The following is a 41,148-nucleotide window of genomic DNA, read 5'->3' on the forward strand; positions in this document are numbered from 1 at the left end:
GATGGCTTCAACGCCAAACGCTGTAGACTCGTTCAACCAAATTTTCGACACCAGCCTTGAGAAACTTCGGACTCTCGTCGAGAATCTCCCGCGCCTCGACCTCATCGACCCGCCACCCGGCAAAACCTGTCCGCACTTCAGCGTCCGGCACCGAGAACGGTGGCCCATCGATCAAGGCCTGATCGTAGTCGAGGGTCACCAGCAGCCCACGGCAGGCCGCTGGCAACAGCTTGCCCAACAACGCCATGTAGCGCTCACGCATCAGCCCCGGCAAGGCAATCAACGCCGCCCGGTCGTACACCCCCGCGCAACCAGCCAGATCCTCGTCACGCAGGGCGAACACATCGCCGCACCACAACTCCACCTCGTCGCTGCGCCACACCTCGAAGGCACCATGCCGGGTAACCTGCGCCACCAAGCCATGTTCGGTGAAGAAGTCCGCCACCGCCCTGCGCGACAGTTCCACCCCCAGCACCCGATACCCTTGCGCGGCCAGCCAGAGCATGTCCAGGCTCTTGCCACACAGCGGCACCAGCACCCGCGCGCCCGGGGCCAGCCCCAACGTCGGCCAGTGCGTCTGCAGGTACGGGTTCACCTGAGCCTGGTGAAAGCCGATCTGGTTGTCCGCCCACCGCTTGTGCCAGAACGCTGGCTCCATGATCCCTCCCGGTTTTTCGATAAAAGACTGTGAAAACTTATATTGGATCTCGATCGAAGGCTGATCGAAGATGGCAGCATCTTACCTGCCAGGACACCACCATGCTGCCCAGCCTGTTCATTTCCCACGGTTCGCCCATGCTCGCCCTGCAACCTGGCGCCAGCGGCCCTGCCCTGGCCGAACTGGCCCGCGCCCTGCCCCGCCCGAAGGCGATCGTGGTGGTGTCGGCGCACTGGGAAAGCCGCGAACTGCTGGTGATGAGCAACCCACTTCCGCAGACCTGGCATGACTTCCATGGTTTTCCGCCGGCCCTGTACGCGGTGCACTACCCGGCCCCCGGCGAACCGGCACTGGCGCAGCGGCTGGCCGGCTTGCTCGGCGCCCGCCTGGATGAACAACGGCCTTTCGACCATGGTGCCTGGGTGCCGCTGTCGCTGATGTATCCGCAAGCGGAGATTCCGGTAGTCCAGGTGTCGCTGCCCAGCCAGGCCGGCCCCACCCTGCAACTGAAGGTCGGGCAGGCGCTGGCGCAGCTGCGCGAGGAAGGCATCCTGCTGATCGGCTCGGGCAGCATCACCCATAACCTGGGCGAGCTTGACTGGCATGCGGGGCCGGATGCGGTCGAGCCCTGGGCGCTGGCGTTTCGCGACTGGGTGGTGGAGCGGCTGAAGGCGGGAGACGAGGCGGCGCTTGTGGACTATCGGCGCCACGCGCCGTTTGCGGCACGCAACCATCCCAGTGATGAGCATCTGCTGCCGCTGTTCTTCGCCATGGGCGCTGGCGAGCGGTTTGGCATCGTTCACCAGGGATTCACGCTGGGGGCGCTTGGGATGGATATCTATCGGTTCGACTGACGCTCCCACGCACATGGTTACATGTGCTGGACACAGGCAAAAAAAATCCCCGACCTAGGCCGGGGATTTTTCATTGCAGCGCCAGGATCAGTCCTCGCGGTAGCGGCGCAGCTTCAGCTGCTTGCCGGCCACGCGGGTGTCCTTGAGCTTGGTCAGCAGACGCTCGAGGCCGTCTTCGGGCAGCTCGATCAGGCTGAAGCTGTCACGTACCTGAATGCGGCCGATGGCGTCACGCGCCAGGCCACCCTCGTTGAGGATAGCGCCCAGCAGGTTCTTGGCGGCGATGCCGTCACGGGCACCCAGGGCGGTACGGCAACGCACACGGCCTTCGGCCAGCGGCATCGGCGCACGGCGCTCACGGTCACCACGGTCGCTGCGCTCACCACGTTCGGCACGCTCGCCAGTGCTGCGCTCACGCGGGGTGTGGGTCGGCACCAACGGCTGCTCACGCTCGACCGAAGCCAGGTCCAGCGCCTGGCCATTGGTGGCCTTGCGCAGCAGGGCCGAAGCCAGGGCACGGGCACTGCAACCCAGGTCGGCGGTCAGGCGGTCGAACAGCTCGCCATGGCTGGCCTCGGACTCGGCCACCAGCGGTGCCAGGCTCTTGGTCAGCTTCTTGATGCGTGCGTCCAGCACGGCCTGCGGGTTAGGCAGGCGGGCTTCGGCAACCTTCTGCCCGGTGACACGCTCGATCACCTGCAGCATGCGGCGCTCACGCGGGGTAACCAGCAGCAGCGCGCGGCCATCGCGACCGGCACGGCCGGTACGGCCGATACGGTGCACGTAGGACTCCGGGTCGTACGGCATGTCGACGTTGAACACGTGGGTGATGCGTGGCACGTCCAGACCACGGGCAGCGACGTCGGTGGCGACGACGATGTCCAGGCGGCCATCCTTGAGCGAGTCGATCACGCGCTCACGCTGGTTCTGGGCGATGTCGCCGTTCAGCGCGGCAGCCTTGTAGCCTTTGGCTTCCAGGGCGGCGGCCAGGTCCAGGGTGGCTTGCTTGGTACGCACGAAGGCGATCAGCGCGTCGAACTCTTCCACTTCCAGCAGGCGCAGCACGGCCGGGATCTTCTGGTCGGCGTGGACCATCAGGTGGGCCTGCTCGATCGCGGTCACGGTCTGGGTCTTGCTCTGGATCTTGACGTGCTTCGGCTCGCGCAGGTGGCGCTCGGCGATGGCACGGATCGAGGCCGGCAGGGTGGCGGAGAACAGCACGGTCTGGCGGGTTGCAGGGATGGCGTCGAAGATCACTTCGAGGTCGTCCATGAAGCCCAGCTTGAGCATTTCGTCCGCTTCGTCGAGTACCAGGTACTGAACGGTGGACAGGACTTTCTCGTCGCGGCGCAGGTGGTCGCACAGGCGGCCAGGGGTGGCCACGACGATTTGCGCGCCGTTACGAATGGCACGCAGTTGTGGGCCCATCGGGGCACCACCGTAGACAGCCACCACGTTAACGCCCGGCATCTGCTTGGCGTAGGTTTCGAAAGCGGTGGCTACTTGCAGCGCCAACTCACGGGTTGGCGCCAGGATCAGGGCTTGCGGTTCGCGCTTGCTCACGTCGATCTTGTTGAGGATCGGCAGGGCGAAGGCAGCGGTCTTGCCGGTGCCAGTCTGCGCCTGGCCGATCATGTCGTGACCGGCGAGGATGATCGGGATCGATTGATGCTGAATAGCCGAAGGCTCTTCGTAGCCGGTGGCCAGAACAGCAGCAACGATATTCGGATTGAGATCGAGAGCGGCGAATCCGCCGGTTTCCTGGGTCATGGGTCTGCCTCTAGGTGCATCCGCAAAGACCCATGCTCCAAAACTGCACATGCCTTGAAAGACCAAGCGGTCACCCAGGCAGTTTTGGCGGCGGGGATTTGCGAAAACGATTGAAAAAGGAACGTCTTGGGAAGGTCCGACTAGCGGACGCTCAGCCGAAGCTGGGTTCGGAGGATTTGCACCACCTGATTTGAGGTCCGCTAAAAGACCGGCGCGTACTATACCCGAAATTGCCATGAGCTGTGAGAAATATTTCAATCCTGATGTCCGCCACACGGGCAGTATTGGATCCAGGCTGAATCGTTTCCTCCAAAGGCTTGCGCCGCCTCCGCAGAACTCATGTCGCCGGGCGGATTGCCTTGATCAGGTAATCCAGTGAATATCCCAGGCGTGGCGCCAGGGATTCGGCACGGGCACGCAGCGCTTGCAGGTCCAAAACCTGCTCCAGGTCCGCCGGCACCAGCAGGATCACGTTACCCTCCTTGACCGGCAGTTCCCAGTAATGGCGATGGTACAGCCCGCGCAACAAGGCCGCGCCCAGTGGCTTGCCATCGTCCCCGGCCCACTGGTTGATCACCAGCCAGCCATCGGGGTTGAGCTGCTTCTGGCAGTTTTCCAGGAACCCCCAGGCCAGATGCCCGACGCCGGGGCCATAGTCGGTATACAGGTCGACGAACAGCAGGTCGGCCTTTTCGGCGCTGGGCAGCAGCTCAAGGGCGTCGCCCACCCGCACGTACAGCCGCGGATCGTCGTCCAGGCCCATGAACTCCATGGCCAGGCGCGGCACGTCCGGGCGCAGTTCGATGGCCTCGACATCCTCCAGCGGCAGGAACTTCAGGCAGGCCTGGGTCAGGGTGCCGGCGCCAAGGCCGAGGAACAACGCGCTTTCCGGCTGTCCGTGGCACAGCGCGCCGACCAGCATGGCGCGGGTGTAGTCGTACTCCAGCCAGCTGGGGTCGGCGGTGAAGGTGCAGCTCTGCTCGATGGCGTCGCCGAACTCGAGGAAGCGATAGTCATCCACCTCGTACACGCTGATAACGCCAAAGGCGTCCTCGACCCGTGCCAGCAGCCGCTCTTCCCGCTCCGTCGCCATCCCTACCACCTGCCCGCGCAAAACCGCCATTGTCCGCCAATGCCGGTGGTGCAACAAGCACGCGCGGGCGTACCATGGCTGGCAGGCCTCAACGACACTTATGGATAGAGCTTGCAATGACCCGACAATGGACCCCCGACAGCTGGCGCACCCTGCCGATCCAGCAGCAACCGATCTACCCCGACGCCGCGCACCTGCTGAAGGTGGAGCAGACCCTGGCCAGCTACCCGCCGCTGGTATTCGCCGGCGAAGCCCGCGAGCTGCGCCGGCAGTTCGCCGAGGTGACCCAGGGCCGGGCGTTCCTGCTGCAGGGTGGCGACTGCGCCGAGAGCTTCGCCGAGTTCTCTGCAGCGAAGATCCGCGACACTTTCAAGGTGCTGCTGCAGATGGCCATTGTCATGACCTTCGCCGCCGGCTGCCCGGTGGTCAAGGTCGGGCGCATGGCCGGGCAGTTCGCCAAGCCACGCTCGGCCAACGACGAAACCCTCGGTGACATCACCCTGCCGGCGTACCGTGGCGACATTGTCAACGGCATCGGCTTCGACGCGAAAAGCCGCATCCCCGACCCCGAGCGCCTGCTGCAGGCCTACCACCAGGCCACCGCCAGCCTCAACCTGCTGCGCGCGTTCGCCCAGGGCGGCTTTGCCGACCTGCACCAGGTGCACAAGTGGAACCTCGATTTCATCGCCAACTCGGCGCTGGCCGACAAGTATCACCAGTTGGCCAACCGCATCGACGAAACCCTGGCCTTCATGCGCGCCTGCGGCCTGGACACGGCGCCGCAACTGCGCGAAACCAGCTTCTTCACCGCCCACGAAGCGCTGCTGCTCAACTATGAAGAAGCCTTCGTGCGCAGCGACAGCCTGACCGGCGACTACTACGACTGCTCGGCGCACATGCTGTGGATCGGCGACCGCACCCGCCAGCTCGACGGCGCCCACGTCGAGTTCCTGCGCGGCGTGCACAACCCGATCGGGGTCAAGGTCGGCCCGAGCATGAACCCCGAAGAGCTGATCCGCCTGATCGACGTGCTCAACCCGGACAACGACCCTGGCCGCCTGAACCTGATCGTGCGCATGGGCGCCGGCAAGGTCGGCGACCATCTGCCGGGGCTGATCCGCACCGTGCAACGCGAGGGCCGCCAGGTGCTGTGGAGCTCGGACCCGATGCATGGCAACACCATCAAGGCCAGTAGCGGCTACAAGACACGCGACTTTGCGCAGATCCTCGATGAGGTCAAGCAGTTCTTCCAGGTGCACCAGGCCGAGGGCAGCCACGCCGGTGGCATCCATATCGAAATGACCGGGCAGAACGTCACCGAGTGCATCGGCGGCGCCCGGCCGATCACCGAAGACGCCCTCTCCGACCGCTACCACACCCACTGCGACCCGCGCATGAACGCCGATCAGTCGCTGGAACTGGCCTTCCTGATCGCCGAAACACTCAAGCAGGTGCGCCGCTGAGCAACGCCTGACGCAGCCGGCTGCCCTCGGCGCGGGGGCAGTTGAGCCGCACCTGCGCCAGGCCCAGCCAGTTGGCCAGCCTCTGCAGGCTGAGCGCCAACGCCTGGTAGCCCGCCTCGTCCAGCCCCGTCGCCTCTTCGTGCACCGCATGCACCGCCAGACGTCCGTGGGCGCGTTCGGCACGCAGGTCCAGGCGCGCGGCAATGCGCCCGTCGTGCAGGAACGGCAGCACGTAGTAGCCGTACACCCGCTTGTGCGCGGGGGTGTAGATCTCCAGGCGATAGCGGAAATCGAACAGGCGCTCGGTACGCTCGCGCGCCCAGACCAATGAATCGAACGGCGACAGCAAGGCGCTGACTTCGATGCGTCGGGGAATCCGTGGCACGTCCGCGACATAGGCCGGCTGTTTCCAGCCCTGCACGGCCCAGGCCTGCAGGCGCCCGTCCTCGACCAGAACAGCCAGGGCGGCCTTGCTCTGCTGCGGCGAGAGGCGAAAGTAATCACGCAGATCCTGTTCGGTGGCCACGCCCAGGGCGCCGGCGGCGTGCAGCAGCAAGCCCTGGTGCGCTTCAGCCTCGCTGGGCGGGGCCTGATCGAGGATGGCCGCCGGCAGCACCCGCTCGGGCAGGTCGTACAGGCGCTCGAAACCGCGACGCCCGGCCACCGTGACCTCGCCAGCGGCGAACAGCCATTCCAGCGCGTGCTTTTCTTCGCTCCAGTCCCACCAGGGGCCGGCGCGCTCTTGGCGGGAGGACAGGCTGCCGGCGCCCAGCGCGCCTTGGTCGCGCACCGCCGCCAGCACTCGCTCGATCACCTCGCGTCGCTCACGGCCAAAGGTCGCCAGTTGCCGGTAGATGCCCTTGCCGTCGGCGGCGTGGGCCATGCGCCAGCGCATCAGCGGGTACAACGCCAGCGGCAGCAGCGAGGCTTCGTGGCCCCAGTATTCGAACAGCCTGCGCTGGCGGCGTTGGCCCCAGGCGAGCTGGTCCAGCAAGCCGTGCGGGTAGTCGCCCAGGCGCGAGAACAGCGGCAGGTAGTGTGAACGCACCAGGGCATTGACCGAGTCGATCTGCACCACGCCCAGGCGCTGAAACATGCGCGTGAGGCTGGCCAGGGTCGGCGGGCTGCCGGGCGACTTGCCGAAGCCCTGGGCGGACAGGGCCAGGCGGCGGGCCTGGGCGAGGGAAAGGCTGAAGGACATGAGGTGGCTCCGTCTGGTGTCCAGACAGTAAAGACGCAATCGGGGCAAGCCCGCTCCCACGCATCTTTGTGGGAGCGGGCTTGCCCCGCGATTGGAACCACCTTCATTTCCGCAACGGGTCCTCCCAGAAATGCCGGTCGGCTTCCTGCTGGATGTCCGCCCGCGACAACCCAAGATCGTGCAGCGTGGCATCGCTCAGGCGCGCCAGCTCGTCGCGCTGGCGGTGCAGTTCGAACCAGCGCAGCACCAGCCCGCTGGCGTCGTGCCACAGATGGCCCAGGGATGCGGCCGGTTGGTGAGCTACGTTGAAATGACCTTTCATCATGACGCCCTCCTTGTGGATGGCTCCAGTCTCGTCCCAGGCCTAAGATCAATCCAACGAATGTTTCTGATGCCATGCATCTCGGAGATTGATGCCATGTCCCAGTATCAGAGTCTCGACGCCGAGGTGCTGCGCACCTTCGTCGCCATTGCCGAGCAAGGTGGTTTCACCCGCGCCGGCGAAGTGGTCAACCGCACCCAGTCGGCGGTGAGCATGCAGATGAAGCGCCTGGAGGAGGACATCCTGCAGCGCCAGCTGTTCGAGCGCGACGGCCGCCAGGTGCGCCTGACCGCCGAGGGCCAGGTGCTGCTGGGCTATGCGCGGCGCATCCTCAAGCTGCATGGCGAGGTATTCAACACCCTGCGCATGCCGCACATGGTCGGGGTGGTGCGCATCGGCACGCCGGACGACTACGCCATGCGCTACCTGCCGGGCATTCTCACCCGCTTTGCCCAGGCCTACCCGCTGATCCATGTCGAGGTGCATTGCGATTCGTCCAAGCAGTTGATGCTGCGCCAGGACCTGGACCTGACCATCGTCACCCGCGAGCCGGGTAACGAGGTCGGCCAGCTGCTGCGCCAGGAACGCCTGGTGTGGGCCGCGGCCAAGGGCTTCTGCCCGCAGGAGCAGCGGCCCATGCCGCTGGCGCTGTTCAACACCGACTGCTTTTGCCGCGCCTGGACCTGCAATGCCCTGGAGCGCCACGGCATCGAGTACCGCATCGCCTACACAAGCCCAAGCCTGGCGGCGATCTTCGCCATCGTGCATGCCGGGCTGGCGGTGACCGCGCAGTTGCACAGCCTGATCGGCGGCGACCTGCGCATCCTCGGCGAGGACGACGGCCTGCCGCAGTTGCACATGGCCAATGTGATGCTGCTGCGCAATGACCAGCAGCATTCGCCGATTACCGACTGCATGGCCGAGTACATCGTCGAAGGGTTCAAGTAAGCCGAGGACGCTTCGCGCCCTTTTCGCCGGCAAGCCGGCTCCCACAGATGGCAATGGGCTCTGCAGCCCCTTGCGCTCAGAGCTCGAACCCGAGCATCACCGCGCACACCACCAGAAACACACAGAACATCGAGCGCAGTACCTTTTCCGGCAACGCATGGGCCAGCTTCACCCCCCAGCTGATGCTCAGCAACCCACCCACCGCCAACGGCACCCCGATGCTCCAATCCACGCTCTGGTGCAGGCCGTAGGTCAGCAGGGTCACCGCAGTGCTCGGCGCCGCCAATGCCAGCGACAACCCCTGGGCCACCACCTGGGTGGTGCCGAACACGGAGGTCAATATCGGCGTGGCCACCACCGCGCCACCCACGCCGAACAGCCCGCCCATGGTTCCGGCAAAGCTGCCCAGCACGCCCAGCCATGGCCAGGGGTAGCGCAGCTGGTTGCTCGGCGGCTTCACCGGCAGGAACATGCGCGCCACGTTCCACAACGCCAGGGCCACCAGGAAACCGACGAAATACAGGCGCATCGACTGGGCATCGATGCCCACTGCCCAGATCGACCCCAGCCAGGCGAACAAAAAGCTGCACAACGACAGCGGCACGGCATGGCGCAACTCGATGCGGTTGCGCTGGTGATAGCGCCACAACGCAAGCAGCACGTTGGGCACCACCATCACCAGGGCGGTGCCCTGGGCCAGTTGCTGGTCAAGGCCGAACAGCACCCCCAGCGCCGGGATCGCGATCAACCCGCCACCAATACCGAAGAGGCCACCCACGGTGCCCAGGGCGGCACCCAACACGATATACATCAACCACTCGATCATCCGGGCCTCATCCGCCTGTTTTCAGAGAATGCCGGCATGCTACCCAGTCACGGCTGGCGGGGAAACGCACAGCAGCGCACAATGGCTTTGCGTAATCCGCAAAAGCAGAGCCATCATGAGCCCCGATATCCTCACCGAACAACTGAGCCTGTTCCTCGATGTGCTGGAGACCGGCAGCTTCTCCGCCGCCGCCCGTCGCCATCCGCTCACGCCTTCGGCCGTGGCCAGGCGCATCGACAGCCTGGAAAACGCGGTGGGCAGCCGGCTGTTCTCGCGCAGCACCCATGCGGTGCGCGCCACGCCGGCCGGCAATGCGTTCGCCGAACGGGCCCGGCGCATCATCGAGGAACTGCGCCTGGCCCGGGCCGAGGCGGTATCCCTGAGCAACGCCCCCGAAGGGCTGATCCGCATCGACGCCCCGGCCGCCTTCGGCCGTCGCCACCTCGCCCCGGCCATCGCCGACTTCCTGGTGGCCTACCCCGGTCTCGACGTGCAACTGCGCCTGATCGACAGTTTCGTCGACCTGCACGGCAGCCACCTGGGCGAAGTCGACCTGGTGCTGCGCGCGGGGCCCCTGGCCGACACACGCCTGGTGGCCACGCCACTGGCCTATATGGTGCGGATCGCCTGCGCCAGCCCGGCGTACCTGGCCAATCGCGGCGTTCCGGCCTGCCCCAGCGAGCTGCCTGGGCATGACGGCCTCGACTGGGACGGCCTGGCACCGCCGTTCGCCTGGCGCTTCGAGGTCGGCGGCCAGACCCGCCTGTACCGCCCGACGCGCATGCGCATGGCCGCCAACAATGCCGAGACGCTGCTGTTCGGTGCCTTGGCCGGGCTGGGCATCGCCCACCTGCCGACCTGGCTGGTCAGCGACTACCTGCTGCGCGGCGAACTGCTCCCCCTGTTCTGCGACAACGGCCTGCCGGCCCCCGAAACCAGCGGGATTTATGCACTGCGCCTTGAACATGAAACGAACTCTCGCAGCCGCTTGCTGCTCGAATTCCTCAAGAGCCGTTTCAGCCCGGTGCCGCCCTGGGACCTGGCGCTGAGAAGCGAGCTGCGCTGGCAATGAGCGCACCAAGCTTTGGCGTGCTAGATTTTATTACTCACCGATTCCAAGGACCTGCATGAACGCCGACACCCAAGCCCCCTGCGACGCGCTGCTGCTGGACAACCAGGTCTGCTTCGCCCTGCACTCGACCTCGTTGCTGATGACCAAGGTCTACAAGCCTTTGCTGCAGGCCCTGGGCCTGACCTACCCGCAGTACCTGGCCATGCTCGTGCTGTGGGAGCAGGACGGCCTGACCGTGGGCGAGATCAGCCAACGCCTGCTCACCGACCCCGGCTCCCTGACCCCGCTGCTCAAGCGCCTGGAAAGCGAAGGCCTGCTCAAGCGCAGCCGCAGCCGCGAGGACGAACGGGTGGTGCTGGTGCAACTGACCGACAAGGGCCGCGCCCTGCAGGCCGAAGCCCAGCGCGTGCCGCAATGCATCCTGCAGGCCAGCGGCCACAGCGCCGAGCAGTTGCGCAAGCTGCAAGCCGACCTGCTCACCCTGCGCGCGCAGCTGCAAGAAAACCTCTGACGTCTATGCTGTGAGAGGGCTGTTCAGATGAATGGTCGAATATTTAACTTGCGCACTAAATAATTGCGCACTAAATTAAGCCCATACCCACTCAGCGCCGACGGCGCACAGCACCCAAGCGAGGCTCAAGATGCAAAAGGTCACTCCGCTGTACATCGCAGAAGCCACTTCCACCGGTGGTCGTGATGGCAAATCCCGCTCCAGCGACGGCAAGCTGGAAGTCAAGCTGAGCACCCCGAAAGAGCTGGGCGGCGCCGGAGGTGAAGGCACCAACCCCGAGCAGATGTTCGCCGCCGGGTACTCGGCCTGCTTCATCGGCGCATTGAAGTTCGTTGCCGGTCAGGAGAAAAAAGCCCTGCCGGCGGACGCCTCGATCACCGCCAAGGTCGGCATCGGCCAGATCCCCGGCGGTTTCGGCCTGGACATCGACCTGCACATCAACCTGCCTGGCCTGGCCCAGGCCGACGCCGAAGGGCTGGTGGAGAAGGCGCACAAGGTCTGCCCGTACTCCAACGCCACCCGCGGCAATGTGGATGTGCGCCTGCATGTGACGGTGTAAATGCCTTCGCGGGGCGACCCGACTTGCCCCGCGATGAAGGCGACACGGTTTCACGAGCACAAAAAAACCCGGCCAAGGCCGGGTTTTTCGTGCTCATCGCAAGAAGGATTACTTCTTGGAACGGCCCTTGAAGCTGTTGTCGCGAGTGTCGATGTCGATCCACTCGTCGATCTGGATGAAGTCGGCAACCTGGATCTCGGTACCGTTCTTCAGCTTGGCAGGCTTCATGACCTTGCCCGAGGTGTCGCCACGTGCGGCGTTCTCGGTGTAGGTAACCTGGCGGCTGATGGTGGTCGGCAGTTCTACCGATACCAGGCGGCCTTCGAAGAAGACGGCTTCGCAGATGTCTTCCATGCCTTCTTCGATGTACGGCAGAACGGCGTCGATGTCTTCGGCGTTCAGCTCGTACATGGTGTAGTCGGTGGTGTCCATGAAGGTGTACGAGTCACCGCTGATGAACGACAGGGTCGCTTCTTTGCGATCCAGGATCACGTCGTCCAGCTTGTCGTCCGCACCGTATACGGTTTCGGTCTTGTAGCCGGTCAGCAGGTTCTTCAGCTTGGTCTTCATGATCGCGCTGTTACGGCCCGACTTGGTGAACTCAGCTTTCTGAACCAGCCACGGGTCGTTGTCGATCCGCAGTACGGTACCGGGTTTCAGTTCTTTACCAGTTTTCATTACGAAGTATCCGAATCTGGATGGATTTATAAAAATCGAGGCCGCGTATCATAGCGAATTTCGGTAAAACTGTACCAGCCTCGTGGCAAGGTCCGGCCGAGCGGCCTGCGCGGCCTGCCACTGGCGGGCATGTTCGCGCACTTCCTCCCAGTGTGGCTGCAGCGCCTGCCAGGCCTGACCCATCGGGCGGTCCATGTTCCAGGCCCGCCACAGTTCGCTCAGCGCCTGCCCGGCGGCGGCCGACAACCCATGGCAATAATGGGCGAGGAATGCTTCGAGCTTTTCCCAGTGGGCGTTCTCTTCCTGGATGTAGATGTGCCACAGCATCGGCACCCCAGCCCATTGCGCCCGCACGAACGAGTCCTCGCCGCGCACGGCGTTGAAATCGCAGCTCCACAGCAGCCGGTCGTAGTCGTCCTGGCTGACGAAAGGCAGCACCTGGACCGTCAAGGCGCCGCGCCGATGCAGCGCCCCCACGGCCAAGTCCGCCTCGCCCAGCCAGTGGCCGAGGTCGCCCAGGATGCGCCCCTGCGGTACCAGCAGGTGGCTGGGGTGCGCGCCTTCGGCCAGTACGTCGAGCCAGTTGCCCAACTGTGGATTCTCGTAGGCGAACAGCGAGATCAGCCGCGCCCCGGCCTCGGGGTGGACGCCCAGCCCTGCCAGGAATCTCGCCCGCTCGTCCGGCGCCTGGCGAAACGCCTGGCAACGGGGCAGCAAGGCCGCTTCGCGCAGCAGGCCACCGGTCTTCTCGGTGAAACCCGGGAAGAAAAAGAACTTGCGCAACCCATTGGCCTGGGGCGACGGCAAGCCATGGCAGCCATCCACCCAGTCTTCGGCACTGAGGTAGTCCAGGTTCAGCCACAAGGGCGGCGTGGCCTGCTCGCCCATGGCCTCGACATAAGCCTGCGGTAACTGGCAGGCGAAGGCGCCCACCACCACCTGCGCCGGCTCCGCACCTTGCCACGTGGCCGGCCAGTGGCGCACCTCGACGCCCTGCCGCCACTGCTGTTCGGCGTGGCTATCGGCCTCTGGGCACAGGCGCACGAAGGCTTTCAGGTCATCCACCCACAGGCGCACGGCCAGGTCATGCTCGCTCGCCAACTGGCGCGCCAGGCGCCAGGTGACGCCGATGTCGCCATAGTTGTCGACGACCGTGCAGAAGATGTCCCAGGTGGTTTTCATCGCCACGTTCCGTTACCTGCGGAAAAAAGACCGCGGATTTTGCTGAAAAATGCCGGCCAACAAAAGCGCGGCGCTGAAAATACCTGCCGCGGCATGCGAGAATGGCGCCCTCGCCCCGCCTGCCAGGAGGCCATCATGCCCCGCCCCCGTGAATTGAAGATCACCCTGAAACCGGTGCAACTGGTGCTGTGCGTCGCCCTCGGCCTGTGGCTCGGCGCATTGGCGATCGCCGTGAGCCTGTGGCTGGCCCTGCACTTGTGGCCACAGCAGGTGCAACCGCTGGTCGAGGCCACCGCCCCCGCGCAGGTCCTGCCTGCGCCAACCGCTCCTCCAGCGCCACCGGCCGATGCCCAGGCGCAGATGTTCGAACATTACAAAGACATCCTGCACAAGCAGGAATTGCAGCAGGCCGCCGAGGCCGCCCAGGGCAACCCGCGCAACCTGAACAGCCCCAAGTGCCAGTTCTGGCTGCAGCAGAACCGCACCGCGCCGACCGACAAGAGCCAGGCCAACGTGCTGGAGTTCTGCTACTGACCATGGACAAGGCCACCCTGCTGCAGCGCATCGTCACCACCCTCGAGCACGACATGGAGGTGCTGCGCCGCGCCGCCCAGACCGCCTACGAGGCCGCCACCGCCGAAGAGAACATCGCCGAGAACAAGTACGACACCCTGGGGCTCGAGGCTTCGTACCTGGCCACCGGACAGGCCCGACGTACCGCCGAGATCCGCCAGGCGCTGCAGACCTATCAGCAACTGGTGCCACGCGACTATGACCCGGCGCGGGGGATCCAGGTCGGCTGCCTGGTGACCCTGGAGGACGAACAGGGGCAGCGTCGCAGGTTGTTCCTCGGGCCCGAAGGCGCCGGCTTGAAGATTGGTGAGGGAGAGGCGCTGGTGACGGTGATCACACCTCGCGCACCGCTAGGCCAGCAGCTGGTCGGCAAGCACGTGGATGACGAAGTACGCCTGGTGCTGGCTGGGGTGGCCCAGGTGCAGTTCATCATCGATATCGCCTGACCGGGCGTTATCGCTGCAAGGCATCGAAGCGCTGTGCCAGCCCCTGCTCGGCAAACTGCTCCACCACGAAATCGATGAAGGCGCGAGTCTTGCCCGGCAACAGTTTGCGCTCGGCGTAGTACAGGCTGATGTGCCCATCGTCGACGTACCAGTCCGGCAGCACCCGGCACAGCCGGCCTGAGGCCAGGTAAGGCAAGGCGAACGGCAGGCTGACCAGGGCGATGCCCAGGCCCTGCTCGGCCACCGCGCAGGCAGCGTCCGAATCGCTCATGGTCAGGCGCTGGGGCAGCTGCAGCGGCTGTTGCTCCTGCCAGCGACTGGTCAGCGGCCAGCTGCGCACCCTGCCGGTCTGCGGCGAGCGGATGAGGATGCCGGCGCAAGCCTGCAACTGTTCCGGCCGGTCGATCGGCCCGTGCTGACGCACATAGCCCGGCGAGGCCACCAGTACCCGGTGCGCAGGCGTCAGCTTGCGTGCCACCACCCCAGGCGGCAGCTCGAAACCACCGCCGAGGGCGGCGTCGAAACCCTGGCCGATCAGGTCGACCTGGCGGTTGTCGAAATGCCAGTCCGCCGTCACCGCCGGATAGCGCGCCAGGAACTCGCCCAGCAACGGCAACACGTACAGGCGCCCGAACACCGTACCCATGCTGACCCGCAGCACGCCCGAGGGGTGGCCTTCGCAGTTGGCCAGATTGGCCACGGCATACTGGATGGTGCGAAAACTCTCGCTCACCTCGGCCAGAAAACGCTGCCCGGCCTCGGTCAGGGTCAGTTTGCGCGTGCTGCGCAGGAACAGGCGCACACCAAGCCGCGCCTCCAGCTGGGCGACGTTCTTGCCGACCGCCGCGGGGGTGAGCGAAAGGCGCCTGGCCGCTTCGGCAAAGCTGCCGACTTCGGCGCTGCGGATGAAGCATTCCAGACTGCTGAAGGATTCCATCGCGGCCATTGCCAACTCCTGGTTTATTCTGACTAGCGTGATTGCCATCTTATCAATAGGTAATCAAGCGTCGATACTGTGTCCATCCAAGGCATCCGGCCTTGCTTGAACGCAGGAGATCAGCATGTCCCAAGCACTTCCCCTCACCGGCAAGGTGGCCCTGGTCCAGGGCGGCTCCCGCGGTATCGGCGCGGCCATAGTCCGCCGCCTGGCCCGCGACGGCGCCAAGGTCGCCTTCACCTATGTCAGCTCGAGCGCCAGCGCCGAGGCCTTGGCGGGTGAGATCAACAGCGGCGGCGGCCAAGCCCTGGCCCTGCGCGCCGACAGCGCCGACATCCAGGCCGTGCAGCAGGCCGTGTCCGACACCGCGAAAGCCTTCGGGGGCCTGGATATCCTGGTCAACAACGCTGGCGTGCTGGCGGTGGCGTCGGTCGCCGAGTTCGACCTGGCCGACTTCGACCGGCTGCTGGCGGTCAATGTGCGCAGCGTGTTCGTGGCCACCCAGGCGGCGGTGAAGTACATGGGCCAGGGTGGGCGGGTCATCAACATCGGCAGCACCAACGCCGAGCGCATGCCGTTCGCCGGTGGCGCGCCCTATGCCATGAGCAAGTCGGCGCTGGTCGGCCTGACCAAGGGCCTGGCCCGGGACCTGGGGCCGCAGGGGATCACCGTCAACAATGTGCAGCCTGGGCCGGTGGACACCGACATGAACCCGGCCAGTGGCGAGTTCGCCGAGAGCCTGATCCCGCTGATGGCTATCGGGCGCTATGGCCAGGCGGACGAGATCGCCAGCTTCGTGGCCTATCTGGCGGGGCCTGAGGCCGGCTACATCACAGGGGCGAGCTTGCTGGCCGATGGTGGGTTTGCGGCCTGATTCGTAATTGCCTGTTTCGGCCTCATCGCCGACAAGCCGGCTCCCACAGGTACGGCGCCGCTTTCAAGAACCGCGCCGCACCTGTAGGAGCCGGCTTGCCGACGATGGGTTATCCACCGTTCGCCAGCAGCTGTTCTTCGAGTACGTCCAGAAATGCCCGCGCCGCCGGCGTGGGGCTGGGCGACCACACCGCGTACAGGTGCCGCACCGGCGCATCCACCAGCGGCACCCTGGCGACATCCTTGAAGCCCCGAGCGATACGCTCGGGGACCAGGCCCACGGCCATGCTCCGCTGCACGAACTTCTCCACCAGGCGGATATGGCCTATCTCGAACTGCACCCGATGCCGCAACCCTGCCGCCTGGAACGCCTCGTCGGTCTGCCGACGCGCCCCGGTGCCCTCGGGAAAGTCCACCAGCACCTCGTCGGCCAGCTCGGCCAGGGCCAGCTGAGCCCTGCCCGCCAACCGATGACCAGGTGGCAGCACTGCCACTAACTCCTCCCGCGCCAGCAGACGATGCTGCACGCCATGCAGCGCCTCGCCCTGCCACAGGCCGATGAAGCCCACGTCCAGGCGCCGCTCGCAGACGTCCGTGACCAGCAACTCGCTCTTGGCGGTCAACCAGCACACGTCCACATCAGGGTAGCGCTCATGAAACACCACCAGCAGATCGACCAGGTCCAGCGCGGTGAGCGAGCTGATCTCGCCGATCGACAAACGTCCACGCACCTGCCCGCAGGCGGCGGCGACATCCTCGGCCACCCGCCGCGCCGCCGCCACCGCTGGCCGCGCGCTGAGCACGAAGGCTTCGCCGGCAGGGGTCAGGCGCACCCGCCGCGAACTGCGCTCGAACAGGCTTACCCCCAACTGTGCCTCCAGCCGTGCCACCTGATGGCTGAGGGCCGATTGCACCACGTGGCAGCGTTCGGCGGCGCGGGTGAAACTGCCGGTGTCGGCCACGGCCAAGGCGTATTCGAGCTGCTTTAGGTTCATCGATCTATCTGTTTTAGAGATTGATAAGCTGATAACTATACATTGGCTTCATGAATGACACTTCCTGATACTTGTCGCCACAAAACCTTGCCTGCAACGAGACTACCCATGAAATCCCCGACTCTGAGTCGCGCCCTGATCCTGCTGATGGCCACCGCCACCGGCCTGGCTGTCGCCAGCAACTACTACGCCCAGCCCCTGCTGCACAGCATCGCCGAGCAGTTCGGCCTGAGTACCGCCAGCGCCGGCACCATCGTCATCGCCGCCCAGCTTAGCTACGGCGCCGGGCTGCTGCTGCTCGCGCCACTGGGCGATCTGTTCGAGCAACGACGGCTGATCGTCACCATGGTGCTGATCGCCACCGCCGGGCTGGTGATCAGCGCCTGCGCGCCAAGCCTGCCGTGGCTGTTGTTCGGCACGGCGCTGACCGGACTGTTCTCGGTGGTGGCCCAGGTGCTGGTACCCATGGCCGCCGCGCTCAGCGCTCCGGATCAACGCGGCCGCGCCGTGGGCACGCTGATGAGCGGCCTGTTGCTGGGCATCCTGCTGGCGCGCACCGCCGCCGGCTTCATGGCCGAGCTGGGCGGCTGGCGCAGCATCTACGTGCTGGCCGCGGTGTTGATGGCCATCAGTGCCCTCGCCCTGTACCGCAGCCTGCCGCAACACCACAGCCACGCCGGCTTGAAATACCCGGCGCTGATCGGCTCGGTGTTCCGCCTGTTCGTCGAAGAACCGGTGCTGCGCCTGCGCTCGCTGCTGGGCTTGCTGGCGTTCAGCCTGTTCGCGCTGTTCTGGACACCGCTGGCATTCCTGTTGAGCGAGGCGCCCTACCATTACTCCGACGCGGTGATCGGCCTGTTCGGCCTGGCCGGGGCGATCGGCGCACTGGCGGCGAACTGGGCCGGGCGCCTGGCCGACCGCGGCAAAGGCTCGCTGGGCACCACCGTGGGGCTGGTGGCGCTATTGCTGTCGTGGGTGCCGCTGGGGTTTGCACAGAGCTCGCTGGTGGCATTGCTGGTGGGCGTGCTGTTGCTCGACCTGGCGGTGCAACTCGTGCACGTGAGCAACCAGAACGCGGTGATCGTGCTGCGCCCCGAGGCGCGCACGCGGCTCAATGCCGGTTATATCACCTGCTACTTCATCGGCGGAGCGCTGGGGTCGCTGCTGGGCACGCAACTGTTCGAGGTGCATGGCTGGGATGGGATCGTGGTGGCTGGCCTGGTGATCGGTGCGCTGGCGCTGCTGGTGTGGGGGCTGGCTGAGCGCAGGCGTGGGAAGGCAGTGGTGCCAGCCTGAAAGTATTTTGCTGACAACACCGGCCTCATCGCCGGCAAGCCGGCTCCCACAGGGTATCGCGCAACATTTGTGGGAGCCGGCTTGCCGGCGATGAGGCCCGCGCAGAAGTCAGGGCTTGCCTTCGATGAACGCTTCGTCCACCCGCGCCAGTTGCGTCTCGCTCAACACCCCCGCCTGGTAATGCAGCTTGATCCACGCCAGCAGGTAGTCGTAGCGCGCCTGGGCCAGGTCGCGGCGGGTGGTGGCCAGTTGCTGTTCGGCGTTGAGCACATCCAGGTTCACCCGTTCGCCACCTTGCACGCTCTTGCGTGTGGACACCACCAGCGCCTCGGCCGCCACCAGCGCCCGCTCGTAGGCACGCAACTGGCTGGCGCCGGACTGGCAGGCGTTGTACTGCTTGCGCAGCTCGATCAAGGCGCTGCGGGTGTTGCCGTCGAGCTCGTACTCGGCCTGCTCCAGGTGCCGGCTGGCCTGGCGGGTCGAAGCCAGCACTCCGCCGCCGGCGAAGATCGGCACGCTGACTTCGATGCCCACGGTGTTGGTGTCGTAGCGCTGGTTGTAGGTGTTGCCGCTGTCCGACTCCTGGCGCCGCGAGGTGGCGAACGCGGTGACCTTGGGCAGGTGCCCGGCACGATTGCGCTCGACTTCGTAGCGCGCCACTTCCAGGGCCTGGCGCGATGACGCCAGTTGCGGGTTGTTGGCCAGGGCCCGCTCCTGCCAGGCCTCGTAGCCGCTGGGGTCGACCACTGGCAGGGCGAAGCCCAGCCGCAGCGGCGCCAGGTCCTCGACCCGCACCGCCGGCTCGCCAATCAGCGCGCCCAGTTCGCGCAGCGCGGCATCCTGTTCGTTACGCGCCTTGATTTCCTCGGCATCGGCCAACTCGTAGCGGGCCTGGGCTTCGAGAATATCGGTGCGCGTGCCTTCGCCTGCGTCGAACAGCCGCTGGTTCTGCTGGAACTGCTGGCGGTAGGCCTGCTTGCTGGCGACGCTGATGGCAATCTGGTCCTGGGCGAACAGCGCCTGGGTGTAGCTGGTCATCACCCGCACCAGCAGTTGCTGGCTCTGGTCGCGGAAGCTCTCGTCGGCGAACAGGGCCTGGGCCACGCCCTTGCGATAGCTCGAATAGGCTTCATAGTCGAACAGCGGCTGCTGGAGGATGAAGGTCGAGCCCATGCTGTTGTAGGTGCGGTCTTCCTTTTGCCGGCGTGAATCGCCGAGGTAGCGCACCTCGGAATCGTTGCGGCCCTTGTTGTAGCTGTACGACAGGCTGGGCAGCAGGCCGGCGCGGCCGATGGCGCGGTATTCCTGGCCGGCCTCGCGGGCCTTGAACGCCGCGAGGTAGGTCGGATCGCGGCGCAGGGCCTGCTCGTATACCTGGAACGGCCCCATGGCGGCCTGGGCGGCGGTCGGCAGCCAGGCGCAGGCCAGCAGCAGCCCGATCAGTGGGAACTTCTTCACTGGCGGTCCTTATTGTTCGGTCAAGGCGGTGCCTGCACGGTCGAGCAGGGGTTTGAACAGGTAGTTGAGCAGCGAGCGCTCGCCGGTGCGCACGAACAGCTCGGCGGGCATGCCCGGGCGGATCGCCAGCCCCTCGAGACGCGCCAGCGCTTCTTCGCTGACAGTGCTGCGCAGTACGTAGTACGGCTGGCCGCTGCGCTCGTCGATCAGCTGGTCGGCCGACACCAGCGCCACCTCCCCGGTCACCCGCGGCGTGCGGTTCTGGTTGAAGGCGGTGAACAGGATGTCCACCGGCAACTGCGGTGCCACCTTGTCCACCAGGTTCACCGGCAGGCGCCCTTCCACTTCCAGCGCGGTGCCCTGGGGCACGATTTCCAGCAGGGTATCGCCGGCCCGCACCACGGCGCCTTCGGTGTGCACGCCAAGGTTTACCGCGATGCCGTCGGCCGGCGCGATGATCTCGCTGTGCTGCAGTTCAAAGTGCGCGGAGTTGAGCTGCTGCTCCAGGGTCGCGGCCTTGACCTGGGCTTCGGCCAGCTGACTGCGCACCTCTTTCTGGTACTCCTCGCGGCGCTGCTGCAAGTTGAGCCGGGCTTCGACGATCACCTGCTCCAGGCGCGCGCTTTCGCCGGCGTTCTGCGCCAGGTCGCGCTGCACCTGCGACAGCTGGCGCTGGTATTCCAACACGCGGTTGCGCGGGATATAGCCCTCGCCGGCCAACGGGCGCAGGCTGTCGAGCTGCTCGCGCAACGAGTCGGCCTGAGCCTGCAGGTCGCCGCGCGCCCGGCGCATGCCGGTCAGCTGGGCCTGGGAGCCGTCGATGCTGGCAGCCAGGGCGCCCTGCTCGCGGGCCTGGGCCTGACGGCGGCTGTCGAACAGCTGGCGCTGGCCTTCGAGGATCAGCGCCAGGCGGGCGTCGGCGTCTTCGAGCAACTCCGTGGGAAACTGCACCTGGCCGAGGTTGTCGCGCTCACTCTGCCAGCGCGCCAAGGCGGCGCGGGTCATGCGGTACTGGGCCTGCAGCGCATCGACGTCGGCCTGCACCTGGGTGCGGTCGAGGCGGAACAGCGGCTCGCCCTGGCGCACCAGCTGGCCTTCGCTGACCAGGATGCGGCTGACCACGCCCGCGCCCATGGACTGCACCGCCTTGCGCTTGCCCGACACCACCACGGTACCTTGCACCGGCACGCCCTGATCGAGCGGGGCGAGGCTGGCCCAGGCCATGAAACCGCCGAAACCGACCAGGGTCAGCCACCATCCCAGGCGGACATGGAAACGGGCATCACGGGTGTGCTGGCTCATGCGCCACCTCCGGCTTGCAGGGGTCGTTGCGCCGGGGCCTGGCCCATGGCGTGGAGGATATCGCGAGCCGGGCCGAAGCCCTGCATGCGCCCTTCGTTCATCACCAGCAGCTTGTCGGCCTGGGCCAACGCCGCGCTGCGGTGGGTCACCAGCACCACGGTGCGGCCCTGGGCCTTGAGCTGGACGATGGCGTTGGCCAGGGCGGCCTCGCCGTGGCTGTCGAGGTTGGAGTTGGGTTCGTCGAGCACGATCAGCCGGGCATCGCCGTACAGGGCGCGGGCCAGGGCAATGCGCTGCTTCTGGCCGCCGGAGAGGTCCACCCCCTCCTCGCCCAGGCGCGTGTCGTAGCCCTGGGGCAGGCGCAGGATCAGGTCATGCACGCCCGCCAGGCGAGCCGCCTCGACCACCTTGATGCCGTCCAGCTCGCCAAAGCGGGCGATGTTCTCGGCGATGCTGCCGCGCAGCAACTCGATGTTCTGCGGCAGATAGCCGATGTGCGGGCCCAACGCGTCGCGGTCCCATTGGCTGAGCTCGGCGCCATCGAGGCGCACATGGCCGCCGAGGGTCGGCCAGACGCCGACCAGCACCTTGGCCAGGGTCGACTTGCCCGACCCCGAAGCCCCCAGCACGCCGAGCAGTTCACCCGGCGCCAGGGCGAAGTTCACCTGTTGCAGGGTGGCCAGGTTACGCCCGGGCGGGCCGGCGCTGACCTGCTCCACCGCCAGTTGCCCGGTGGGCACCGGCAAGGGCATCGGCGTCGGCGGCTCGGGGTGTTCGCGCAGCAGCCCGTCCAGGCGTTGGTAGGCCAGCTGCGCGCCGCTCCATTGCTTCCACACCGCGATCAACTGGTCGATCGGCGCCAGCACCCGGCCCATGAGGATGGAGCCGGCGATCATCATGCCCGGGGTCATCTGCCCCTCGATCACCAGCAGCGCGCCCAGCCCCAGTACCAGCGATTGCAGGCACAGGCGCAGGCCCTTGCTGGTGGCGGTGATCACCGCCGAGGTGTCGCTGGCCTTGTTCTGCAGATCGAGAAAACGCCCGTGCAAGCTGTACCAACGCTGACGCAGGGCACCGAGCATGCCCATGGCCTGGATGCTTTCGGCGCTTTGCAGCTGGCTGCCAGCCAGCAGTGTCGATTGCTGCTGGATGCCACTGGCCTCGGCCAGGGTGGCGTGGGTGAGGCGCTCGTTGAGGATGGCCAGGGCAATCAACAGCAGCGCGCCGACCGTCGCCATCACGCCCAGCCAGACGTTGAAGGCGAAGATCACCGCCAGGTAGATGGGGAACCAGGGCGCATCGAAGAAGGCGAACAGCGCGGGGCCGGTGATGAACTGACGCAGTTGGGTGAGGTCGCCCAGGGCCTGGCCAGCGGCACCGTCACGCTGGCGCAGATTGCGTTCGAAGGCGGCGCGGTAGACCTTCATATTGAACGTCTTTTCCAACTGGTTGCCGACCCTAATGACAATGAAACTGCGTACGGCTTCAAGCCCGCCGATATAAACGAAGAAGCCGACCACCATCAGCGTCAGCACCCACAAAGTTGTCGTGCTCTGCGAACTCAGTACACGGTCGTACACTTGAAGCATATATATCGACGGCACCAGCATGAGCAAGTTGATCAATGCCGTGAAACAGCCGACGCTGATCAAGGTCGACTTATGTTCGCCGAGTGCCGCCCACAAAGGCGCCCCGGGCTTTTTGCTCGGTAGTTTCATGTTTCGCCCTTGCTTGCCTGAAACTTTGAAGTTTCAGGCCGGGGTTATTTGTCCAGGCGCTTGAGCACCAGTTGCGTACCGTCCGGCCGGGTCCAGGCGTAACGCCTGGCGCCCTCGCGGCTGAAGTGCACCACGCTGCTGCCGTCGCCGCCCACCAGGGCCAGGGTGTCGGGGGTTACCAGCCAGCTGCCGGGGCGCAGGCCCAGCAGGTCCCTGGCGCAATCCAGCTCGCCTTCGATTTCGCCTTCGTTGGCGCCCAGGTGCAGGTTGCAGGTTTGCGCCTGCGGCTGTTCGGAGTAAAGCGTCCAATCACCGGCCATTTGCGCGGCGTTGGGGAGTAACAGGCTGCTCGCCATACCTACCTCGGTCATCGACATCAGGGCAATCGCGGCCAGCGCGATCGTTCGCAAGGTTGCTTTCATTCGTCTGCCTCGCCGACAAAAGGGCGACGCGCGAGCGCCGCCCCCTGGTACATCAGACCACGATGTCGGTGACAGCGGCCTGGCCAACGGTGGTCACCAGGAAATCAGCCGAGGCGTTTCCGGTGAAGTCGATGGACAGGCTGCCCAGGTTGGTGGCCTGGTCGTAGGTCAGCAGCGCCTCGCCGGCATGGCCGGTGAAGGCATTGACGAACTGCAACGGCAGCTTGTTCACGGCGAACGCGGAGATGGCCGACAGGTCGATCTTGTCCACGCCCGAGGTGAAGTCCATGATGCGGTCCGGCGCCGCCTTGGTCGAGTCGCTGACGGCGGCGAACACGAAGGTGTCCGCGCCGCTGCCGCCCCACAGCTGGTCGGCACCGCTGCCGCCGTAGATGATGTCGTTGCCGGCACCACCCTTGAGCACGTTGGCCAGCGCATTGCCGATCAGCAGGTCGTTGCCCGAGCCGCCGAAGGCGTTTTCGATGGTCACGCCCTTGGCGATGGATACGTTGCCGACCATGCCGCCAACATCGGAGAACGACGCTTCGTTGAGGTTGATCTTCTGGTTCTGGGTGAAGCCAGAGAAGTCGAAGGTGTCGTTGCCGCCACCGTCCCACACCGAGAACACCAGCTTCGACGAGGCCGAGGTGGCCGAGTAGAAGTCGCGATCAGCGGTGGAGTTGAAGCCGTAGGTGGTGTCGCTGGCGCGGGTGGCATAGTTGGCGCCGTAGAGCTTCTGGATCGCCAGGATGTCATCCATCAACGGAGCCGAGGCGTAGTACTGCCCGCCGCCCTTGATGAAGTTCTGCCCGTTGTTGCTTTCGCTCCAGTAGCTCATGACGCTGTAGCCACGGGTGTCCTGGGCGTAGTCGGCGTCACGGTAGGTCGGGTTGCCCTCGCCGGCGTTGTAGTCGCCAGGGTGGGACAGGCCGAGCACGTGGCCGATCTCGTGGGTCAGGGTCTGGCGCCCGTAGTTGCCGGTGCCCGGGGTGATGTTGACCTGGTAGCCACTGTTGATCAGGTACCAGGACTCGCCCTTGTGCGAACCCGGGCCGTCGAACGGCAGGTAGGCAAATGCCGCGCCGCCGTTGCTGGCGCTGAAGTTACCGAAGGTCATGTGACCGTCGCCGCCCGATCCTGCCTCGGTGAAGGTGACCTTGGCCACGTCCGACCAGGACTGCATGGAGAGCTTGGCCTGTTGTTTCTGCAGGTCGCTGAACTGGCTGAACGAGCCCAGTCCGCGGCTGTAGAAGTCAGACGGTGCCTTGGTCAGGAAGGTGTAGGTGAGGCTGATCGTGCCGTCCTTGTTCAGGTCCTTCCAGGCTGCGCCATCACGCAGGAGGTGGTCGGCGGCCTGGTCGACCGTGAAGGACTTCTTGCCATTGATGTTCGCGCCGCCGCGATCGTACTGGTGGGCAAAGCTATCGATCAGGCCGAAGGACGAACTTGGTCCCTTCGGCTGCAATGCGGAAACGGCCGAAACAATAGCGCTTTCTTTGACTTTCGACATGCAGGTTACTTCCTTGTTTACAAAAAAGCAGTTGATGTCAGACAGGATTTCCCACCTGGCGAGAACTTCCTGTCACTCGCCTTTATGAGGCGCAAAAAAACTGACACACATTGAAACTTAATGTCCAGCGTTTTTTGGCGTCATTTTTTCGTTTTCGAAAACTCAACTGCATCGCACTTATTTGCGCAAACTGCGATGGATCAATGGCGGCAGCTGCAAGCATTAGTTCCAATCATGCCCCCAAGGCTTTATAGACGACGATTCGAAGTTTACTTTCGAAAATGCGACTTGTGCCTGTGGTTTGCCATCAACGCTTCGTTTAGGCGCTTTACTACGCGACAACCTGCCGCACGACCCTCCGTCGCCTCGGCGTTGACTTGCCAGCGTGCGGAGCGCTCAGTAGGCGCTGGTCAAAGCCCCTTCCTGACAGGACGACACAATGACAAGACTCACGGTGCAATCCGGCGATTTCTTGCAAGGTGAAGGCGAGTATCGCAATGGAGCGCTCACACTCAAGACCCCGCGCAGCCCTTCGCCCGGCGAGCGCATTTCACTGGCGCGGATCAAGGATCTGAAACTGGCCAACCTCGAATCGACCCGCAGCCTGGGCACCGCCCTGGGGTGGGGGGTGGCCGGCGCCCTGGTGGCCGGCCCGGTCGGCCTGCTCGCCGGCCTGTTGCTGGGCGGCAAGGAGGAAGAAGTCACCTTCCTCGCCACCTTCAAGGATGGCCGCAAGCTGTTGGCCATCACCGACGGCAAGACCTGGTCGAAGATCGACGACAGCTGGCGTCGGCACCAGCGCCCGGCGGCGGCCTGAATCGCGCCCCGCTTCGTTCGTATTGACTGTACTGGCGTCATCGCCGGCAAGCCGGCTCCCATAGGAAACGCGCATGCCTCTGCATTGCGCGGTATCGGTGGGAACGGCGGTGCGCCAATCCCACGTCTGCCCCTGCATCCCTGAAAGGCTCGGCAGCCTGCTACCATGGCGCCCTTTTGCCTGCCCGACAGCTGCCGAGCGATAACGGCGCGTCCGCTTTTCAAGGAGCCTTGCATGACCCCGCTTCGCCCCCGCCTACCCTTGGGCCTGCTCGGCCTGGGCCTTGCCCTGCACAGTGGCCATGGCCTTGCCGACGACAGTGTGGCCCTGGCCCCCGTGCGCATCTCGGATGTTCAGGACAGCGGCTACCAGGCACGCGAAGCCCAGGTCGGCGGCCTGCACAGCACACCGCTGCTCGACACCCCGGCAGCGGTCAGCGTGTTCAGCCGCCAGCTGCTGGACGACCGCCAGGTGCGCAAGCTGAGCGAGGTGCTGCAGAGCGATGCCTCGGTGGGCGAAAGCTATGCGCCGATCGGCTACTACGAAAACTTCAACGTGCGCGGCTTCGAGCTCAACGCCGCCAGCAGCTACCGGGTCAACGGCCAGACCATCGCCGGCGAGCAGAACGTGGCGCTGGAGAACAAGCAGCAGGTGGAGCTGCTCAAGGGGCTGTCCGGGTTGCAGAGCGGCGTGTCGGAGCCCGGCGGATTGGTCAACTATGTGACCAAGCGCCCGGAGGATGTACGCAGCCTCAGCGTGTCGAGCAACGAACAGGGCGAACGCTACCTGGCCACCGACCTGGGCGGCTGGTTCGGCGCCGAGCGCCAGCTGGGCCTGCGGGTGAACCTTGCTCACGAGGATATCCGCTCGTATGTCGATCATGCCGACGGCAAGCGCGACTTCGCCTCCCTGGCCCTCGACTGGCAGCTCAACCCGAATGCCGTGCTGGAACTGGACGCCGAATACCAGCATCGCGAGCAGTATTCGGTGCCGGGGTATCAACTGCTCGGCGGCACCCAACTGCCCCATGGCGTCGACCCCAAGGATCACTTGGCCTGGCAGTCGTGGGCCAAACCCGTGCAGAACGACTCGCTCAACCTGGGCGGGCGCTTCAAGTACCAGTTCAACGACAACTGGAACGGTACCTTGAGCGCCTCGCGCAGCAAGGTGGTAATCGATGACTACAGCGCATTCGCCTGGGGTTCGAGCGAAGGGTCCTACTTCGGCAGCAATGGCGACTACGACATCTACGATTTCCGCAGCCCTGACGATACCCGTCGCATCGACGAAGCCCAGGCCACGCTCGACGGGCGCTTCGATGCCTTGGGCGTGGGCCACGAGCTGACCGTCGGTACCAGCGCGCAACGCCGCACGCTCGACCAGCGACCGGGCTACAACGAGTGGCGAGGTACGGGCAACATCCATACCGGTGCGCCAGCCGTGGAGCCGTCGGACAAGCCCATTGGCAGCAGTGAGCGCCGCCTGGACAGCCGCCAGTACGGCCTGTTCTTTAGCGACCGCATCACCTTCAACGAACACTGGCAGACGGTGATCGGTGCCCGGGAAGTACGCCTGGATGAGAAAACCTGGGACGAGAACGGTGTTGCCAATCGCCATACCCAGCAGTACCAGTTACTACCCAATGCCGCACTGATCTACAAACCACAGCCTGATACCACGCTCTACGCCAGCTACGCGAAAGGCCTTTCCGCAGGCGGCACGGCACCGTGGTTCGCCAGCAACGCGTTCGAAATCCTCGCCCCCACCCTGTCGCGCCAGCTCGAAGTCGGCATCAAGCGTGACTGGCAGGGCATGAGTTTCAGCGCGGCCCTGTTCCAGATCCGCCAGGCCTACCAGTACGCCCGCCCCGATGAAAACCCGGCGCCGACCTACGTGCAGTCGGGCCAGCAGAAGAACACCGGCCTCGAACTCGGCGCCAGCGGCTGGGTCACCTCCAACCTGCAGATCCAGGCCAGCGCCGCGGCGATCCGCGCCCGGGTGCAGAACAGCGACACCGTCGCCTACGAAGGCCACCAGGCGATCAACGTGCCGCGCCTGCGCGCCGCGCTGCAGGCCGACTACGCCCTCCCCGTCCCCGGCCTGGCCCTGCTCGGCGGCGCCCGCTACAGCGCCAGCAAGTACGCAAGCTCAGCAGGCAATGTCGAAGTCGGCGGCTACACGGTGTTCGACATCGGCAGCCGCTACCGCACGAACATCGGCGGCTACGACACCGTGCTGCGCCTGACCGTGGACAACGTCTTCGACAAGCGCTACTGGCGCGACGTGGGCGACTACCTGGGCGACAACTACCTATTCCAGGGAGCGCCGCGCACGGCACGGCTGTCGGCCTCAGTAAGTTTCTAAAGGGGCTGCTTCGCAGCCCATCGCCGGCAAGCCGGCTCCCACGGGAGATCGCATTACCTTGTGGGAGCCGGCTTGCCGGCGATGCGATCGCACAGGTAAAAACAAAGCGACAAACAAAAAGCCCCCGAACCTTTCGATTCGAGGGCTTCTCGTAGAATGTGGCGGTGAAGAAGGGATTTGAACCCTTGATACGATTTCTCGTATACACACTTTCCAGGCGTGCTCCTTCGACCACTCGGACACTTCACCGTTTTCTCTTCAAGCTATTCAGCCTGTCGAGGCGCGCTAATTTAGTAGAAGAGCTTTTACTTGGCAAGCATTTTTTTCAGAATTTTCATGCGCTTAAGGCAATCGGCCGAAAACTCTGGCCAATCAGGGCAATGCTGCCATTGTGCCCAGCGCTTTTTCCCACCCGCTCAGCGCTGCCCAGATGGCGCAAGGCACGGCGGCGCGGCGCTGACCGACCAGTCAGCCTTGGTGCTTTACCTGGCCGGCGCCGCTGGGTAACGTCGTCGCCACGCCATCCAAAGGACTCTGCCATGAGCGAGCTGATTACCTACCACGCCGAAGACGGCATCGCCACCCTGACCCTGAACAACGGCAAGGTCAATGCCATCTCCCCGGATGTGATCAAAGCCTTCAATGCCGCGCTCGATCGCGCCGTCGAGGAACGCGCGGTGGTGATCATCACCGGCCAGCCGGGCATCCTCTCCGGCGGCTACGACCTCAAGGTGATGACCGCCGGCCCCAAGGAGGCCGTGGGCCTGGTCACCGCCGGCTCCACCCTGGCCCGGCGCCTGCTGTCGCACCCCTTCCCGGTGATCGTCGCCTGCCCCGGCAATGCCGTGGCCAAGGGCGCCTTCCTGCTGCTGTCGGGCGACTACCGCATCGGTGTTGAAGGCCCCTACAAGATCTGCCTGAACGAAGTGCAGATCGGCATGACCATGCACCACGCCGGTATCGAGCTGGCCCGTGACCGCCTCGGCCGTGCGGCATTCCAGCGCTCGGTGAACAATGCCGAAGTGTTCGACCCGCAGGGTGCCCGGGAAGCCGGCTTCCTCGACAAGGTGGTGCCAGCTGAAAAGCTGCACGAAACCGCCCTGGCCGCCGCCCGCGAAATGAAGAAGCTGAACATGCTGGCGCACAAGAACACCAAGCTGAAGGTGCGCAAGGGCCTGCTGGAGGCGCTGGACGAGGCGATTCTCGCGGACCAGAACCACCTGGGCTGAGTCCGTCCAGGGATTTTCCTCACAGGACTTTGTGGGAGCGGGCTTTCCCCGCGATGCGATCACCCAGTGTGACGCCATCGCCGGGCAAGCCCGCTCCCACTTGACCTCCCACGCTACAGCAACGTTTGCCCCCACCAGTGCACACCCGTACACTGCGCCGCGACTGTCCGGTGTGAGTCGTACCATGCTTTATATGCTTCGCATGCTCCTGTTGGCGCTGCACTTCCTGCTCGTGGGTGTCATCGGCCTGGTGATCGGCCTGCTGCGCCCGTTCAATCCCGACAACAGCCGCCTGTTCGCCCGCCTGTACAGCGTACCGGCCGCCTGGTTGCTGCGCATCAAGGTCAAGGCCGAGGTCGGCCCGCTGTGGGACCAGCCCCCCGGCTGCGTGATCATCGCCAACCACCAGTCCAACTATGACCTGTTCATCCTCGGCCAGGTGGTGCCCCGGCGTACCGTGGCCATCGGCAAGAAGAGCCTGGGCTGGATCCCGCTGTTCGGCCAGTTGTTCTGGCTGGGCGGCAATGTGCTGATCGACCGCAAGAACGCCTATCAGGCACGCAAGGCCATGCAGACCACCACCCGGACCCTGCGCGACGATACTTCGATCTGGATCTTCCCCGAGGGCACGCGCAACCCCGGCGAACAGTTGCTGGCGTTCAAGAAAGGCGCTTTCCACATGGCGATCGAGGCCGGCGTGCCGATCGTACCGGTATGCGTCAGCCGCTACACCAGGCGCCTGAGCCTGAACAGCTGGCGCCAGCGCACAGTGGTCATCCGCTCGCTGGCCCCCATCGCCACTGCGGGCCTGACCCAACAGGACCTGCCCGCGCTGATCGAACAGTGCCGCAGCCAGATGCAGCATTGCATCGACCATATGGACAGCGAGCTCACCGCGCCCTGCCCCTCTGTCCCATAGCAGACTTGCCCCGCGCCGCTACACAGCCCAAGCTGTGTAGCGTGTTCAATCGAATAAGCGGACAACCATGGGTCGAGTCGTCGCGGCGGCGGTCTACAGCGCCGGCAGGAAGGTCACCAACATCAGCCTCGACGAAGGCGCCGACTGGGCGCGCAAGCCCGGGCACTTCGTATGGATCGGCCTGGAAGAGCCCAACGCCGAGGAACTGGCCAACCTGCAGCGCCAGTTCGGCCTGCACGAGCTGGCCATCGAGGACGCCCTGGAGAAACACAGCCGGCCAAAGCTGGAAACCTTCGGCGATGCGCTGTTCATCGTCACCTATTCGCCGGTGCGGCACGAAGGCCGGCTGGAATTCATCGAAACCCACATCTTCGCCGGCAACGGCTACATCATCACCTGCCGCAACGGCCACTCAAAGTCCTACGCCCTGGTGCGCCAGCGCTGCGAGGCGCGCCCCTTGCTGCTTGAGCACGGCGAGGACTTCGTGCTCTACGCCCTGCTGGATTTCGTCACCGAAAACTACCAGCCGGTGAGCGAGGCTATCCACGGCGAGATCGAGGAGCTGGAGCAGAGCGTGCTCAGCAACTCGCTCAAGGAAGAAGACATCCAGCGCCTGCACAGCCTGCGCCGGGACATCCTGCGCCTGCGCCGCTACGTGGCGCCGATGGTGGAAATCAGCGAGGAGCTGCAGCGCCTGAGCTTCCCGTTCATCGACAAGAACATGCGCCCGTACTTTCGCGACGTGCAGATCCACGTGACCCGGCAGATGGAAGATTTGGCCGGCATCCGCGACATCGCCAGCCAGACCATCGAGATCGGCATGCTGCTGGAGTCGTCACGGCAAAGCATCACCCAGCGCAAGTTCGCCGCCTGGGCGGCAATCCTGGCGTTTCCCACGGCGATTGCCGGGATCTACGGGATGAATTTCCAGAACATGCCAGAGCTGGGCTGGCACTACGGCTACTTTGCCGTGCTGGGGGTGATCGGCCTTGGGTGTTCGGGGCTGTATTTCAGTTTCAAGCGCTCGGGGTGGCTTTAGGATCGCCGGGAGCGCTTTCAACCCTGTGGGAGCCGGCTTGCCGGCGAAAAGGCCGCAAAGCGGCCTCGCTTGATCAGGCAATGCTATCCCCGGCCTTCACCGACTGCTGGACGAAGCGCAGCATCCACTCGCCCACCAGATCCCCCTGGTGCTCGGTGGCAAGGCTGGCCACCGCCTTGGCATAGACCTCGTCGCCCAACGAGGCCTGGCGCGCGTCGAGCAGCGCCCGGGAATAGTCGTGGACGAACTCCGGATGCCCCTGGAAGCACAGCACCTGGTCGCGGATGTGGTAGGCGGCGTTGGGGCAGAAATCGCTCGAGGCGATCACCGTAGCCCCTTCGGGCAGCTCGGTGACCTGGTCCTGGTGGCTGATCAGCAGGGTCAGCTCGGACACCTGCGGGTCCATCCACGGCGCATGGGCCGCCAGGCTGTAGCGGTGGATGCCCACGCCCCAGCCCTTGTCGGCGCGCTCGGCCTTGCCGCCGAGGGTCAACGCCAACAATTGGTGACCGAAACACACCCCCAGCAGCTTCTCGCCCCGCTCATACAGCTTGAGCAGGTAGGCCTTGAGCGTCTGGATCCACGGATCATCGCCGAACGAGTCGGCCTTGCTGCCGGTCACCAGGTAGGCATCGAAAGTCCGCTCAGCCGGCGGATAGTCGCCGTTCATCACGTTGTACACATCAAACTCGGCGGCGATCGGCTGGCGTGAAAACAGCTGCTCGAACATCCTTCCGTAGCCCTGGTACTGCGCGATCAACTCCGGCCGCAGGACATCGGTTTCAAGGATGCAGATGCGTAACGACATAGCGGTAGTCCTGAACGACATGTGGGTGGGATTTGCTGTAGAGACTGACGCGAAAGGGCTACACAAGCAAGTAGGATGTCCAGACGAACGGTAGGCCCTGTAACCCTTGGTAACCCTTGCCGCGCACTCGTCTAGCGTCAGCGTGCCAGCGGGGTGGCCAGTGGCCTTAAAGCCATGAGGAATCGACATGATTTTTTTTAGAGCAAAGGGTTCTGAAACAGGGATGACGCGGGCCCTAGTGTTGGTTGTATATCCACAAACACGCGGCAAGCAGTGAGGGCGTTCGATCACGCCACTGCGATCGACCCGAAGCCAGACAAGGAAGCCAAGGGTTATTCAGGAATAACAACAAGAAGGCGGTCCGCCATGTTCAGACAATCCAAAGTACGCCAAGCCGGGCTCATACTCTTCGCCACGACCCTGCTGCTGATCCTGCCCAACCTCACCCGGTTGTTCGGTTGATCGCGGCAGTGGCCTTTTCCGACCGTGCATGGGTAACCTGCCGACCTTGATGGTTGGAGATCACCCATGCGCCTGTGCCTTACCCTGCTCTGCTTGCTGATTCCCCTGCCAGCGGCGGCCGCGCAACTGACCCTCGAACTGGGTAACGGCAGCCGGCACTGGCAGAGCGAGCAACTGCTCACCCATCCCCAAGCGCGGGACGTCACTATTGAACAGGACGTTGCCTACAAACGCACCATGCATTACCGCGCCGTACCGCTGGCAGCATTGCTCGAGGGCGTGAAACCGAGCGACCACCTGCAGGCGGTGGCCCTCGACGGTTTCGCAGCAGAAATGCCCGCCGGCCCGCTGTTGCAGCCAGGCCCGGCACAAGCCTGGCTGGCCATCGAGGACAACGCCCAGCCTTGGCCGCCACTCGGCCAGGGCAAGCCGGGAGCCGGGCCGTTCTATCTGGTGTGGACCCAACCCGAGGCGGGCGGCATCCGCCCGGAGCAATGGCCGTTCCAGATCGCCAGGATTCGCAGCCTGGCACCGGTCGAGGCGCGCTTCCCCGCCCTGTTGCCCGCCCCAGCGCTGTCCAATGCGGATCCGGTGCGCCAGGGTTTTGCCCTGTTCCAGCAGAATTGCCTGGCCTGCCACCGCCTCAATGGCGCTGGCGATGCGCACCTGGGCCCGGACCTGAACCTGCCGCACAACCCCACCGAATACTTTCAGCCGGCATTCCTGCGCCAATATCTTCGTGATCCGCAGAGCCTGCGGCACTGGCCGCAGGCCAAGATGCCCGGGTTCTCCACCCAGGTGCTGAGCGATCAGGAACTCGATGCATTGCTGGCATACCTGAAACATATGGCCGGGCGCAAACAACGGTAGGGTGCACGGGGCCGCATTGCCTAGGCAATCGGCCGTTCCTGCTTGACGCCCCACCCCTCGACCTCGCCGCCATGGGGTGACACGAGCCGTTCGAAGGCCTGCTCGAAAGCGCCGATGCCGCCATGGGTGGCGTACATCACCTTGCTCAGCTCAAGGTGCCAGGCACCATCATCGCGCTCGCTCACCTGGGCGCTGAGCGACTCGCCACGGAACTGCACCGCCGCCCGGCGCGCGGCGGCCTCGTCGGGAAACACGGCATAGAACTCGATGGGATGGATGCGGGTGAAATCGAAACCGCCAGCTTTCATCTGGCGCAGGACATTGCTGCTGACGTCGTCGTATTGGCTGCTCATGAAACGTCCTCCTGCAAAGCAATGGATAGACTTTCAGTGCACAAGGCACCTGCCTGGCAAGCGTGCCATGCCTGGCAATTCGAGCTGATGCAAGACGCGAGTGGAATCGACGCGGACCCGCAGATTTGGCCGGCGCCTGTCTCCAGCGTAGTGCCTGTGCAGGCACTGCGCCAGAGCGAGGCGGCTCAGGGTAGCTGGCGAATGGTGGTGATGGTCACGCCGCTCTGCTCCTTGAGCCAGCGTGCCGTGGGGGAAAAGCTGCGGTCCTGGAAGTCATTGAGGTCAAGCTCATCCATGAGCGGAAACAAACTCGAACGGATGGCGCGTGCGGCGTCTTCCTCGCTGGGGCATTGCTCGGCGTTGAGCAGCAGCGTCTTAAGCTCGCCCTTCTGGTCGGCAAAGCTGACTTCCCATGCTTTCATCGATCAGCCCTCGCTGGCACAACGGTGAATTGAACTGCGTACTAGCTTGACCATGGCACAGCGGCAAATGTTCAGCCGCATGCATGAAACCGCATGAAAAAAGCCCGCCAGTCAACGGCGGGCTTCCTGAGACCACTGGGCGCTGCTACTTCGGCGTGCCGTGGACGACACCGGCGGTATTGTCCAGAAGGCTCTTGGTTGCCGTCTGGATGTAGGCCTCGAGTTTCTTGAGCATTTCCGGCTGGTCGGGGCTGTCGATCAGCTCGGCCTTGAACTCGCGGCCCAGCTGGTAGCGGTACATCCGCGGGGTCATGTCCTTGGACTCGATGAGAATGCGGTCGCCCTGCACCAGGCCGACGATCTGCTCGCTGCCCGACGGCTTGATCATGCCCACGCCCTGGTCGCCCTCAGGCAGGTTGAGCAGGTCGCGCCCCCAGCACTGATGGCGGGCCTGGCCACCGAGACGGCCCATGATGGTCGGCACGATGTCGACCTGGGTGCCCACGGTATGGTTGACCGCGCCGAACTTCTCCTGGATGCCTGGGGCGATCAGCAGCAGCGGCACGTTGAAGCGGCCCAGGTCCAGCTCGGTGACCTGCTGGTGGTTGCCGAAGCCGTGGTCGCCGACGATGACGAACAGGGTGTCCTTGAAGTACGGCTCCTTGCGCGCCTTCTCGAAGAACTGGCCCAGCGCCCAGTCGGAGTAGCGCATGGCGGTCAGGTGCTCGTCCAGGCGGCCCTGCCCGGTGACCTTTTCCACCGGCAGGTCCTTGGGCAAGGCGTACGGGGTGTGGTTGGAGAGGGTCTGCAGCAGCGCGTAGATCGGCTTCTTGCCGTCATGCTTGGCCAGCTCTTCGTTGCCGCGGTCGAACATGTCCTGGTCGGACACGCCCCAGGTCGGGTCGGAGAACACCGGGTCGACGAAGTCGTTGCGGCCGATGAAGGTGGTCATGCCCTGGTTGCCGAAGAATCCGGACTGGTTGTCCCAGGCGAAGTCGCCGTTGTAGACGTAGACGTCGTCATAGTCGCGGGCACTGAGCAGCGCCGGCAGGCCGGACAGCTTGTGGCCGCCTTCCGGGGTCTGCATCAGGTATTCGAAGCCCGGCAGGTTGGGGAAGCAGGCCATGGTGGCGAACATGCCCTGGTGGGTATGGGTGCCGTTGGAGAAGAAGCGGTCGAACAGCAGGCCCTCCTTGGCCAGCTTGTCGAAGTACGGGGTGATGTTGTTCGGGCTGCCCAGGGCACCGACCGAGTGGCCGGCGAAGCTTTCCATGAGGATCACCACGACGTTCTTGACCCCCAGCGTGTTCGCCGCGGGCGGCACGAAGTCACGGCGGATCGCGGCCTCGTCGGCATCGACCAGGGTGTCGTTGGCGGTCAGCAGCTGCTCGCGCACGGTCTGGGTGGCCAGCGGTTGGTCAAGTACGGGCTTCCAGATATTGGAGCGGTCCTCGCCAAAGCGGCTCTTTGCGGCATCGATCAGGGTCAGGGTGCCGTTCAGGCCCAGTTGGTTGACGAAGTTGGAGTCGGTGGTGAAGGCATCACCCCAGCGCATCGGCGGGCCCTGGCGCAGAGTGCCGCGAGCGGCGACCACGGCCACCAGCAGGACCACCATGAACACCGCCAGGCGACCGTACCAGGGCGCCAGCTTGCGGCTGCCCGATAGCTGGGCGCTGCCGTTGCCGCGGGTCAACCGGTCGATGCCCTTGAACAGCAGGCTCAGCAGCCAGGTGCCGACCAGCCAGGCCAGCAGGTAGCGGACCACCGGGAAACCGTACCAGAGCATGCTCATGACGGTCTTGGGGTCTTCCTTGATGTACTGGAACACCAGGCCGTTCAGGCGCTGGTGGAACTCGCGGTAGAAGTCCATCTCCATCAGGCCGAGGAACATCACCACGCTCGAGGCGATGGTCAGCCAGAAGCGGAACAGGCCACGCCGGGCCATCAGCCAGGGGCTGAGCAGCGCCAGCAGCAACGGAATGCTGATGTACACCACCACGCGCAGGTCGAAGCGCAAGCCGTTGAAGAAGCCTTCGGCGACGGTCGAGTACGGCGTGTCGCCGATCATGTCGCTGTTGTAGGCCAGCAGCGCCAGGCGCACCAGGCTGAGCATCAGCATGATCACCAGGCCACTGAGCAACGTGTAGGCCAGGTGGGATTTCAGGGTCGGCGAGAACGAGCCTCGCACGCCCTGTTGCTTCAAGGCGTCCGTGTTAGCCATGAATGGAGAGGTCCTAGGATTGCGGTTTGCGGGAAGGCGAAAGCGCCAATAGCCTGGTGGTCTGGACCTCGTGGGCAAGGTGAGACCAAGGCCGCATTGTGCGGCGCGGATTTTCAGAAATCGAGTGTGAAAATTTTGTCGAGAGTAGCCTGCCCTTACAAAGTTACACAGTTGGGACGTGAGGTTTCAGATCCGCACATTGCCCCGCGGCCCGGCGATCGCCCAGATGATCAGCCCCAGCACTGGCAATAGCAGGATCAGCAGGATCCAGAGCACCTTGATCCCTACCTCGGCGCCGCTCTTGAGCACATTGAGAATGGCCCAGATGTCCAGGGCCAGGATGATCAGGCCGACCAGGCTGTTGAAGGTAGACCCCATGGTGCTGCTCCCGCACGGTGTGTGTGCTGCAGAGCATAGCTGGCTATGGCCCCTATAGAAGGGAATCCTTGGTCGGGAATGCCGGTCAGTGGATAGACTGCTGTTATCCACTGCCCTCGAGGTTCGCATGCCCCCCGCCCACACTCAAAGCGCCGCCCCTGACTCCCTGCTCAGCGCCTGGCGGCAACAGGCCCTGCAGACACCCTGGCTCAGCGCCGGCCTGGTGCTGAGCCTGCTGGCCATCAGCGCATTGCTGCTGGCCAGCATCTGGAACGCGGTCAACGGCGACCATGCCGATCACCTGCACCTGGCACTGCTCGGCGGCCTGTCCGGTTTCGGCGCCACCGCTCTGGGCGCGGTGCTGGCGGTGATCCTGCGTGATGTCAGCGCGCGCACGCAGGACGTCATGCTCGGCTTCGCCGCCGGCATGATGCTCGCCGCCAGTTCGTTTTCGCTGATCCTCCCCGGCCTGGACGCCGCCCGCGAGATCACCGGCAACGGCCCGGCGGCGGCCTTCACCGTGGTGCTGGGCATGGGCCTTGGGGTGCTGCTGATGCTGGGCCTGGACCGGTTCACTCCGCACGAGCATGAAAGCACCGGCCCCTGCGGCCCGCAGGCCGAGCGGGTGAGCCGGGTGTGGCTGTTCGTGCTGGCGATCACCCTGCACAACCTGCCCGAGGGCATGGCCATCGGCGTGAGTTTCGCCAATGGCGACATGGCCATCGGCCTGCCGCTGACCAGCGCCATCGCCATCCAGGATATCCCCGAAGGCCTGGCCGTGGCCCTGGCCCTGCGCGCCACGGGGCTGTCGAACTTCAAGGCGATGATGGTGGCGATCGGCTCGGGATTGATGGAGCCGCTGGGCGCGGTGATCGGCCTGGGCATTTCCACCGGCTTCGCCCTGGCCTACCCGATCAGCATGGGCCTGGCGGCGGGGGCGATGATCTTCGTGGTGTCCCACGAGGTGATCCCGGAAACCCACCGCAACGGGCACCAGACCGCGGCGACGCTGGGGTTGATGGGCGGTTTCGCGGTGATGATGTTCCTCGATACCGCGCTGGGTTGATGGGCCGATCGCGGGCTCCGCGACGGCAACGGCTCAGATGTGCACTGCCACCCTCAGCGCTTCCAGCGCCGGCTCCACCTTGATACCAACGGCCTCGCCCAGCTCCAGCACACGGGCCAGGTCGTGCTGTCCGACCATGATCATCTGCAGCTCATCGTCGAGCAATTGGCTGAAGTTCAGCAGCACATAGCCACCGGCTTCCTTGTTCAGCGCGCCCATCTGCACCTGGATGCGGTTGAGCGCGGTGAGCGCCTCGGTGCGCGCCAGCTGCTTGGGCTTGAGGGTGAAGGGCACGCTCTTGTCGAACGAGTCGCTGATCTGCTGGAACAGGTCCTGGTAGCTGTCGGCCTGGAACAGCACGGTATCGGGCAGGCTGCCGACCACCACCCATTCACCCAGCGGGAACGGGAAGCTGTCGTCGTAGTTGATGTCCGGATTGGCGGCGAGGAAGGCGGCGGGGTCGGCGTAGGCCTCGGCGGCCTCGGCGGCGATGCGCTCGATGTCCTCATCGCGCATGCAACCGGCGCCGATGAGGCTGATGAATTCGAGCAACTGGTCTTTCATGGGGGGGGGGCCTGCGGTTGACGTGAAAGGCGCCAAGGATAGCCGCAAAAGCCCCCGGGCAGTTAGCCGGCCAATGCTTCGAGCCGTGCCGCGCTATTCACCGCACCCATGGTGCGGGCTGCCATCAGCGCAGTGGAGCCGGCGGCATCGCGGTGCGCGGGGTCGGCACCCTGGGCCAACAGGTAGTCGATGATCTCCAGGCGGTTGAACATTGCCGCCAGCATCAATGCGCTACGGCCGTCCGCGGCAGCGGCATCCACCGGTACGCCGTGTTCCAGCAACAGGCGGATCATTGCCAGGTCGCCCTTGAAGGCGGCGCCGGCGATGGGCAACTGGCCGTTGTCATTGGCGATCAGCGGATCGGCACCATGGGCCAGCAGCACCTGCACGGCGTCATGGTGACCGTGGTAGCTGGCCAGCATCAGCAAGGTGTCGCCCTTGTGGTTGCGCAGGTTGGCGGGCAGGCCGTTATCGAGCAGGCGGCCGAGCATTGTCGCGTCGCCGCGACGGGCGCGCTCGAAGACCTCCTCGGCGAAGGCTGCGGTTTCTTCTGGGGTCATGGTGGCGGGCTGGTGATCGGACATCGGGAACCTCCTGGCATCTGGCAATGGGCCAAGTTTCCATCAGGCAGCAGCGACAGGTCCAAGGTTCAGATTCTATCGGCGACAGAGAGCCAGGCTATGACCCGTGCAAAATGCACTGTGCAAAATGCACGGGCGTGCAGAATGCAATGGAGGCGCCTCCAAAAATAAACATAACCTATTGTTTTTAAATGACTTTATTTTCATAACAGGCTGGCACGGTCACTGCAATCTTCAACTCAAGTCTGCCAGTACAACAGTCAGGAGTTGATATGGACCTCATCCAGCAAAAATTCGCCTCGCTCTTCGCCGCCTACCAGGTTGCCACCCAGCCACGCCCCGACGGCGGCGTGCTGCTGACCCTGCGCGCCAGCGACGGCGTGGTGACCCGCCGGGTGCTGTCCTACGCGCAGCTGCACAGTGCCGAGCAACTGTCGTGGGCCATCAGCGCCATCCGCCGCGACCTTGCCGAACAAGCCAGCGAGCTGCCGGTGATCTCCATGCTGCAGAGCCAGCAGCGCTTCGCCCTGCCGACCTACCGCTAAGCGCGCAACCTGTTCGCGGGGCAGCCTTTGTTCACCCTCGGAGGGTGTGTGAGCAAAAGCTGCCCCGCGAATCCGTTCAGAGCTCGTCGAAACCGGCAAATTGCCGCGCCATGGCGTCTCCGGTGAAGCGTGGCGGCACACCCTGCTCGCTGCCGAACAGCCGCAGGGCCAGGCAGAATGGGCTAGGCCCCAGGTCCAACCAGCGGCGCGTGCCGGCCGGCACCAGCAGCACGTCGTCCTTCTCGCACAGCACGGCATACACCGCGCCGCCCAGGCGCAGGCTGACCTGTGCACGCCCGCTGATCATCGCGAACACTTCATCGCTGTCATGCACATGTTCATCACGCAGGTCGGCCTGGCTCAGGTCGGCGCCATCGCGGCTGAGCACGCCAAATACCACGCTGCCATGCTTGGTCATCAGTTGATCGAGCGGCCCACGGCACGCCGCGACCACTTCATCCTGGCTGCTGCCCGGGCGCAGGCGCGCGCCGGACTGCCAGCGGCCGAAGCGCACGCCCTGCTCGGCCAGGGTCGCGGCGATGTCGTCGTGGTGGGTCAGCACCTTGTGCGGCAGGTCCGGACTGGACAGGTCGAATACGCTGAGGATGCTCATCAGGGGTGGTTCCTGCTTTCTTTAAGTCGGAAGGCAATGATAACGGCTGCCGCGAGCGCCGCGACGCTGGCCATACCAAAGGTGAAGTGTGGGCCCAGCAGTTTCCAGCTGTAGCCCGAGTACAGGGCACCCAAGGCACCGCCGGTACCTGACAGCGCCGCATACAATGCCTGGCCCTGACCCTGCTGGCGAGCGCCGAAGCTGGCCTGGACAAAAGCGATGGCCGCTGCATGGAAACAGCCGAAGGTGGCCGCATGCAATACCTGGGCGAACACCAGAACCGCCGGGATTTCGGCCAGGTTGCCCAGCAACAGCCAGCGCAGCGCGGCCAGCAGGAAGCTGGCCAGTAGTACCTTGCGCACCGAACAGCGGGCAAAGATCCGGCTCATGACCAAGAACACCAACACTTCAGCCACCACGCCAAGCGCCCACAACAAGCCGATGGCGCCGCGGCTGTAGCCCAGGTGCTCCAGGTGCAGGGTGAGAAAGGTATAGTACGGGCCGTGGCTGAGCTGCATGAGGGCCACGCACACATAGAAGGCCAGGACCCCAGGCGCCCGCACTTGCCTGAGAAAGCCCCCTGCCCCGCGCTGCTCGGCCTGCTCGACGGGTTGCGCATTGGGCACCCAGAGGCTGGCAACGACGATACCGGCCATGATCGCCACCAGCGCCAGCGGGTAGATGTCCAGGCTCAGCCATTCGAACAGGCGCCCAAGCCCCACCACGGCGAGGATGAAGCCGATCGAGCCCCATAGCCGTACCTGGCTGTAACGTGCAGTCTGGCCGTGCAGGTGGGCCAGGGTGATCACTTCGAACTGGGGCAGTACCGCATGCCAGAAGAAGGCGTGCAACGCCATGACCAGCGCCAGCCAGGCGTAGCTCTTGCCGAAGAAGATCAGCGAGAAGGTCGCCAGGGTCGACAGCGCGCCCAGGCGCACGATCAGCAGGCGCTGGCCGCTGCGGTCACCGAGCCAGCCCCACAGGTTGGGGGCCACGCAGCGCATGAGCATGGGGATGGCCACCAGCTCGCCGATGCGCGCCGGGGAGAAGCCCAGGTGGTCGAAGTACAGGGCCAGGAACGGCGCGGTGGAGCCGAGCAGGGCGAAGTAGAAGAGGTAGAAGCTGGAGAGGCGCCAGTAGGGGATGGAGGACATCGTTCGGCCCTTGGTGATGACCTGTTCCTGCCCTATCGCCGGCAAGCCGGCTCCCACAGGATTACCGCAGGCTTGA

At 65.0% G+C, this 41,148-nt stretch carries 41 protein-coding genes, 1 tRNA gene and 1 pseudogene; 18 read left to right on the top strand and 25 right to left on the bottom strand.

Features of this window, described 5'->3' with window-relative positions; translation table 11 throughout:
- Nucleotides 1-7: 7 nt before the first annotated feature.
- A complete protein-coding gene (locus ACQ4OD_RS21070) occupies nucleotides 8-658 on the bottom strand; it encodes a thiopurine S-methyltransferase (protein WP_198754650.1) in 651 nt (216 codons plus the stop codon).
- Nucleotides 659-759: 101 nt separating this feature from the next.
- On the opposite strand from ACQ4OD_RS21070, the gene ACQ4OD_RS21075 reads away from it, so the two are divergent.
- Entirely contained in the window at nucleotides 760-1,512 is a 753-nt protein-coding gene (locus ACQ4OD_RS21075; protein ID WP_430944866.1) for a DODA-type extradiol aromatic ring-opening family dioxygenase, read from the top strand.
- An 87-nt stretch (nucleotides 1,513-1,599) separates the two neighbouring features.
- On the opposite strand, the pseudogene ACQ4OD_RS21080 reads toward ACQ4OD_RS21075, so the two are convergent.
- A pseudogene (locus tag ACQ4OD_RS21080) lies at nucleotides 1,600-3,316 on the bottom strand (DEAD/DEAH box helicase).
- A gap of 303 nt (nucleotides 3,317-3,619) precedes the next feature.
- The gene (locus tag ACQ4OD_RS21085) at nucleotides 3,620-4,375 is read right to left on the bottom strand and encodes a spermidine synthase (RefSeq protein WP_110698165.1); all 756 of its coding nucleotides are present in this window, start codon (nucleotides 4,373-4,375) and stop codon (nucleotides 3,620-3,622) included.
- Nucleotides 4,376-4,491: 116 nt separating this feature from the next.
- Between ACQ4OD_RS21085 and ACQ4OD_RS21090 the strand changes: the two genes are divergently transcribed.
- Nucleotides 4,492-5,838 carry a class II 3-deoxy-7-phosphoheptulonate synthase gene (locus ACQ4OD_RS21090; protein WP_110698163.1) on the top strand — a complete coding sequence of 449 codons (1,347 nt, stop codon included), beginning with the start codon at nucleotides 4,492-4,494 and terminating at the stop codon, nucleotides 5,836-5,838.
- On the opposite strand, the gene ACQ4OD_RS21095 is transcribed toward ACQ4OD_RS21090, so the two are convergent.
- Both ACQ4OD_RS21095 and ACQ4OD_RS21100 read right to left on the bottom strand, forming a co-directional pair.
- Nucleotides 5,819-7,039 carry a winged helix-turn-helix domain-containing protein gene (locus tag ACQ4OD_RS21095; RefSeq protein ID WP_430944867.1) on the bottom strand — a complete coding sequence of 407 codons (1,221 nt, stop codon included), beginning with the start codon at nucleotides 7,037-7,039 and terminating at the stop codon, nucleotides 5,819-5,821. The genes ACQ4OD_RS21090 and ACQ4OD_RS21095 overlap by 20 nt on opposite strands.
- A 103-nt stretch (nucleotides 7,040-7,142) precedes the next feature.
- Nucleotides 7,143-7,361 carry a DUF1127 domain-containing protein gene (locus ACQ4OD_RS21100; RefSeq protein ID WP_031316004.1) on the bottom strand — a complete coding sequence of 73 codons (219 nt, stop codon included), beginning with the start codon at nucleotides 7,359-7,361 and terminating at the stop codon, nucleotides 7,143-7,145.
- A gap of 96 nt (nucleotides 7,362-7,457) precedes the next feature.
- Here ACQ4OD_RS21100 and ACQ4OD_RS21105 point away from each other — a divergent pair, with 96 nt between their 5' ends.
- Nucleotides 7,458-8,309 (top strand): LysR substrate-binding domain-containing protein, encoded by an 852-nt coding sequence (locus tag ACQ4OD_RS21105; RefSeq protein WP_258598760.1) that lies wholly within the window; start codon nucleotides 7,458-7,460, stop codon nucleotides 8,307-8,309.
- Between the two features lie 76 nt (nucleotides 8,310-8,385).
- On the opposite strand, the gene ACQ4OD_RS21110 is transcribed toward ACQ4OD_RS21105, so the two are convergent.
- Nucleotides 8,386-9,135 (bottom strand): sulfite exporter TauE/SafE family protein, encoded by a 750-nt coding sequence (locus tag ACQ4OD_RS21110; RefSeq protein ID WP_258701055.1) that lies wholly within the window; start codon nucleotides 9,133-9,135, stop codon nucleotides 8,386-8,388.
- Nucleotides 9,136-9,250: 115 nt separating this feature from the next.
- Here ACQ4OD_RS21110 and ACQ4OD_RS21115 point away from each other — a divergent pair, with 115 nt between their 5' ends.
- The 3 genes from ACQ4OD_RS21115 (at nucleotide 9,251) to ACQ4OD_RS21125 (ending at nucleotide 11,277) form a co-directional block, all read left to right on the top strand.
- Entirely contained in the window at nucleotides 9,251-10,207 is a 957-nt protein-coding gene (locus ACQ4OD_RS21115) for a LysR family transcriptional regulator (RefSeq protein ID WP_046856564.1), read from the top strand.
- Nucleotides 10,208-10,262: 55 nt separating this feature from the next.
- On the top strand, nucleotides 10,263-10,718 hold the full coding sequence (locus tag ACQ4OD_RS21120; protein ID WP_102684218.1) for a MarR family winged helix-turn-helix transcriptional regulator: 456 nt from the start codon (nucleotides 10,263-10,265) through the stop codon (nucleotides 10,716-10,718).
- A 130-nt stretch (nucleotides 10,719-10,848) separates the two neighbouring features.
- A complete protein-coding gene (locus tag ACQ4OD_RS21125; protein WP_011532840.1) occupies nucleotides 10,849-11,277 on the top strand; it encodes an organic hydroperoxide resistance protein in 429 nt (142 codons plus the stop codon).
- 108 nt (nucleotides 11,278-11,385) lie between these two features.
- Here ACQ4OD_RS21125 and efp read toward each other — a convergent pair whose 3' ends face one another.
- Together efp and earP are read right to left on the bottom strand one after the other, a co-directional pair.
- Nucleotides 11,386-11,955 carry an elongation factor P gene (gene efp / locus ACQ4OD_RS21130; RefSeq protein ID WP_011532839.1) on the bottom strand — a complete coding sequence of 190 codons (570 nt, stop codon included), beginning with the start codon at nucleotides 11,953-11,955 and terminating at the stop codon, nucleotides 11,386-11,388.
- Between the two features lie 48 nt (nucleotides 11,956-12,003).
- On the bottom strand, nucleotides 12,004-13,137 hold the full coding sequence (gene earP, locus ACQ4OD_RS21135) for an elongation factor P maturation arginine rhamnosyltransferase EarP (RefSeq protein ID WP_430944868.1): 1,134 nt from the start codon (nucleotides 13,135-13,137) through the stop codon (nucleotides 12,004-12,006).
- Between the two features lie 135 nt (nucleotides 13,138-13,272).
- Here earP and ACQ4OD_RS21140 point away from each other — a divergent pair, with 135 nt between their 5' ends.
- Together ACQ4OD_RS21140 and ACQ4OD_RS21145 are read left to right on the top strand one after the other, a co-directional pair.
- Nucleotides 13,273-13,671, top strand: a complete 399-nt coding sequence (locus ACQ4OD_RS21140) for a hypothetical protein (RefSeq protein WP_046856567.1) — start codon at nucleotides 13,273-13,275, stop codon at nucleotides 13,669-13,671.
- A 2-nt stretch (nucleotides 13,672-13,673) separates the two neighbouring features.
- Nucleotides 13,674-14,156, top strand: a complete 483-nt coding sequence (locus ACQ4OD_RS21145) for a GreA/GreB family elongation factor (RefSeq protein ID WP_139672707.1) — start codon at nucleotides 13,674-13,676, stop codon at nucleotides 14,154-14,156.
- 7 nt (nucleotides 14,157-14,163) lie between these two features.
- On the opposite strand, the gene ACQ4OD_RS21150 is transcribed toward ACQ4OD_RS21145, so the two are convergent.
- Nucleotides 14,164-15,093, bottom strand: a complete 930-nt coding sequence (locus ACQ4OD_RS21150) for a LysR family transcriptional regulator (protein ID WP_110698223.1) — start codon at nucleotides 15,091-15,093, stop codon at nucleotides 14,164-14,166.
- A gap of 124 nt (nucleotides 15,094-15,217) precedes the next feature.
- Between ACQ4OD_RS21150 and ACQ4OD_RS21155 the strand changes: the two genes are divergently transcribed.
- Entirely contained in the window at nucleotides 15,218-15,967 is a 750-nt protein-coding gene (locus ACQ4OD_RS21155; protein ID WP_430944869.1) for a 3-oxoacyl-ACP reductase family protein, read from the top strand.
- Between the two features lie 109 nt (nucleotides 15,968-16,076).
- Here the strand turns inward: ACQ4OD_RS21155 and ACQ4OD_RS21160 are convergent, their stop codons facing one another.
- Entirely contained in the window at nucleotides 16,077-16,961 is an 885-nt protein-coding gene (locus ACQ4OD_RS21160; protein WP_139672715.1) for a LysR family transcriptional regulator, read from the bottom strand.
- A gap of 108 nt (nucleotides 16,962-17,069) precedes the next feature.
- On the opposite strand from ACQ4OD_RS21160, the gene ACQ4OD_RS21165 reads away from it, so the two are divergent.
- Nucleotides 17,070-18,257, top strand: coding sequence for an MFS transporter (locus ACQ4OD_RS21165; protein WP_139672719.1), 1,188 nt, complete (start codon nucleotides 17,070-17,072; stop codon nucleotides 18,255-18,257).
- A 108-nt stretch (nucleotides 18,258-18,365) separates the two neighbouring features.
- Here the strand turns inward: ACQ4OD_RS21165 and ACQ4OD_RS21170 are convergent, their stop codons facing one another.
- From ACQ4OD_RS21170 to ACQ4OD_RS21190, 5 genes are all read right to left on the bottom strand, one after another.
- Nucleotides 18,366-19,715, bottom strand: a complete 1,350-nt coding sequence (locus ACQ4OD_RS21170) for a TolC family outer membrane protein (protein ID WP_139672722.1) — start codon at nucleotides 19,713-19,715, stop codon at nucleotides 18,366-18,368.
- 9 nt (nucleotides 19,716-19,724) lie between these two features.
- Entirely contained in the window at nucleotides 19,725-21,017 is a 1,293-nt protein-coding gene (locus tag ACQ4OD_RS21175; RefSeq protein ID WP_102684211.1) for an HlyD family type I secretion periplasmic adaptor subunit, read from the bottom strand.
- Nucleotides 21,014-22,735, bottom strand: coding sequence for a type I secretion system permease/ATPase (locus tag ACQ4OD_RS21180; protein WP_110698140.1), 1,722 nt, complete (start codon nucleotides 22,733-22,735; stop codon nucleotides 21,014-21,016). Before ACQ4OD_RS21180 ends, ACQ4OD_RS21175 begins: the two co-directional genes overlap by 4 nt.
- Before the next feature lie 44 nt (nucleotides 22,736-22,779).
- Nucleotides 22,780-23,145 (bottom strand): AprI/Inh family metalloprotease inhibitor, encoded by a 366-nt coding sequence (locus tag ACQ4OD_RS21185; RefSeq protein ID WP_256659321.1) that lies wholly within the window; start codon nucleotides 23,143-23,145, stop codon nucleotides 22,780-22,782.
- 64 nt (nucleotides 23,146-23,209) lie between these two features.
- Nucleotides 23,210-24,667 carry a serralysin family metalloprotease gene (locus tag ACQ4OD_RS21190; protein ID WP_139672727.1) on the bottom strand — a complete coding sequence of 486 codons (1,458 nt, stop codon included), beginning with the start codon at nucleotides 24,665-24,667 and terminating at the stop codon, nucleotides 23,210-23,212.
- Between the two features lie 439 nt (nucleotides 24,668-25,106).
- Between ACQ4OD_RS21190 and ACQ4OD_RS21195 the strand changes: the two genes are divergently transcribed.
- On the top strand, nucleotides 25,107-25,484 hold the full coding sequence (locus ACQ4OD_RS21195; protein WP_046856576.1) for a hypothetical protein: 378 nt from the start codon (nucleotides 25,107-25,109) through the stop codon (nucleotides 25,482-25,484).
- 234 nt (nucleotides 25,485-25,718) lie between these two features.
- Nucleotides 25,719-27,848, top strand: coding sequence for a TonB-dependent siderophore receptor (locus ACQ4OD_RS21200; protein ID WP_430944870.1), 2,130 nt, complete (start codon nucleotides 25,719-25,721; stop codon nucleotides 27,846-27,848).
- A gap of 159 nt (nucleotides 27,849-28,007) precedes the next feature.
- Here ACQ4OD_RS21200 and ACQ4OD_RS21205 read toward each other — a convergent pair.
- A tRNA-Ser gene (locus ACQ4OD_RS21205) sits at nucleotides 28,008-28,097 on the bottom strand.
- A 290-nt stretch (nucleotides 28,098-28,387) separates the two neighbouring features.
- Between ACQ4OD_RS21205 and ACQ4OD_RS21210 the strand changes: the two genes are divergently transcribed.
- The 3 genes from ACQ4OD_RS21210 (at nucleotide 28,388) to ACQ4OD_RS21220 (ending at nucleotide 31,035) form a co-directional block, all read left to right on the top strand.
- Complete coding sequence (locus ACQ4OD_RS21210) at nucleotides 28,388-29,077, top strand: crotonase/enoyl-CoA hydratase family protein (RefSeq protein ID WP_110698132.1); 690 nt, start codon at nucleotides 28,388-28,390, stop codon at nucleotides 29,075-29,077.
- Between the two features lie 184 nt (nucleotides 29,078-29,261).
- Nucleotides 29,262-29,996: a lysophospholipid acyltransferase family protein gene (locus tag ACQ4OD_RS21215; RefSeq protein ID WP_430944871.1), complete on the top strand. Its 735-nt coding sequence runs from the start codon at nucleotides 29,262-29,264 to the stop codon at nucleotides 29,994-29,996.
- Nucleotides 29,997-30,063: 67 nt separating this feature from the next.
- Complete coding sequence (locus ACQ4OD_RS21220; RefSeq protein WP_430944872.1) at nucleotides 30,064-31,035, top strand: magnesium and cobalt transport protein CorA; 972 nt, start codon at nucleotides 30,064-30,066, stop codon at nucleotides 31,033-31,035.
- 73 nt (nucleotides 31,036-31,108) lie between these two features.
- Here ACQ4OD_RS21220 and ACQ4OD_RS21225 read toward each other — a convergent pair whose 3' ends face one another.
- Nucleotides 31,109-31,843: an amidotransferase gene (locus ACQ4OD_RS21225; protein ID WP_139672736.1), complete on the bottom strand. Its 735-nt coding sequence runs from the start codon at nucleotides 31,841-31,843 to the stop codon at nucleotides 31,109-31,111.
- Between the two features lie 528 nt (nucleotides 31,844-32,371).
- Between ACQ4OD_RS21225 and ACQ4OD_RS21230 the strand changes: the two genes are divergently transcribed.
- A complete protein-coding gene (locus ACQ4OD_RS21230; protein WP_430944873.1) occupies nucleotides 32,372-33,175 on the top strand; it encodes a c-type cytochrome in 804 nt (267 codons plus the stop codon).
- 20 nt (nucleotides 33,176-33,195) lie between these two features.
- Here the strand turns inward: ACQ4OD_RS21230 and ACQ4OD_RS21235 are convergent, their stop codons facing one another.
- From ACQ4OD_RS21235 to ACQ4OD_RS21250, 4 genes are all read right to left on the bottom strand, one after another.
- On the bottom strand, nucleotides 33,196-33,528 hold the full coding sequence (locus tag ACQ4OD_RS21235) for a ribonuclease E inhibitor RraB (RefSeq protein WP_102684201.1): 333 nt from the start codon (nucleotides 33,526-33,528) through the stop codon (nucleotides 33,196-33,198).
- Nucleotides 33,529-33,713: 185 nt separating this feature from the next.
- Nucleotides 33,714-33,950 (bottom strand): hypothetical protein, encoded by a 237-nt coding sequence (locus tag ACQ4OD_RS21240; RefSeq protein WP_102684200.1) that lies wholly within the window; start codon nucleotides 33,948-33,950, stop codon nucleotides 33,714-33,716.
- Between the two features lie 145 nt (nucleotides 33,951-34,095).
- Entirely contained in the window at nucleotides 34,096-36,171 is a 2,076-nt protein-coding gene (locus ACQ4OD_RS21245; RefSeq protein ID WP_139672742.1) for an LTA synthase family protein, read from the bottom strand.
- Nucleotides 36,172-36,357: 186 nt separating this feature from the next.
- Nucleotides 36,358-36,549, bottom strand: a complete 192-nt coding sequence (locus ACQ4OD_RS21250) for a PLDc N-terminal domain-containing protein (RefSeq protein ID WP_023629733.1) — start codon at nucleotides 36,547-36,549, stop codon at nucleotides 36,358-36,360.
- Nucleotides 36,550-36,676: 127 nt separating this feature from the next.
- On the opposite strand from ACQ4OD_RS21250, the gene ACQ4OD_RS21255 reads away from it, so the two are divergent.
- Complete coding sequence (locus ACQ4OD_RS21255; protein ID WP_173862452.1) at nucleotides 36,677-37,615, top strand: ZIP family metal transporter; 939 nt, start codon at nucleotides 36,677-36,679, stop codon at nucleotides 37,613-37,615.
- A gap of 33 nt (nucleotides 37,616-37,648) precedes the next feature.
- On the opposite strand, the gene ACQ4OD_RS21260 is transcribed toward ACQ4OD_RS21255, so the two are convergent.
- Nucleotides 37,649-38,179: a hypothetical protein gene (locus tag ACQ4OD_RS21260; protein ID WP_430944874.1), complete on the bottom strand. Its 531-nt coding sequence runs from the start codon at nucleotides 38,177-38,179 to the stop codon at nucleotides 37,649-37,651.
- 62 nt (nucleotides 38,180-38,241) lie between these two features.
- On the bottom strand, nucleotides 38,242-38,763 hold the full coding sequence (locus ACQ4OD_RS21265) for an ankyrin repeat domain-containing protein (RefSeq protein WP_430944875.1): 522 nt from the start codon (nucleotides 38,761-38,763) through the stop codon (nucleotides 38,242-38,244).
- A 269-nt stretch (nucleotides 38,764-39,032) separates the two neighbouring features.
- Here ACQ4OD_RS21265 and ACQ4OD_RS21270 point away from each other — a divergent pair, with 269 nt between their 5' ends.
- Nucleotides 39,033-39,305, top strand: coding sequence for a DUF3509 domain-containing protein (locus tag ACQ4OD_RS21270; RefSeq protein ID WP_046856587.1), 273 nt, complete (start codon nucleotides 39,033-39,035; stop codon nucleotides 39,303-39,305).
- Between the two features lie 76 nt (nucleotides 39,306-39,381).
- On the opposite strand, the gene ACQ4OD_RS21275 is transcribed toward ACQ4OD_RS21270, so the two are convergent.
- Nucleotides 39,382-39,918: an oxidase gene (locus ACQ4OD_RS21275; protein ID WP_198754630.1), complete on the bottom strand. Its 537-nt coding sequence runs from the start codon at nucleotides 39,916-39,918 to the stop codon at nucleotides 39,382-39,384.
- Nucleotides 39,918-41,072: an MFS transporter gene (locus ACQ4OD_RS21280; RefSeq protein WP_139672751.1), complete on the bottom strand. Its 1,155-nt coding sequence runs from the start codon at nucleotides 41,070-41,072 to the stop codon at nucleotides 39,918-39,920. Before ACQ4OD_RS21280 ends, ACQ4OD_RS21275 begins: the two co-directional genes overlap by 1 nt.
- Nucleotides 41,073-41,148 lie beyond the last annotated feature (76 nt).

Source organism: Pseudomonas sp. WC1 (genome assembly GCF_050586565.1).
Lineage (GTDB): Bacteria > Pseudomonadota > Gammaproteobacteria > Pseudomonadales > Pseudomonadaceae > Aquipseudomonas.

Bases quoted from the DNA above. Each gene is read 5' to 3' on its own strand.
- ACQ4OD_RS21070 (WP_198754650.1), bottom strand. From the start codon at position 658: ATGGAGCCAGCGTTCTGGCACAAGCGGTGGGCGGACAACCAGATCGGC.
- ACQ4OD_RS21075 (WP_430944866.1), top strand. From the start codon at position 760: ATGCTGCCCAGCCTGTTCATTTCCCACGGTTCGCCCATGCTCGCCCTG.
- ACQ4OD_RS21085 (WP_110698165.1), bottom strand. From the start codon at position 4,375: ATGGCGACGGAGCGGGAAGAGCGGCTGCTGGCACGGGTCGAGGACGCC.
- ACQ4OD_RS21090 (WP_110698163.1), top strand. From the start codon at position 4,492: ATGACCCGACAATGGACCCCCGACAGCTGGCGCACCCTGCCGATCCAG.
- ACQ4OD_RS21095 (WP_430944867.1), bottom strand. From the start codon at position 7,039: ATGTCCTTCAGCCTTTCCCTCGCCCAGGCCCGCCGCCTGGCCCTGTCC.
- ACQ4OD_RS21100 (WP_031316004.1), bottom strand. From the start codon at position 7,361: ATGAAAGGTCATTTCAACGTAGCTCACCAACCGGCCGCATCCCTGGGC.
- ACQ4OD_RS21105 (WP_258598760.1), top strand. From the start codon at position 7,458: ATGTCCCAGTATCAGAGTCTCGACGCCGAGGTGCTGCGCACCTTCGTC.
- ACQ4OD_RS21110 (WP_258701055.1), bottom strand. From the start codon at position 9,135: ATGATCGAGTGGTTGATGTATATCGTGTTGGGTGCCGCCCTGGGCACC.
- ACQ4OD_RS21115 (WP_046856564.1), top strand. From the start codon at position 9,251: ATGAGCCCCGATATCCTCACCGAACAACTGAGCCTGTTCCTCGATGTG.
- ACQ4OD_RS21120 (WP_102684218.1), top strand. From the start codon at position 10,263: ATGAACGCCGACACCCAAGCCCCCTGCGACGCGCTGCTGCTGGACAAC.
- ACQ4OD_RS21125 (WP_011532840.1), top strand. From the start codon at position 10,849: ATGCAAAAGGTCACTCCGCTGTACATCGCAGAAGCCACTTCCACCGGT.
- efp (WP_011532839.1), bottom strand. From the start codon at position 11,955: ATGAAAACTGGTAAAGAACTGAAACCCGGTACCGTACTGCGGATCGAC.
- earP (WP_430944868.1), bottom strand. From the start codon at position 13,137: ATGAAAACCACCTGGGACATCTTCTGCACGGTCGTCGACAACTATGGC.
- ACQ4OD_RS21140 (WP_046856567.1), top strand. From the start codon at position 13,273: ATGCCCCGCCCCCGTGAATTGAAGATCACCCTGAAACCGGTGCAACTG.
- ACQ4OD_RS21145 (WP_139672707.1), top strand. From the start codon at position 13,674: ATGGACAAGGCCACCCTGCTGCAGCGCATCGTCACCACCCTCGAGCAC.
- ACQ4OD_RS21150 (WP_110698223.1), bottom strand. From the start codon at position 15,093: ATGGAATCCTTCAGCAGTCTGGAATGCTTCATCCGCAGCGCCGAAGTC.
- ACQ4OD_RS21155 (WP_430944869.1), top strand. From the start codon at position 15,218: ATGTCCCAAGCACTTCCCCTCACCGGCAAGGTGGCCCTGGTCCAGGGC.
- ACQ4OD_RS21160 (WP_139672715.1), bottom strand. From the start codon at position 16,961: ATGAACCTAAAGCAGCTCGAATACGCCTTGGCCGTGGCCGACACCGGC.
- ACQ4OD_RS21165 (WP_139672719.1), top strand. From the start codon at position 17,070: ATGAAATCCCCGACTCTGAGTCGCGCCCTGATCCTGCTGATGGCCACC.
- ACQ4OD_RS21175 (WP_102684211.1), bottom strand. From the start codon at position 21,017: ATGAGCCAGCACACCCGTGATGCCCGTTTCCATGTCCGCCTGGGATGG.
- ACQ4OD_RS21180 (WP_110698140.1), bottom strand. From the start codon at position 22,735: ATGAAACTACCGAGCAAAAAGCCCGGGGCGCCTTTGTGGGCGGCACTC.
- ACQ4OD_RS21190 (WP_139672727.1), bottom strand. From the start codon at position 24,667: ATGTCGAAAGTCAAAGAAAGCGCTATTGTTTCGGCCGTTTCCGCATTG.
- ACQ4OD_RS21195 (WP_046856576.1), top strand. From the start codon at position 25,107: ATGACAAGACTCACGGTGCAATCCGGCGATTTCTTGCAAGGTGAAGGC.
- ACQ4OD_RS21200 (WP_430944870.1), top strand. From the start codon at position 25,719: ATGACCCCGCTTCGCCCCCGCCTACCCTTGGGCCTGCTCGGCCTGGGC.
- ACQ4OD_RS21210 (WP_110698132.1), top strand. From the start codon at position 28,388: ATGAGCGAGCTGATTACCTACCACGCCGAAGACGGCATCGCCACCCTG.
- ACQ4OD_RS21215 (WP_430944871.1), top strand. From the start codon at position 29,262: ATGCTTTATATGCTTCGCATGCTCCTGTTGGCGCTGCACTTCCTGCTC.
- ACQ4OD_RS21220 (WP_430944872.1), top strand. From the start codon at position 30,064: ATGGGTCGAGTCGTCGCGGCGGCGGTCTACAGCGCCGGCAGGAAGGTC.
- ACQ4OD_RS21225 (WP_139672736.1), bottom strand. From the start codon at position 31,843: ATGTCGTTACGCATCTGCATCCTTGAAACCGATGTCCTGCGGCCGGAG.
- ACQ4OD_RS21230 (WP_430944873.1), top strand. From the start codon at position 32,372: ATGCGCCTGTGCCTTACCCTGCTCTGCTTGCTGATTCCCCTGCCAGCG.
- ACQ4OD_RS21235 (WP_102684201.1), bottom strand. From the start codon at position 33,528: ATGAGCAGCCAATACGACGACGTCAGCAGCAATGTCCTGCGCCAGATG.
- ACQ4OD_RS21240 (WP_102684200.1), bottom strand. From the start codon at position 33,950: ATGAAAGCATGGGAAGTCAGCTTTGCCGACCAGAAGGGCGAGCTTAAG.
- ACQ4OD_RS21245 (WP_139672742.1), bottom strand. From the start codon at position 36,171: ATGGCTAACACGGACGCCTTGAAGCAACAGGGCGTGCGAGGCTCGTTC.
- ACQ4OD_RS21250 (WP_023629733.1), bottom strand. From the start codon at position 36,549: ATGGGGTCTACCTTCAACAGCCTGGTCGGCCTGATCATCCTGGCCCTG.
- ACQ4OD_RS21255 (WP_173862452.1), top strand. From the start codon at position 36,677: ATGCCCCCCGCCCACACTCAAAGCGCCGCCCCTGACTCCCTGCTCAGC.
- ACQ4OD_RS21260 (WP_430944874.1), bottom strand. From the start codon at position 38,179: ATGAAAGACCAGTTGCTCGAATTCATCAGCCTCATCGGCGCCGGTTGC.
- ACQ4OD_RS21265 (WP_430944875.1), bottom strand. From the start codon at position 38,763: ATGTCCGATCACCAGCCCGCCACCATGACCCCAGAAGAAACCGCAGCC.
- ACQ4OD_RS21270 (WP_046856587.1), top strand. From the start codon at position 39,033: ATGGACCTCATCCAGCAAAAATTCGCCTCGCTCTTCGCCGCCTACCAG.
- ACQ4OD_RS21275 (WP_198754630.1), bottom strand. From the start codon at position 39,918: ATGAGCATCCTCAGCGTATTCGACCTGTCCAGTCCGGACCTGCCGCAC.
- ACQ4OD_RS21280 (WP_139672751.1), bottom strand. From the start codon at position 41,072: ATGTCCTCCATCCCCTACTGGCGCCTCTCCAGCTTCTACCTCTTCTAC.